The 57671-nt window shown below is 68.7% G+C and carries 45 protein-coding genes and 6 pseudogenes (1 of these 51 running past the window's edge); 22 read left to right on the forward strand and 29 right to left on the reverse strand.

Features of this window, described 5'->3' with window-relative positions; all coding sequences use genetic code 11:
* Positions 1 to 1133: M4 family metallopeptidase (locus CHC11_RS38060; protein ID WP_245920271.1), on the reverse strand; the 1133-nt coding region annotated here is incomplete at its 3' end.
* A gap of 205 nt (positions 1134 to 1338) precedes the next feature.
* On the opposite strand from CHC11_RS38060, the gene CHC11_RS38065 reads away from it, so the two are divergent.
* The gene (locus CHC11_RS38065; protein ID WP_245920272.1) at positions 1339 to 1806 is read left to right on the forward strand and encodes a tyrosine-type recombinase/integrase; all 468 of its coding nucleotides are present in this window, start codon (positions 1339 to 1341) and stop codon (positions 1804 to 1806) included.
* Positions 1807 to 2363: 557 nt separating this feature from the next.
* Here the strand turns inward: CHC11_RS38065 and CHC11_RS38070 are convergent.
* A complete protein-coding gene (locus CHC11_RS38070) occupies positions 2364 to 3473 on the reverse strand; it encodes a winged helix DNA-binding domain-containing protein (protein WP_089316761.1) in 1110 nt (369 codons plus the stop codon).
* Positions 3474 to 3690: 217 nt separating this feature from the next.
* Positions 3691 to 3855: a hypothetical protein gene (locus CHC11_RS41840; protein WP_179279213.1), complete on the reverse strand. Its 165-nt coding sequence runs from the start codon at positions 3853 to 3855 to the stop codon at positions 3691 to 3693.
* 186 nt (positions 3856 to 4041) lie between these two features.
* Here CHC11_RS41840 and CHC11_RS40865 point away from each other — a divergent pair.
* A pseudogene (locus CHC11_RS40865) lies at positions 4042 to 4143 on the forward strand (IS5/IS1182 family transposase); the annotation flags it as partial.
* A gap of 190 nt (positions 4144 to 4333) precedes the next feature.
* Here CHC11_RS40865 and CHC11_RS38080 read toward each other — a convergent pair.
* From CHC11_RS38080 to CHC11_RS38145, 13 genes and pseudogenes are all read right to left on the reverse strand, one after another.
* Positions 4334 to 8620, reverse strand: coding sequence for an nSTAND1 domain-containing NTPase (locus CHC11_RS38080; protein WP_089316763.1), 4287 nt, complete (start codon positions 8618 to 8620; stop codon positions 4334 to 4336).
* Positions 8613 to 9551 carry a hypothetical protein gene (locus tag CHC11_RS38085; protein WP_089316764.1) on the reverse strand — a complete coding sequence of 313 codons (939 nt, stop codon included), beginning with the start codon at positions 9549 to 9551 and terminating at the stop codon, positions 8613 to 8615. Before CHC11_RS38085 ends, CHC11_RS38080 begins: the two co-directional genes overlap by 8 nt.
* Positions 9552 to 9567: 16 nt before the next feature.
* Positions 9568 to 9924 (reverse strand): CU044_2847 family protein, encoded by a 357-nt coding sequence (locus tag CHC11_RS38090; RefSeq protein ID WP_089316765.1) that lies wholly within the window; start codon positions 9922 to 9924, stop codon positions 9568 to 9570.
* A 251-nt stretch (positions 9925 to 10175) separates the two neighbouring features.
* Positions 10176 to 10485, reverse strand: a pseudogene (locus CHC11_RS38095) (transposase); the annotation flags it as partial.
* Positions 10482 to 10688 (reverse strand): annotated as a pseudogene (locus CHC11_RS43110) (transposase); the annotation flags it as partial. The pseudogenes CHC11_RS43110 and CHC11_RS38095, both read right to left, overlap by 4 nt.
* Positions 10689 to 10879: 191 nt before the next feature.
* Positions 10880 to 14638, reverse strand: coding sequence for a WD40 repeat domain-containing protein (locus CHC11_RS38105; protein ID WP_143227460.1), 3759 nt, complete (start codon positions 14636 to 14638; stop codon positions 10880 to 10882).
* Positions 14639 to 15123: 485 nt separating this feature from the next.
* A complete protein-coding gene (locus CHC11_RS38110) occupies positions 15124 to 15780 on the reverse strand; it encodes a CHAP domain-containing protein (protein ID WP_089316769.1) in 657 nt (218 codons plus the stop codon).
* Between the two features lie 269 nt (positions 15781 to 16049).
* The gene (locus CHC11_RS38115; RefSeq protein WP_089316770.1) at positions 16050 to 16613 is read right to left on the reverse strand and encodes a hypothetical protein; all 564 of its coding nucleotides are present in this window, start codon (positions 16611 to 16613) and stop codon (positions 16050 to 16052) included.
* 447 nt (positions 16614 to 17060) lie between these two features.
* A complete protein-coding gene (locus tag CHC11_RS38120; RefSeq protein ID WP_089316771.1) occupies positions 17061 to 17408 on the reverse strand; it encodes a DNA/RNA non-specific endonuclease in 348 nt (115 codons plus the stop codon).
* Between the two features lie 19 nt (positions 17409 to 17427).
* Positions 17428 to 17625: a hypothetical protein gene (locus CHC11_RS38125; RefSeq protein ID WP_089316772.1), complete on the reverse strand. Its 198-nt coding sequence runs from the start codon at positions 17623 to 17625 to the stop codon at positions 17428 to 17430.
* 613 nt (positions 17626 to 18238) lie between these two features.
* Complete coding sequence (locus tag CHC11_RS38135) at positions 18239 to 19225, reverse strand: trypsin-like serine peptidase (protein ID WP_089316773.1); 987 nt, start codon at positions 19223 to 19225, stop codon at positions 18239 to 18241.
* Between the two features lie 104 nt (positions 19226 to 19329).
* Positions 19330 to 19881 carry an integrase core domain-containing protein gene (locus tag CHC11_RS44005; RefSeq protein ID WP_089316774.1) on the reverse strand — a complete coding sequence of 184 codons (552 nt, stop codon included), beginning with the start codon at positions 19879 to 19881 and terminating at the stop codon, positions 19330 to 19332.
* 60 nt (positions 19882 to 19941) lie between these two features.
* Positions 19942 to 20406: an IS3 family transposase gene (locus CHC11_RS38145; RefSeq protein WP_342750035.1), complete on the reverse strand. Its 465-nt coding sequence runs from the start codon at positions 20404 to 20406 to the stop codon at positions 19942 to 19944.
* A gap of 638 nt (positions 20407 to 21044) precedes the next feature.
* On the opposite strand from CHC11_RS38145, the gene CHC11_RS38150 reads away from it, so the two are divergent.
* On the forward strand, positions 21045 to 21926 hold the full coding sequence (locus tag CHC11_RS38150) for an alpha/beta fold hydrolase (RefSeq protein ID WP_281258439.1): 882 nt from the start codon (positions 21045 to 21047) through the stop codon (positions 21924 to 21926).
* Here the strand turns inward: CHC11_RS38150 and fxsT are convergent.
* From fxsT to CHC11_RS38170, 4 genes are all read right to left on the reverse strand, one after another.
* Positions 21912 to 25856: an FxSxx-COOH system tetratricopeptide repeat protein gene (fxsT, locus tag CHC11_RS38155; RefSeq protein ID WP_089316777.1), complete on the reverse strand. Its 3945-nt coding sequence runs from the start codon at positions 25854 to 25856 to the stop codon at positions 21912 to 21914. The genes CHC11_RS38150 and fxsT overlap by 15 nt on opposite strands.
* 14 nt (positions 25857 to 25870) lie before the next feature.
* A complete protein-coding gene (locus tag CHC11_RS38160) occupies positions 25871 to 27067 on the reverse strand; it encodes a TIR-like protein FxsC (RefSeq protein WP_179279216.1) in 1197 nt (398 codons plus the stop codon).
* A gap of 77 nt (positions 27068 to 27144) precedes the next feature.
* Entirely contained in the window at positions 27145 to 27969 is an 825-nt protein-coding gene (locus CHC11_RS38165) for an AAC(3) family N-acetyltransferase (protein ID WP_218826424.1), read from the reverse strand.
* Positions 27953 to 30256 carry an FxsB family cyclophane-forming radical SAM/SPASM peptide maturase gene (locus tag CHC11_RS38170; protein ID WP_089316779.1) on the reverse strand — a complete coding sequence of 768 codons (2304 nt, stop codon included), beginning with the start codon at positions 30254 to 30256 and terminating at the stop codon, positions 27953 to 27955. Before CHC11_RS38170 ends, CHC11_RS38165 begins: the two co-directional genes overlap by 17 nt.
* Before the next feature lie 728 nt (positions 30257 to 30984).
* On the opposite strand from CHC11_RS38170, the gene CHC11_RS38175 reads away from it, so the two are divergent.
* Positions 30985 to 31863, forward strand: a complete 879-nt coding sequence (locus CHC11_RS38175; protein ID WP_179279217.1) for a DUF4231 domain-containing protein — start codon at positions 30985 to 30987, stop codon at positions 31861 to 31863.
* A 45-nt stretch (positions 31864 to 31908) separates the two neighbouring features.
* Positions 31909 to 32385, forward strand: coding sequence for a hypothetical protein (locus CHC11_RS38180; protein ID WP_089316781.1), 477 nt, complete (start codon positions 31909 to 31911; stop codon positions 32383 to 32385).
* A gap of 240 nt (positions 32386 to 32625) precedes the next feature.
* Here the strand turns inward: CHC11_RS38180 and CHC11_RS43115 are convergent.
* Positions 32626 to 32703: pseudogene (locus tag CHC11_RS43115) on the reverse strand (histidine phosphatase family protein); the annotation flags it as partial.
* Between the two features lie 350 nt (positions 32704 to 33053).
* Here CHC11_RS43115 and CHC11_RS38185 point away from each other — a divergent pair.
* The 4 genes from CHC11_RS38185 to CHC11_RS38200 all read left to right on the forward strand — a co-directional run bounded on the left by CHC11_RS38185 (position 33054) and on the right by CHC11_RS38200 (position 37824).
* The gene (locus CHC11_RS38185) at positions 33054 to 33146 is read left to right on the forward strand and encodes a DUF397 domain-containing protein (RefSeq protein WP_179279218.1); all 93 of its coding nucleotides are present in this window, start codon (positions 33054 to 33056) and stop codon (positions 33144 to 33146) included.
* 1885 nt (positions 33147 to 35031) lie between these two features.
* The gene (locus tag CHC11_RS38190) at positions 35032 to 35802 is read left to right on the forward strand and encodes an ABC transporter permease (protein WP_089316783.1); all 771 of its coding nucleotides are present in this window, start codon (positions 35032 to 35034) and stop codon (positions 35800 to 35802) included.
* A gap of 229 nt (positions 35803 to 36031) precedes the next feature.
* Positions 36032 to 36703: a polysaccharide deacetylase family protein gene (locus tag CHC11_RS38195; protein WP_089316784.1), complete on the forward strand. Its 672-nt coding sequence runs from the start codon at positions 36032 to 36034 to the stop codon at positions 36701 to 36703.
* Complete coding sequence (locus CHC11_RS38200) at positions 36700 to 37824, forward strand: YncE family protein (RefSeq protein ID WP_089316785.1); 1125 nt, start codon at positions 36700 to 36702, stop codon at positions 37822 to 37824. Before CHC11_RS38195 ends, CHC11_RS38200 begins: the two co-directional genes overlap by 4 nt.
* Before the next feature lie 59 nt (positions 37825 to 37883).
* On the opposite strand, the gene CHC11_RS38205 is transcribed toward CHC11_RS38200, so the two are convergent.
* Positions 37884 to 38639 carry a M14 family zinc carboxypeptidase gene (locus CHC11_RS38205; protein ID WP_179279219.1) on the reverse strand — a complete coding sequence of 252 codons (756 nt, stop codon included), beginning with the start codon at positions 38637 to 38639 and terminating at the stop codon, positions 37884 to 37886.
* Positions 38640 to 38849: 210 nt separating this feature from the next.
* Here CHC11_RS38205 and CHC11_RS38210 point away from each other — a divergent pair, with 210 nt between their 5' ends.
* The 5 genes from CHC11_RS38210 (at position 38850) to CHC11_RS38230 (ending at position 43318) form a co-directional block, all read left to right on the forward strand.
* Entirely contained in the window at positions 38850 to 39251 is a 402-nt protein-coding gene (locus CHC11_RS38210; protein ID WP_089316787.1) for a BlaI/MecI/CopY family transcriptional regulator, read from the forward strand.
* Between the two features lie 189 nt (positions 39252 to 39440).
* Positions 39441 to 41162, forward strand: a complete 1722-nt coding sequence (locus tag CHC11_RS38215) for a glycosyltransferase family 2 protein (protein ID WP_179279220.1) — start codon at positions 39441 to 39443, stop codon at positions 41160 to 41162.
* A 101-nt stretch (positions 41163 to 41263) separates the two neighbouring features.
* On the forward strand, positions 41264 to 41971 hold the full coding sequence (locus tag CHC11_RS38220) for a DedA family protein (RefSeq protein WP_089316789.1): 708 nt from the start codon (positions 41264 to 41266) through the stop codon (positions 41969 to 41971).
* Between the two features lie 47 nt (positions 41972 to 42018).
* A complete protein-coding gene (locus CHC11_RS38225; protein ID WP_089316790.1) occupies positions 42019 to 42375 on the forward strand; it encodes a BlaI/MecI/CopY family transcriptional regulator in 357 nt (118 codons plus the stop codon).
* Positions 42376 to 42382: 7 nt separating this feature from the next.
* Entirely contained in the window at positions 42383 to 43318 is a 936-nt protein-coding gene (locus CHC11_RS38230) for a M56 family metallopeptidase (RefSeq protein ID WP_089316791.1), read from the forward strand.
* A gap of 27 nt (positions 43319 to 43345) precedes the next feature.
* Here CHC11_RS38230 and CHC11_RS38235 read toward each other — a convergent pair whose 3' ends face one another.
* A complete protein-coding gene (locus CHC11_RS38235; RefSeq protein WP_089316808.1) occupies positions 43346 to 43735 on the reverse strand; it encodes a BlaI/MecI/CopY family transcriptional regulator in 390 nt (129 codons plus the stop codon).
* Between the two features lie 89 nt (positions 43736 to 43824).
* On the opposite strand from CHC11_RS38235, the gene CHC11_RS38240 reads away from it, so the two are divergent.
* Both CHC11_RS38240 and CHC11_RS38245 read left to right on the forward strand, forming a co-directional pair.
* Positions 43825 to 44451, forward strand: a complete 627-nt coding sequence (locus CHC11_RS38240; RefSeq protein WP_089316792.1) for a phosphatase PAP2 family protein — start codon at positions 43825 to 43827, stop codon at positions 44449 to 44451.
* A 62-nt stretch (positions 44452 to 44513) separates the two neighbouring features.
* Positions 44514 to 45185 (forward strand): response regulator transcription factor, encoded by a 672-nt coding sequence (locus CHC11_RS38245; RefSeq protein WP_425427380.1) that lies wholly within the window; start codon positions 44514 to 44516, stop codon positions 45183 to 45185.
* Here the strand turns inward: CHC11_RS38245 and CHC11_RS38250 are convergent.
* The gene (locus tag CHC11_RS38250; protein WP_245920276.1) at positions 45167 to 46543 is read right to left on the reverse strand and encodes a sensor histidine kinase; all 1377 of its coding nucleotides are present in this window, start codon (positions 46541 to 46543) and stop codon (positions 45167 to 45169) included. The two genes, CHC11_RS38245 and CHC11_RS38250, sit on opposite strands and share 19 nt — an antisense overlap.
* Positions 46544 to 46757: 214 nt before the next feature.
* On the opposite strand from CHC11_RS38250, the gene CHC11_RS38255 reads away from it, so the two are divergent.
* The 5 genes from CHC11_RS38255 to CHC11_RS38275 all read left to right on the forward strand — a co-directional run bounded on the left by CHC11_RS38255 (position 46758) and on the right by CHC11_RS38275 (position 52439).
* Entirely contained in the window at positions 46758 to 47384 is a 627-nt protein-coding gene (locus tag CHC11_RS38255) for a hypothetical protein (protein WP_089316794.1), read from the forward strand.
* Complete coding sequence (locus CHC11_RS38260; RefSeq protein WP_089316795.1) at positions 47381 to 48049, forward strand: ABC transporter ATP-binding protein; 669 nt, start codon at positions 47381 to 47383, stop codon at positions 48047 to 48049. Before CHC11_RS38255 ends, CHC11_RS38260 begins: the two co-directional genes overlap by 4 nt.
* Positions 48046 to 48735: an ABC transporter ATP-binding protein gene (locus CHC11_RS38265; RefSeq protein WP_089316796.1), complete on the forward strand. Its 690-nt coding sequence runs from the start codon at positions 48046 to 48048 to the stop codon at positions 48733 to 48735. The genes CHC11_RS38260 and CHC11_RS38265 overlap by 4 nt, the downstream gene beginning before the upstream one ends.
* On the forward strand, positions 48723 to 51440 hold the full coding sequence (locus tag CHC11_RS38270; RefSeq protein ID WP_089316797.1) for an ABC transporter permease: 2718 nt from the start codon (positions 48723 to 48725) through the stop codon (positions 51438 to 51440). The genes CHC11_RS38265 and CHC11_RS38270 overlap by 13 nt, the downstream gene beginning before the upstream one ends.
* Positions 51441 to 51581: 141 nt before the next feature.
* Positions 51582 to 52439, forward strand: coding sequence for a phosphatase PAP2 family protein (locus tag CHC11_RS38275; RefSeq protein WP_089316798.1), 858 nt, complete (start codon positions 51582 to 51584; stop codon positions 52437 to 52439).
* Positions 52440 to 53070: 631 nt separating this feature from the next.
* Here the strand turns inward: CHC11_RS38275 and CHC11_RS38280 are convergent.
* The 5 genes and pseudogenes from CHC11_RS38280 to CHC11_RS38285 form a co-directional block, all read right to left on the reverse strand.
* Entirely contained in the window at positions 53071 to 54576 is a 1506-nt protein-coding gene (locus tag CHC11_RS38280; protein ID WP_089316799.1) for a glycosyltransferase family 39 protein, read from the reverse strand.
* A gap of 127 nt (positions 54577 to 54703) precedes the next feature.
* Positions 54704 to 54988 (reverse strand): hypothetical protein, encoded by a 285-nt coding sequence (locus CHC11_RS44010; RefSeq protein WP_425427381.1) that lies wholly within the window; start codon positions 54986 to 54988, stop codon positions 54704 to 54706.
* 28 nt (positions 54989 to 55016) lie between these two features.
* Positions 55017 to 55112: pseudogene (locus CHC11_RS44015) on the reverse strand (hypothetical protein); the annotation flags it as partial.
* 39 nt (positions 55113 to 55151) lie between these two features.
* Positions 55152 to 55256 (reverse strand): annotated as a pseudogene (locus tag CHC11_RS43735) (hypothetical protein); the annotation flags it as partial.
* A 165-nt stretch (positions 55257 to 55421) separates the two neighbouring features.
* Positions 55422 to 56384, reverse strand: a complete 963-nt coding sequence (locus CHC11_RS38285) for a lysylphosphatidylglycerol synthase transmembrane domain-containing protein (protein WP_179279221.1) — start codon at positions 56382 to 56384, stop codon at positions 55422 to 55424.
* Between the two features lie 633 nt (positions 56385 to 57017).
* On the opposite strand from CHC11_RS38285, the gene CHC11_RS38290 reads away from it, so the two are divergent.
* Positions 57018 to 57671: the 5' portion of a response regulator transcription factor gene (locus CHC11_RS38290; RefSeq protein WP_089316801.1), read on the forward strand. Its footprint extends 36 nt past the window's final position; only the first 654 of its 690 coding nucleotides appear in the window; the start codon lies at positions 57018 to 57020; the stop codon falls past the right edge of the window.

Below are 57671 nucleotides of genomic sequence, written 5' to 3' on the forward strand. Positions count from 1 at the left end.
TCGCCGATCAGGTAGTCCGGCGGGTCGTAGGCGGAGGGCTCGTTCATGTAGTGCTCGGTGAGCGTGCCGAAGATGTCGCCGGCCGACTCGTTCATCCCGCCCTTCTCGTTGCCGCTGCCGCCGCTGGCGCCGCCGGGCGTGGTCTGGAAGATCGCGTGCCCGTTCTCGTGGCCGACGACGTCGACGGACGTGGCCAGCTTGGTGTTCGACTGGTTGTGGCCGAAGTTGGTGTAGCTGCCGTTCCAGTAGGCGTTGACGTCGTTCAGACCCACGCGCGAGGGGAAGCCCCGGCCGTTGCCGTTCGTCCCGTTGCGGCCGAGCCATGCCTTGAGCATGTCCCATTCCTTCTGGACCGCGTACAGCACGTCCACGCAGCCGGTCTCCAGGTTCGTCCCGCTGCCGTTGCCCCAGGCGCTGTCGGTGCCGGTGTAGGCCGAGCCGCCCTGGCCGCCGCACTGGTGGCCGGGCCGCGTGGGGTCGGTCATGGACGTCGCTGCGGTGCTCAGGTCCACCGTGCCGTGGTAGAAGCTTCTGTCATCGGCGGCGTCGCGGACGTCATCGAACGTTCGGACGACCCTGCCGGTCTTGGCGTCGACGAACACGTGCAGCTTCGTCTCGCCGTTCTTCTGGTGACCGGTGACGACCGTTTCGTAGACCAGGCGTCCCTTGCCCTCCGCCAGCACGGTGAGGCCGGGGGTGGAGACCGTGTCGACCTTCGCGACCTCGGCACGCGACACCGTGGCGGCCTGCGCCGCCTGGATCGTCGCCTTGGTGCCGACGTTGAGCGTCGCGGTCTGGTTGACCGAGGTGCTCAGCACACCGCCGTCGGCGTTCGTGGTGACGACGATGTCGCCGCCCAAGACCGGCAGGCCGTCGTAGGTGCGCTGGTACTCCACGTACTGCAGGCCGCGCAGGCCCGAGGTGACGCTCGTACGGAAGATCTTGTCTTTCGGGGCCTTCATGAACTCCGCCGGCTTGGCGGCCACGAAGGTGTCGGCCGAGACCGCCGCGAGCGTACGGGGGTCCGGCTTGGCCGGGGTGGTGCGGGCGGTCGCTCCTGTGGCGGGGACGGACATCGCCACGGCGAGGCCGGCCGCCAGCGCCGCCGCCCCGATCGCGGTCTGGTGTCTCACAGGGGTGCTCCTTCCACGGACCCGACGACACAAGGGCGTCCGAAGCCTCACGTGGGAGCGGCCTGCGACGCCCTTGCCGCCGGGGGGATTGGGGACATGTCGCTCATCCGGGATGAGCTGCCCCGAAGTGCACCTTGTTGGACATGAACATGTCAATACATTCAAAGCACCATGAATTTTCACAAACCAAGAACTGAGGCACTGTATGCGAGGCAACTTCCCTGGTGAACAGCATCCGGCCCGGCCCACCGGAGTTGGGGCGGCACCGGACCCCGTTGAGGCGAGGTTGGGCCGCCAAGTGCCGCTGCGACCACTGCAGACGAGCCTTCGCCGAATACCGCGCCCGCCGCCGCGCCGACGGCAAGGACGACCCCCGCGAACCCCGCCGCCGCGAGACCGACGGCCACATCCCCGCCAACTGGTTCCGCCTCCGGATCTGGAAGCCCGCCCTCAAGAGAAAGCCGACCTGGACGTCAAGGTCCGCATCCACGACCTCCGCCACGCCCACGCATCCTGGCTCCTGGCCGGCGGCGCCGACCTCCAGGTCGTCAAAAAATGCCTCGGCCACGGATCCATCTCCACCACCGAGCGCTACCTGCACACCCTCGACGACGCCGACGACACCGCCCTCGCTGCCTTTGACAAAATCCGCAGCCGCCGCCGCACCGACTGACAAACTAAGCGTCTACTCCAAGCGGGTCGAACATAAATACATTTATGGGAGGCGATCGTCGGCTATGTCTGTGCCATCCTGTGGTGATGCTGGGTTGCGCAACCTTCGGATGAAGAGCGCACGATGTCGCCGCGTGCCGATCCGTTTCGGAACCGCCGAGCCGACAACGAGCCGACACTGGCCGTAGACGATCTTATGGCTTCCTCACCAGCGGCCCAATTGACCGGCGTGGACGGAGTTTCCGGCAGGCGCGCAATTCCCCGAACTGTTCGACGCCGTCCTGGCTGACGCGGGCATCCAGACCATGCTCACCGGCGTGCGGATGCCGAGAATGGACGCGACCATAAGGGTCGACACGGCGCAACAGCAGCCCTACCAACCCACACGCAAAGCCACTGCCCGAGCAGCTTGACGAATTCCATAGGGACACCCATTTACGGTTCTTTGTGGCCACGAGGCTCGATCATGGCCGGTGCGTCGTCCGGCAGTCAGTCGTCCGGGAACGCTCGTGAGAGTGGCCCGTCGAGCCTGTGAGGGGCGGCGGAAACGGCGACCCATCAGAATTCGAAGCGGATGTCGCGAGCGGCGGAGTCGGCGGCGGCGAAGTCCAAGAGCCGTTCACCCTCCTCGGCCAGCGCATCCTTGTCTCGCGACGCGAGCTGCTCATAGGGCCGGACGAGCAGCGTCGCGGTGTCCCGTTCACGTTCCAGCTGCCAGTCACCGGCGGTGAACCCGTCCAGGAGCACGATGCCGGGCAGTGGACGGCGCGTGGCGTAGTTCTGCGCGCGGAAGGCGTCGGTGATGACGCGGCTGCGGTCGGCGTGCGACAGCAGCAGATTGTCGAAGTCGTACAGGAAACGCGGCGGCGCGGGGGTGTCGGGGTCGGGCCGTGGAGCGTCGGGCACGTCGAACAGTTCACGCCCGTCGTCGTCGGTGAAGACGGCCAGGCGGGGACGCAGCCGGTTCACCACCTCCCGCAACCGTGTCAGCCCTGACCACTTCTGCACGTCCTTCACGGACGCGGGGCCGAACGCCGCCAGGTACCGCAGGACCATCTCCTCAAGGGACGCGTCGGCCGCCGAAGACCGGCCCAGCCACGCCTCGGCGGTCGTGTGCGCGATGGGCCCGCTTCGCCCCCACACGCCCCGGGGCGGCACCTGCACCAAGGCCATCCTGTTGCGGGCCGCGTAGGCGAGCGACGCCGGGGGACGGTCGCCCCATCCCGCCGTCCGGCCGTGTTCGGCGAGCAGCGCGCCGAGTTCCTTGCTCGTACGCGGTTTCTCCTTCAGCAACGGCCGGGCGGCGGCGATCAACTCGTCCATGTCCAAGCCCTGGACGGGTTCGCCGTGGGTGTGGTTGGAGAACAGGTCGCGGTCCAGGACGGGCTGGGTCAGCGGGCGCAGCCAAAAACAGTCGCGCGCGCTCACCAGGTGGATCGTCGAACGCATCAACGCGATGCGCACCAGTTGCCGGTCGAGGAGCAACTGCGCGATCTGCTCCGGACGCACGTCCTCCAGCCGTACGCCCAGGCCCATGTACCACGAGTGCGGCGTCTGCGCCTGCAGACCCACCAGATGCTCTACCGCCTCCACTACGGGCAGTGTCGAAGGGGCCAGCAGCAGCTGCCGGTCCAGCGTGGCGCGGTTGAGCGCGCGGCGAGTAAGCATCGGTGTCACACGGGTCAGAGTAGAGGGCGGAAGAAATTCCGCGCTCCGCGACAAGGAGCCCTACCAACCCTCACGCAAACCCGCCACCCAGGCCGCTTGACGAATCCCATAGGGACACCCCCAGCGCCAGCCGCAGCATCGTCATCCGGCTCACCGCCGTCACCAGTCGTTCAGCCGGCCGCGCATCCGGTCGGCCGACCAGCGCCAACGTGATCGCTCACAGGGCCTCACCGGCCGCCACCGAACGGCGGCCATAGCGCACGGTCAGCCCGGGAACCTGCTCGGCGAAGGCCTTCTTCCCGCAGCCGTCATTACGGCACACTAACCGGTGCACCCGCAGGTAAATCAACAGCTCCTGCTCGCCGACCGCGGTGTCGGACAACTGCCGCTCATTGCGGCTGTGCCTGTGCCGTTAGGGCGTCCAGCAGCTCGGGCACACCGCCACGGTCGTGGTGGTCCGTGCCGAGACCCGCACCAAAGCACCGGAACGCGACAGCCGGTCAACGCCCACACCTACGTCGGGTGAGCCACCGGACTGTTTGGGGGAGACGGCTCGCGGTCTGCGGCCGTGGAGATGGTGGAACGGTTGGTGCCCGAGGAGTTCTGGGAGTTGTTCCAGCGGGTGGTGCCGCCCGCTCCGACGCGGCCGCAGGGCGGTGGTCGGCGTCAAAGGGACGCATCGGCACCGGTTCCCTACGATCGCTTACTGATGGTGGAGCAGGCGGTTGAGCAGCCAGCTGAGGCCGTTCGGCCAGGCAGGCCACGATCGCGCGCTCGGCGGGATCGCCCAGAGCCTCCCACCCGGAACCGCTCTGGTGAGCGTCCACGAGCCGTGGGCTCTTGCTTACCGACGGTAGAGGTCAAGAGCAGGGGGAGGAGGTCCTGAGCAGGCGGGGGATGTCGAGGGTCCTGGCGGCCAGGGGGCACAGGAACCGCAGCCAGGCGGCCGGAGCGGTCGGCTCCAAGCGTCCGTCGGGAGAGATCCGCCAGGGCGCGGTGGCCGGGGTCGCGTTGGTCAGGACCGCAGTTCGAGGGGCGGGGTCGAGCGGACGCAGCAGGCCGAACCACGGATCGCGGGTCCAGCGGCGCACGGCCAGGCCCCGGGCCGTCCAGCGGAGGTTTTCGGTGGTGTAGGTGATGTCGAGGCGGCGCGGGTCGCCGGCGAAGGAGAGGGCGACCGGGAGCAGGCCGTCGGGTGAGGGCAGCCTGCCGACCAGGGTGCGGGTGGCGAGGTCCCAGACCTGGACCTCGGTGGGGGTGACCGTGGTCGCGTCGGCCTTGATCGTGGCCAGGGCGGCGAAGCGCTCCGAGGGATCGATGGTCAGCAGCGAATCCTCGACGGCGCGGGCCTTGCCGAACCTGATTTCCGAGCCGGGGACGGGAGTGCCGTCCCACCAGAGGCGTACCAGGCCTGGCCGGAGGGCCAGGTCGCCCAGCAAAGCGACCATGTCACGGTTGCGTGGGCGGATGCGGATGCCCTTGACGGCTACTTCCGAAAGAGTGCGCCGGGTCAGCTTCCGGAGGGGATCGATGCTCCACAGGGCGAGCTCTCGGTTGCCGTGGGACGCGGGGTCGTCAAAGGCCCTGATCATTATTCTGCGGTCGTCGGCGAAGGTAACGCTGGTGCCGGCGCCGCTGATGGTGGCGACCGGGGTTAGGGCGGGCAGCCGGAACAATGTTGTGATCTGCGTCTTCGATGAGGTGCTCGCCAGCGTCCGGCCGTCGGGGGAAAGCGCCAGCCGCTCGGCTACCCAGGGGAACCGTTCCGAAGGACGGCTGTACCTGCTCAGCCCAGTCTCGTCGGTCGACGCCGGGATGGGGACCGCGCCGGTGCGCCGGCGGGTACGGATGTCCCAGATTTCGGCCTGCGAGTCCGGGTGGATCAGCAGCACATGGGAGCCGTCCGGGGTGAACCGCACGAACTGCGAGGCGGCCAGGCTCAGCCCGGCCGGGTGGAGCTCGCCGAACATGAGCCGGTGGAGCGCGCGGTCCAAGTCGTCGGGCGCCGGGATCCGGAGGACCATGGCCGCTTGGTTGTGGACGGTGACGAGCCGGTAGGCTCCGCCCCGTTCGGGGGTCACCGCGATCACTCGGTGATCGGTCGGTAGCTGGAGGGTGCGCATGGAGCCCTCGTCGGCCCCGGTCTCGCCCACGTGGACGAGGTTCTGATCGACGAGGTCGCGGTAGGCCACGTGCGCGCCGTCAGGGCTGAAGACCGACGAGTGGGGGCAGGACTCCGAAACGCTTCCGTGGGGGATCATGGCTCGTCGGGCGAGCACCGCGTTGTCGTGCAGGCTGCGGAGCCTGAGGTTGTAGGCGCGGCCTTCGATGCCGCAGTCGACAAAGGTGTCCAGGTCGCGCGACGTGGGCGTGCGGGTGGTGCGCGGCGGCGGTGGGGAGAAGGGGCGCGAGCCGGACGTGGTCAAGATCATCGCGGGACCGCCGGACGTGCTCAGGACGGCTTCGCCGGAGGGCAGGACACCGAGGAGCGCCGTTCCGGACTGAAAGTAGGAGCCGCCCTCGTCGACCGGCGGCCTCGCCAGGCGTCGCGGCGCCGTCCCGGGCCGGTCGAGGTCGGCGAGCAGCGTGCCTTCGTTGGTCAGCAGCGCCAACCACCGGCCCGAAGGATCGGCGAGCAGGTCGAAGGGCTCGGTTCGCAGCCGCAGGGCGCGTTCGGGCTGGCCGGTGCGCGCGTCGGTGATGACGATTATCCCTGGCACCGTGGCTGATGGCTCGGTGATGAACGCGATCCGGTCGTCGTTGAGCCAGACCGGCTTGGTGGCCACCGAAAAGGGCTGGAGCAGGATCGGGCCGCCGCGGGTCGGACTCTCGGGCGGCAGCCGGAACGTCCGGACCGGGGCCGCTCCCGAGAGGTCCCAGATCCTCGCGGACCTGTCGAAGGTCTGCACCAGCCGATTTCCGCTGCGGTTGACGCGGGACCTGCCATCATTGGGCTCGACATAGGCCGTGAGTTCGAGAACCGACTCGACGGACCGCAGGCCCCGATAGCGTCCGAGCAGGCGTTCCCGGGTGAACTCGTCGTCGTAGAGCCGGTGCGCCCTCAGAGCGGAGAGCAGGCCGTTCGGCATCGACGCAGTGCGCTCGTAGTTGAGAATCTCGCGAGCGGTGAGGGCGGCGTTCCGGTCGTTTCTCGTGGCGACACCACCGATGAGCGTGTTGACGAGGGACACCGTGAGAACCGCGACGAGCGCCACAGCCAAAGCTCGCAGGACGGAGCGCCGTGCGGAGCCACGGGCGCTCATGTTGATCAGAGCGCGTTGGCGGGGGCTCATCTCGGCCGGGTGGGCGCGCCGTCTGCGCCAGGCGGTGAGCAGGGCCCGGCCGCGCAGGAGATCATCGCGAGTGTGCTTCAGCTGCCAGCGGCGGTAGCGCGCGTCGAGCTCGTCCTGCCATTCGCGGAACTGTTCCCGCTGCCGGAACCGCTTGAGCAATTCCGGCCACGCTTGGACGATGACCAGGTGAGCGAGCTCCACCGTGGCGGGCTGGCCCTTGCCGCCCGACAACGTCAGCAGGCGGGTCTCGGCAAGAGTCTTGGCCCGCGGAGCGTGGGCGCCGAGTTCGCTCAGTTCCACCACCCGACGGACGTACTGGCCGCCGGAGACCGGACTGATCAGTTGGCAGAGCAGCTCCAGATCGGCTTCGGCGGAGCCCCGGTCACGCCAGGTCCTTTCGGCGAACGCGCGCACCGCGCCGCTCACGCCGCCGAGTTTGCGGTAGACATCGTGGCGCAGCGTCCCGGCGTGGCGCCCGTCCCAGAGCAGGGTGAGCGTGAACTCGACCAGGGGCAGGGGGTTCGGCTCCCCGGCCAGGTCGGCCAGGATGGCGTCGACGAGGCCTTCCTGGTAGACGGGCATTCCGATCGGTGCGAGCGGGCGTTCGATCAAGGCGCGCAGTTCGGCGGCGTCGGGGGCGCGGATCGGCACGGCCGCGTCCGCGAACCGTTGTCCGATGCGGCGATCGTCGAGCAGGGCGGCCAACGACGTCGGGCCCACGGTCACCACGAGAGCGAGAGGATCGGCCCGTCCCGAGCCCGCCAGGCCGGTAAGGGCCGCGAGAAGAGCGACTGTATCCGGCTCCGACTGTGCCAGAGCTTCGTCGACTTGATCGACCACCAGGACGATCCGCCGGAGCCCGCCCCCTTCGGTCAGGGGTCCGAACACATCACTTGGATGCTCTGCCAGACGTGCGGCGAGCAGATCCGCGTCGTTCGCCCAGGCGGCATGGACGCCCACCCTGGCGGCCTCGAGACTCGGCTCGGCACACAGAGCCGCGGCCAGGGCCGTCCAGGGTGTTGCGCCGGCAGAGAGAAGGCAGACGGCGACGGCGACGTCCGATGCCCGCAACCCGGGCGCGAGCCCGGCCCGGACCAGGGAGGACTTGCCGCATCCCGACGGGCCGGTGACGACGAGCAGTCCCGGCTGGTCCAGCATGCCCAGCAGTTCGGCCGTGAGTTTCTCTCGGCCGAAGAACTGGTTTTTGTGATGCTCCTCGAACGGGTCCAGGCCCAGGAACGGGATCGCCGGCCCAGCTGCCTCGGCCAACTCAGGCCACACCTGGTACAGCGCGGCGCCGGACAGCGCGTAGCCGGTGCGCCGCTCCGACCTGCTCTCGGTTTCGACGAGCATGCCGACGACAGCACCGAGTTCGACGTCCAGGACGGGGCCGCCGCTGAAACCGCGACTGACGGCGATCCCGGTCGACCGGTCGTCGTCGATCTGGAATCTTCCCCCGGCGCCGGTGCCCCGGATCAAACCCTCGGCCCACACGCCCCGAGGCCGTCCGGCGGGACAGCCGTACAGGCGCACGGGATGGCCGGTCGGCTCCTCGGCGGCGACGATCTGCACGGATCTGGCCGCGCGGGGCAGATCGTCCGTGGCGATCCGCAGGCCGGCCACATCGGCGTCGTCGGCTACGAACGCGACGGTGGCAGGAATCCGCCCGCCGTTCGCCAGCAACGGGAAGTCGATCTCGATCTGGGCGCCGAGTGGGGCCCGATCCGTCTCCAGCGCGTACGCCGCCACGTGCGCACAGGTGATGAGGCGGTCGTCATCGACCAGGAAACCGACGCCGACCGGCTCGTCACCTCGCCAGAGCCGGACGAGGGCCCGTTCCGCGAAATCAGTCATCGGCCCCGGCTTCCCGGAGCCGTCGCAAGATCACGAGAAGGACGGTCATGGTCGACAGCCCGGCGCCGATCCCGAGCAGGGGAGGCCAGAACGACCACGTTCCGTCTGGGTAAGGGGCGGTGGTGCCCGGACGGGCGAAGAGCATCAAAAGCAGGCTGGTGGTGTCGGCGACTAGCGCCGTTCCGGGCAGGAGCAGCCAGCCCGCCACCATTGGCCTTGCCAGCGGGTACGTTGGCGCGAAGACCACGAGCAACGGTACGGCGACGACGCAGCCGAACGAAAGGCTCCCGGTCATCCACCCCAAGCCTGTCGAAGGACGAAGCAGAAGCCAGGCGAGGAGCACCAAGGCGACGACGACCGCCGGAGCGAGTCGACGGAGCGGCTCCGTCTCCGGCCGACGCGGTGGGTTCGTCCGCCACAACCAGACCCACGGCAGGACGGTCGCGGTCGCCGCCGTCAGCAGCGAAGCCGAGCCGAGCCACAGCACTTCTGGCGCGTCGAAGACCGAAAGGCCGGTCCAGCGGCCCGGAACGGTGCAGGCGATACCACCCCACAATGCGACCGAGCCGGCGAAGAACGCTATGCCGCTCGGTGACCGGGCCCAGAACAAGCAGACGATTCCGCTGCCCAGGAGCACTGCGAACGGCAGAATTGTCACTATCAGTGCCGCGATGACGGCCGGGCTGTAGGCGACCTGGCGGAAATCAGGGCTGTAAAGGTGGCCGTCCACCTGGCCCCACCGGCTTCCCCGCACCTCGATCGCGACCTGCCATGTGCTGTTCGGATCGTTGTGGAAGGCGACCGCCGTGGCCGACCCCACGAGTTCGTGAACGGGGTCGACATTCACGGCGTACAACGACAGGCAGAACGCTCCGACGGCACAGATTCCGGAGACCCGGGGCAGAACCGGCCCAGCCACGGGCACGCGCACCTCGCCTCCCGCCCGATCACGCGGAAGCGGAAGAGCCGGCGTCGCCGGGGCCGCGCGACTCGCCCGACCGCTCGATGCTGATCTTGATGTGCGCGGCGCTGACGGTTTTGGCGATCACTACCCCGACGTCCGCGGTCACGCTGAGCCCGACCTCGACGATGACCTTCTCCGCGCGATCCGCCGACGCCTCGGCCCGCTGGGCGACGGCCCGAGCGACCCGCAGAACACGGTCAACGCTCTGCTCCAACGTCTCCTGGGCCTGCGCGGTCGTGGCCCGCCAGCGGCGTCCCGCGGGTACCGGAGCGTCGGTCTCCCCGACCTCGAAAGGGAAGCTCTCTCCGTCCGAGAGGCGAACTTCGACATACTCAGCCATCGCTGCGTTCCCTTGCACATAGGTGCCAGCAGGAGGTGTGATCCCGAGGAAACACTAAGCAGGAGTGCGGCGCTTTCACACGGGCTCTCACTGTGGTGACTGCATGTGGCCACCTTGACCGCGTGAGTGGCCGTTCCTCGCCGCTACGTCCGTAACAGTACGGTGGCGGTCGATTGTTCAGTTGACCAGCGTGGTAACGCTGCTGGCGATCTCGGCCTCGGTGAAGCGGAACGAACCGCCAAGACGTCATCTCATCTGGCGAGTCGACGGTGGCAGATGAGTGTGGCGGCGATGCCGACGAAGGCCAAAAAGTGTTCAGGTTTGCGTTCGTAGCGGCGGTGCAGTCGGCGGCAGCAGCCGCTCAGCCATGACACCGTTCGTTCCACCACCCAGCGGTAGCGCCCGAGCCTGTCGGAGGACTCGATGCCGCGGCGGGCGATGCGCGGCGTGATGCCCCGCCCGCGCAGCCAAGTGCCTCAGGTCGGTGTAGTCGTAGCCTGGTCGCCGTTCAGCTTTGCCGGGCGGCGCCGGCGCGATGCCCCGCACCAGCGGCTCCAGCGCGATGTCGTGGTCCCCGGCCGGGCGCCGTCGTCGACCTCGGCCCGACGCACCCAGGACCGCACCGTCTCGGTCGAGGTGACTCCCAACCTGGCTGCGACGGCCTTCATCGCCGACCACTCACTGGGGTAGTCCGGGCGGACCTCGGCCACCATGCGGACCGCGCGCCTGCGCAGCTCAGGGGGATAGGGAGACGGACGTGCCATGACTCGATCCTCTCAGGGAAACGAGCCTCCATCCGACCGGGGCGCTTCAGTCCCACGTGCCCGGTCTGGCTCGTTCAGGGGACATGGTGTCTCGGCTTGTGGGGGTGGCGCGCCAACAGGATTCGGACCGCGACCGTCGGATGAGAAGGAGCGCGGCGGGGTCGCGGCGCGCCGGCCGTGAAGGGGTCTGTTCAGCGGCAGGGGTGTTTGACGGGAAGCTGCGGGAGGTACTGCTTCCATTGCGTTGCGGTAGGGGTGCTGGTGGTGGCGCAGATACGTCTTATGGCGTGGTGGAGGTCGGTGGAGGTCAGTTGGACGAGGTGGTCCTCGCCGGCGGTGGCCAGGGTGTGGCCGTCGGGGCTGTAGGCGGCGCTTTTGAGGCCGTCGGTGTGGCCAGCGGTCAGCGGGTTGCCGATCGGTGCGGCGTGTGCGGGGTCGGAGGTGTTCCACAGGCGCAGGGTGCCGTCGTTGCCGACGCTGGCGAGGGTGTGGCCGTCGGGTGCGAAGTCGACACTTTGCACGAGCAGGGTGTGGCCGCTGAGCGGCAGTCCCAGGGCCGTGGGATTCACGGGATCGTGAACATCCCACAGTTGGACGGTGTGACCCGCGGCCGTGGCGAGCGTTCTTGTGTGGGGAGCGAACGCTCCCCAGAGGATGCCGCTTTTGGCGCCGGTCTCGATCGATGGCAGAGGCTGAGGGTGTGCCGCATCGTGGACGTCCCACAGCCGCACCTGGTCGTCGGAGCTGGTGCTGGCGAGGACGGCGCCGTCGGGGCTGAAGGCCGCCCAGTGCAGTTTGCTGATGGCCCCGGTGAGCGGCTGTCGGAGTGCGGTGGGGTGGGCGGGGTCCGAGATGTCCCACAGCTGCAGTGAGCGATGGGGTCCACCGGTCACCAGGATGTGCTCGGTGGGGTGGAATGCCAGCGCGTCGGTGGACTCGGCGTCGTGGGTCGGGATCGATGCCAGTGAGCGCGGGTGCGCGGGGTCGGACACCTCCCACAGCCGTACTGTGAGGTCGTGGCTGGCGCTGGCCAGCGTCCGGCCGTCCGGGCTGAAGGCGACCCGGGTGATGGCGTCGGCGTGCGCGGTCAGCGGGGGGCCGAGGGCTGTGGGGTCTGCAGGGTCGCGCGTGTCCCACAGTCGTAGGGTGTGGTCGTTGCCGGCGGTGACCAGGGTGTGGCCGTTGGGGGCGTAGGCGACGGTCTTGACGGTATCGGTGTGGCCGGTCAGGACGGTCTCGGGCAGAGACCACACCCGCAGGGTGTGGTCGTCGCCGACGCTGGCGAGAGTGTGGCCGTCGGGGCTGAACGCGACCCAGTAGACGAAGCTGGTATGGCCGACCAGGGGCGGTCCGAGTGGTGTCGGCCGGTCGGGCCGGGAGAGGTCCCATAGCAGGATGGTGTTGTCGGCGCCGGCGGTGGCGAGGGTGTGGCCGTGGTTGCTGAAGGCCGTGGCGAGGACGGTGTCGGTGTGTCCGGTCAACGGTCGGCCGAGCGGCGCGGTGTGGGCGGGGTCGGACACGTCCCACAGCCGCACGGTGCGGTCGTTGCCGACGCTGGCCATTGTGTGGCTGTCAGGACTGAAGGAGACCGCGTAGACCGCGTCGGTGTGGCCGGCCAGCGCCGGCCGCCACGGATGGGGGTGGTTGCGGTCGGTGACGTTCCACAACCGGATGGTGTGGTCGTGGCCTGCGCTGGCGACCGTGCGGCCGTCGGGGCTGAAGGACGCCGAGGCCACCGAGTCGGTGTGCCCGGTGAGCGGTTGCCCGAGGGCGCGTGGGTGGGCGGGGTCGGATGTGTCCCACAACCGGACCGTGTGGTCGAAGCTGGCGGTGGCCAGGGTGCGCTCGTCGGGGCTGAAGGAGACCGAGAACACATAGCCGGTGTGTCCGGTGAGCGGCTGACCTAGAGGGGTGGGGTCGGCGCGGTCGGACACGTTCCACAGGCGTGCCGTTTTGTCTCGGCTGGCGCTGGCCAGGGTGCGGCCGTCGGGGCTGAACTGCAGCCAGTAGACCCAACTGGTGTGTCCGGTCAGCGGCCGGCCCAGCGGTGTGGGGTGCGCGGACTCCGACATGTCCCACAGGCGGATGGTCTTGTCGCGGCCGCCGGTGGCCAGCGTGTGCCCGTCCGGGCTGAACGCGACCGCGTAGACCGCGCCGCTGTGTCCAGTCAGCGTGGTGGAAAGGGCCGTGTTCTGGGTGTTGAGCAGGTTGGTGGCGGCTTGCTGGGTGGGGTGGATCCGGTAGGCGGCCAGGTTGGTCTGGGCGGCGAGTGCGGGGTCGAGGCCGGCGACCTGGCCAGCCTGGGTCACCGCCTGCTCGGCGACGGCCCGGTCGCGCGCCGCCTGGGCCGTGCCGCGCTGCTGGAAGGCGATGATGGACATGGCGGAGGAGATCAGGGCTAGCACCGCGAGCGCAGCGATCGCGATGCGGCTCCGGGTGGCGGCGCGTCGCTCCTGGCGGGCCGAGGCGTCCAGGAAATCCCGCAGACGGTCGCCGAGCAGTATGTCGCTGCGGTGCCGTTCGGCCCACTCGGTGGCCGCGGCCAGCCGGGCGCCCCGGTACAGGACGCCGGGGTCGCGGTCCTCCCGGTCCCAGGTGAGGGCGGCCTCGGCCATCTGCTGATGGGCGATCAGGTCGGCGCGGTTCTGGTCGAGCCACTCGCGCAGCCGTGGCCATGCCTGCAGTAGTGCCTCGTGGGTGATCTCGACGGTGTCGGTGTCGAGGGTGACCAGGCGGGCGCGGGCCAGTGCCTCCAGCACCGTGTCGGTGCCGGGGCCGGTGGTGTCCAGTTCGTCGCGGCGCACGCGCCGCTTGGCGTCCCCGGTGTTGTCGCCCAGCGCGACCAGGCGCAGCAGGATGCCGCAGGCGAGTTGCTGCTGCTGGCCGGTCAGGGTGGTGTAGACGGTTTCGGCGGTGCGGGCCAGGGCGTGCCGGATGCCGCCGGCGGCCTCGTAACCGCTCAGGGCGAGGGAGTTCCCGCGCCGCCGGCGCCAGGTTTCCAGCAGGGCGTGCGAGACCAGGGGCAGCGAGTTCGGCTCACTCGCGGCATCGGCCATCACCCGTGCCAGCAGGGCGCCTTCGACGGTGCACTCGGCGCGGGCGGCCGGTCGGATGATCGCCTGGCGCAGCTCGTCGGCGGTCATCGGCCCGACGAGCAGCTGGGCGTCCCGCAGCGCCTCGACCAGGTCGGGATACTGGGAGCAGCGGGCGTAGAAGTCGGCCCGCACCCCCAGGACGACGCGGGTGCGGCTGTCGGGGGTCCGGGCGGCGCACAGCAGCGCGGAGATGAACCGGGCGCGCTCGTCGGCGTCGGCGCACAGCGTGAAGACCTCCTCGAACTGGTCCACCACCAGCAGCAAGTCGACGTCGGCCGGCCGGCCGGCCAGGGCCTGCAGCACTGTCAGGTGCAAGGCGCGCTCGTTGCCTTTGAGCCCCTCGCGCAGTTCGACGGCCGAGCGGTTACTGAACGCCGCCACGTGAGCGGCGCACGCGTCCAGCGGGTGCGGACCGGGCGTCAGCAGCACGGTGGGCCACTGCTCGCCCGCCGAGGCGTTCTGGCTGCCGATCTCGGGCAGGAGGCCGGCGCGCAGCAGCGAGGACTTCCCCGCCCCGGACGCGCCGAACACCGCGAGGAACCGTTGCGTGCGGACCCGCGACACCATGTCCTCGATCAGCCGCTCGCGCCCGAAGAACCACTCCGCGTCCTGTGGCCCGTAGGCCGCCAGACCGACGTAGGGGGCGCGTTGCTCCTGGTCACCGCCGCCGATCTCCGGGCCTTCGGAACTGGGGCTCGGTGACTCGGCGACCGCCGACCGCCACCGCTCCTCCCACACCGCCGGGTCGCCTCCGCACGCTCGAACGTAGGCCAGGGCGACCTCCAGGGTGGGCAGCTTCCGGCCGGCGGCGGCCTCCGCGAGGGTTGTTGATGAATAATGCGCATCCTGCGCCATATCACGATAAGTGGGACTGCCTGCATCGACTCGAAGCGACCGCAGGCCAATAGCGAAGTGCGTCACCGCGGTGCCATCGTCGATCAATGGCCGTTCGGGTCGTGGCATACCAACCTCGCAGAGGAGCCAAGAGGGTATTGCATGGAAGTCATTATCAATCGTCATCAAGAGCGGCACGGAGTTTTTACCAGAGTCTCGACTCCTGATGGACTGCCATGCGAAAAAATCCAGAAAGGTGATTAATCCCCCTCTGTCGAGAGAGTAAGAAAACGGCATGAATTGAACTGGTTTCGAATGACTTCCGTGATGCCGTCTTCGGTCCGCGCCGCTGCGCTTGGCTCATGAGCGAATGGGCGGCGCGGTGGGCCCGGGGCGGTGGCGACGCGCAACCGCACGTCGCCACCGCGGTGTTCGTTTGCCGCCGCGGCCACCAGCCGTAGCGTTGGTGCCGGCTCATCTGGGAGCCGAGCGTGAGCGTCTCACCCTCACCAGGCGGGGGAGCCGTACCCCCAGATGAAGCGGCTGTAGCGCGAGTACGTCAGCTTCTTCACCTGGTCGCCGCGGTTTCCTTCGACGGTGGTGACGTGGGTGGCGTCATAGCCCACCACGATCCCGACGTGGTCCGCGCCGTCGTGGCCGTTGAAGTCGAAGAAGATCACGTCCCCCGGGTGGGGGCCGCCTCCCTTCGCGCCTCTGTGGTGAAAGCGTTTGTGGTTTTCGAACCACTTTATGTGGTCATCGACCCCTGGGTATACTTTGCCGCCGACCGCCTTGAGTTGGCCGGTATTGGAGAACACCCAGCCGACGAATATGTCGCACCATTGGGAGCAGTCGTGGTGGGCCCATTTGCCGTACTTGGTGCAGTTGTTTCCCTTTTCGTGGTAGCCGACTTGGCTGTTGGCGAGCCGGACGACCGCTGCGGCCGGGCTGCTCTTGTCGGCACCGGACGCGATGTCGGTTCCGGGGACCTTCTGCGGTGCGGTCTGGGCGGTGGGGTTCGCTTGGGTGATGGTCCAGCCGGTTGCCGTGGTCGAGGCCGACGCCGCCGGGCCCGTTGCCAGGGCGGTGGTGAGCGTCGCGGAAAAGAGTGCGGTGGCCAGTGCCGGCCCGGTCTGCTTGCTGCGGGCCTGCCGGGAATTCATGGAATTGTCTCCCTTGTGGATTGTCGGGTCAGAGTGTGAACGTTTGATGTGTCGATGATCGGTCGGCCCCCGTCCGCCGGGCTTGGGGCCCGGCGGACGGAGTGCCTGTCGCTGCTGCTTCTCGCCGCGGCAGGCTCTGCCCTGGAGCGGCGTCTTCTGTACCTGCCGCCGGGCGCGAACACGCCGGCGGTCGACGGGCCACGGCGATGCCGGGAGCGGTTCACCTTCCCCGCCTTGGCGTGCGGCCGGTGCCGTTTAGAGCGGCAGGGTCACCCGAAGCAGTCCTGCACCTTGAGGATCAAGGTCATGGAGTTGACCTTGCCGCGGGAGATGTCGAACTCGTAGAGGGCCTGCGGGTTGCCCGGCGCGGCGACGCCGTAGTAGCCCTGGCTGTTGCGCTTGAGGCCTGGGTAGGCGTGCTTGGCCTGCGCGAGGGTCGAACCGATGTGGATGCCCCGCGTGGTTCGCGTGTTCTTCGGCGGCTGGATGAGCGCCACCCCGTACTTGTGGGAGACGTACACGCCGACGGTGTCGCGACCGGTCGGGTGTCCCTTGAGGTCGTAACCGTCGCAGGCCGGCCCGTGTGTCTTGAGCACGATCATGCCGGTCTTCCGGGCCCGCTGCTCGGACATGCCGATCTTCAGGCGGCCGTACCCGTGGGGCGAGAGCTTGAGCGCCTTGCTCACCGGGGCCGCGGCCCCCATGGCCGTCTTGACCTGCGTGGAGTGTGCGGACTGTGCGGACGCCGCGTTGGCCGTGCCGACCGAGGCGGCGAGCAGAGCGGTGGAGGCCAGGGTGGTCGCCCCGACCACCGCCGTCTTCGTGATGGACATTTCGTTCCTTCGGTTCTTGATGGGTCACCAGCCGGTCTTCCGCCTGGGATCGTCGCCCTCGGACCCGATATCGCGCTGGGCTGGGATGGCTCGATATGCCGGTTCTACAGCCCGAAGATTGTCCGGCGCCGGTGGCACGGGACCGGACAACAGAGCCCGGACAATGGGAGCCGCCATCTCGCCGGGACGCCTTAGGATGGTTGGCCCATAAATGGCGGGTTATATGGTGACCTGTGGCCTGCTGAAAACTGAATGCATCAGCGGCACGCACAGACCTGCCGCGATCTTCGTGAGGGTCGGTTGTGATCACGTCGTGCACGTGTGGGGACAGCAGGCGCACAGCGCGCCCGTGAGGCGCCGGCCACGCTCGAGATACCCCCAAGGGGCGCACGGTCAGGCGCATCCGGCGGAGGCCAGGCGCTGGTCGAGTTCGCTGCGCAGTCGGGTTTACTCGCTGTTGTCCAGAGCCCGGTTGGGGATGGTGAGCTGGATGCTCTGCGCGGGATGCGCCTCGGTGTCGACCTGGACGTCGGTGGTGGAGGTGTCGGGCGTCAGGGTGGTCAGGTCGCTGTAGCTGACGCGGATGCGGTAGTTGCAGGATGTGGCCGCCCGCGCTTTCAGGCAGTCCTTGGCGCCGGCTTCCATGCGCTCGTAGATCCCGCGCTTCACTGAGGCCCACTGCGGGACCAAGTCGTAGCGTTCGTCGAAGCCGTGCAAGGTCGCGGCTATCAGGTGGCCGCCGTCGTAGCCTGCGGGGCCCCAAATGCCCCACCTTGCGCTGGCACGGGCCGCGATCGGCGACCGAGGCGGTCACCTACCTCGTCGACGTCGGCGCGGACGGGCGGCCCTGGGCGTCGGTGGAGTAACTGGCGCCGTCGGCGTGGAACACCGCGTTGGCGGCGATGTGCTCCGTGCAGGGCACATGGGCGACGTCGCGCAGCTCGGCCAAGGAGACCGTGCGTGGCCGCGCGGCGGCGTCCGCAGGTGCGGCGAGCGCGGCCAGGGTGGTCATGGCCGCGACGATCGCGGCGGTGGTGAGGGGAGCAGTTGTTGCAAGCGGGGGATCACAGGGGGTGTCCTTTCGGTCTGCCCGCTGACAGGCGCGCGGGGGCGAGTCACAGAAAGCAGAACACGAAAAGGGACGATCAGTGGCAATCTGTAGTCAACAGGTCGGTGTGGCCGGTTTGATGGCCCTCACGTGGGGCCGCTTCGCCCGCTGGGGAACCGCACCGGCCGAGCGGCGCAGCAGCAGCCGGATCAGGCGCCCGTTTTCCAGGAAACCGGTGATCGTGGCTGCGACACGGCCTGCCCGGTGCTGCTCCTGCAGGGCCTCGACGGCCCGGTGGTCCCCCCCCCGGGACCAGTCCGAGCGCTTCGCCGTCGCGCTGGTCGCCAAGAAGATGCCGTACGCTTACCTCGCCTTCGAGGGCTCCGCCGCGCCGACACCGCTATCGCGTCCCTGCAGGCGGAGCTGGCCTTCTATGGGCAGACGCTCGGTTTCGAGCCGCGCGGCGTCGATCCCATCAACCTGACGGTCGGCTGAGCCGCATGTCCCGTCACGGCGGCCCTTCCATCCCGGCCCGTACCGTCCACCGGCGGGGTCGGGCCCGCCGGTGGACGGGCCGTCAGCTCGCGCGCTTGTCGGCGGCGCTGCGGAGGTTGGCGACATCCTTGTCGAAGTACGCCGAGTACGACCGGGAGGCCGTGTGACCGCCGGTGTGGAAGCCGCCGATAACGCCGTTGATGGAACCGGTGTGGGTCTTGCCGTTGTAGCCGAGCAGCCATGGGCTGCCGCTCGTCCCACGGGTAAAGCCGGTGCAATCCATCCGGATCTGGTACTTCGAGTACCTCGCCGTCTTGGTGTGGCAGGAGATGGGCCTCTCGCGCGCGTCAGGGTAGCCGAACACGTCCACCGTCCTGCCGACACCCCGGTTGATGCTGAGCTTGTTGTAGCCGACCGCTTTCTGGATCGTCGTGCCGTTCCGCGTGTTCAAGGCGATGAACCCGAAGTCCAGGTCGGGGTCACTCTTGGACGCCCAGCGCTTTTCGACCATCAGCATGCCGGCCGTCCACATTCCGTACGGGCGGTGCCCGCGGTCGTACTTGGGGACGAACACCACGTTGCGCCTGTACGTCTTCCCCAAGCCGCCGTGGATGCAATGGGCGGCGGTTATCAGCAGCCTCTGGGAAGAACTGTGCACGACGCTCGCCGTGCAGTAGTGGTCGCCGTGCCCGTCGTTCGAGAACAGCGCCCCGACGGTGGGCACCCCGCCGAACGGCTTGGACACGGGAATGGACTGCGCGGTGAGCTGTTGGCCGGTTGCGGCGCCGTCCTCGAGGTCCAGCGGCGTGGCGGCGGCCATCCGCCGCTCCGTCCAGTAACGGGACGCGCTCCCCGACTCAGCCGCGCTGATCCGGACACTGGTGGAGGTGTCCGCCATCGTGCGCCCCTGCGCGTCGCTCGCCGGAACCGCGGCCCGCATGACCGTCTTGACCTGCGTGGAGTGTGCGGACTGTGCGGACGCCGCGTTGGCCGTGCCGACCGAGGCGGCGAGCAGAGCGGTGGAGGCCAGGGTGGTCGCCCCGACCACCGCCGTCTTCGTGATGGACATTTCGTTCCTTCGGTTCTTGATGGGTCACCAGCCGGTCTTCCGCCTGGGATCGTCGCCCTCGGACCCGATATCGCGCTGGGCTGGGATGGCTCGATATGCCGGTTCTACAGCCCGAAGATTGTCCGGCGCCGGTGGCACGGGACCGGACAACAGAGCCCGGACAATGGGAGCCGCCATCTCGCCCGGGACGCCTTAGGATGGTTGGCCCATAAATGGCGGGTTATATGGTGACCTGTGGCCTGCTGAAAACTGAATGCATCAGCGGCACGCACAGACCTGCCGCGATCTTCGTGAGGGTCGGTTGTGATCACGTCGTACACGTGTGGGGACAGCAGGCGCACGGCGCGCCCGTGAGGCGCCGGCCACGTTTGACGGGCGTGATGCCCTCTCTGAGGTTCCCCCGCAGCACGGACAGCTGGGGTGAGATGGGGCAGGTGGTCGTGGACGAGGCGCGGTGTCGTTCCTCGTACTCCACCGGACTGAGCATTTCGAGGCTGTGCTCTGAACGGGTTATACGAGCACTCGATCCATTCAAACACCGCGGCTGCGAGGTCGGCTTTTGTCCGCCAATTCCTGGTGTCGAGGAGTTCGAGTTGCATCGTGCCCCAGAACGACTCCATCATGGCATTGTCGTAGCAGTCGCCGACCGTGCCCACCGAGCCGAGGAGTCCGGTGGCCCCGAGGTGCTTTCCGAACGTCCAGGACGTGAACTGGGTTCACTGGTCTGAATGCAGGATCGTGGCCTCCTGGGCGGCTTTCTGCGGGCGGCTGCGGCGGCCATCGCATCGACCGTGGGTTTGATGGTCTGGCGGATGTCGATGGAATGGCCGATGATGCGCCGGGAGAAGCAGTCCAGCACGTCCGCACAGTACAGCTTCCCCTCGCCGGTCGGGTGCTCGGGGTGTCGGTGACGCACAGCACGTCGGGCGCCTGACGTCGAAGGCCCGCTTGACCAGGTCCTCCTCGGTCGGCTCATTGCCCAGGTTGCGGCGCCCCCTGCGCCAGTAGATCCCCTGGATCCCGGCTTGGCGCATCAGCCGCTCGACTCGTTTGCGGCTCACCTGCTCGCCCCGTCCGAGCGTCAGCTCGGCGTGCTCCCGCGGCGAGCCGTAGCTCTGGCGTGACTCTTCATGGATTTCTTTGATCATTCTCACCAGCTCGGTGTTGCGGTGCTCTCGGATGTGGACCTCGGGGCATTGCTAAAGGGTCCACGACCTGACCGCCGCCCGTATTCGGGGCATCCTGCGAAAACTGGCAAAGAAAGGGAGGCTCGCCCTGGCCGACAAGGCATACCAGGAGCCGAAGCCTCGTGCGTCATCACGCCCTACAAACAAGGGCAGGGACAAGCTCGAGTCGCAGAACCAGGTCAACCAGGCGCACGCCAAACTCCGGCAGACCAGGCGATCGCGCAAACGCCCAGATCGTTTATGGCAAACTGCGAAGATGCGCTGCAGCTTCAGCAAGGTCGGCCAAATCATCAAGGCAATCGCCGTCCCTCTAAACTACGAGGTCCGTTAAAAATAAAAGATTGGTCACCGAGCGTCGCACTTGACACAATGCATGACCAATAAATCAACGACACTCTCCAAACTCCACATATCACCTCCGCATCTTGATCAACTTTGAGGAGGCGTTTTCGGCTGACACTTATAACCAATCAGACCAAGCCGCATAAGACAGAAGCGAAGACGAAAATATGTCGGGCTCGCCAAATGGTTCCAGATGTGGCGCGGAGTATTGACTCCTGTGCGGTGACTCAGTTAGAAGCAGATGAAGGCTTCATAGTGGTCCCGCATCGGATCGGAGGCTGGACTTGATGATGGTTGTGACCGCCGCTGACGGACGGGGGCTTGCCGTGCAGCAGTGCGGGGAACCCGGAGGCCGTCCCGTCTTCCTCCTTCATGGAACGCCCGGGAGCAGATTGGGGCCGATTCCACGGCCCATGGTGCTCTATCAGCTCGGTATCAGGCTCATTTCCTTCGATCGAGCCGGCTACGGCCTTTCGGACCGGAGCCTCGGGCGCACAGTCGCCGATATCGCCGCCGACGTCCGTGTGATAGCCGACTTCCTGGGCTTGGAGGAGTTCGCTGTCCTCGGCCGGTCGGGCGGCGGTCCGCACGCCCTCGCCTGCGCGGCGTTGCTTCCCGAGCGCGCCCGGCGCGTCGCGGCGCTGGTGGCGCTGGCGCCCGCGCAGGCGGAGGGACTCGATTGGTTCGAGGGGATGGCTATGTCCAACACCCAGCAGTACCTCGCGGCGCGCGGCCAGGGTCGGCTGATCTCCGCTCGGCTGCGGTCGGCCGCCGACGGCATCCGCGCGAACCCGGCGCGGTATCTGGCCGAGATCCACGCGGAACTGCCCCGGTCGGACCGGCGCGTGGTGGCCGACGCCGGGATGCGCAGGATGCTCTACGAGACCTTCGCGGAGGCGTTCCGCAGATCGGCAGATGGCTGGATCGATGACCTGCTGGCCTTTAGCCGCCCGTGGGGGTTCGACCCCGGTGACATTGGAGTGCCGACGATGCTCTGGCACGGCGCGGACGACACATTTTCGCCCGCCGGGCACTCCCGGTGGCTGGCCGGGCGGATCCGAACCTCCACCGTCGTGATCCAGTCCGACTCGGCGCACTTCGGCGCGTTCGACGTCATCCCGGACGTGCTGGCCTGGCTCGCCGAAGCGGTACAGCCGTCACAGCGGTTGTAGCTCCAGATCGCGGTTGAGGCGGACGCCGTTCCGGACGTTCGCGATGATCGGGTGCGGGTGGTTCTCCGCCAGCACGAGCAGGGCTTCCGCGGCCTGCTCGCGCAGCTCGTACGCTTCCGTCGTACGGTTCATGTCCTGCAGGGTTACGGAAAGGTTGGCTCGGCAAACGTTGGTGTCCGGGTGCCGCTCGCCCAGGAGCTCGGTCAGCCTGGCCAGCGCGTCCCGTTCGAGCGCCTCGGCCTCCTCGTAGCGGCGGACGTCGCCCAGGCAGTTCGCGTAGTTGATCGCGGCGGACAGGATGAACGGGTGCCCCCGACCGGGCGGCTGCTCCCCCTGGCCGAGCGCCAGCTCCAGGGCCGGCACGACCCTGGAGGCGAGTGCCACAGCCTCGTCAAGGTCACCGGCACTGCGGAGATAGCAGCCCAGATTGTTTTCGACAAGCAGGGTGTGCGGGTGCTCCTTGCCCATCTTCTGGGCATGGACGACCAGTGCGGCTTGGGCGCGGTCGCGGGCCGCCAGGTGGTCACCGATCGCGGACATGCAGGCAGCGACTTCCAGGTCGGCAGGCACGGAGTCGGGCGAATCAGGGAAGTAGCGCTGATACCTGGCATAGGTCTCCTCCGCGAGGGCCAGAGCCTCCTCCAGTTGGCCGACCTTGCGCAGCGATATCGCCAGACTTGTCCCCGCACGCAGCGTGTCCAGGAACTGGTCGCCGAGGACCTCCATGTATCTCTGGTAGACACCACGCAGCATTTCGACGGACTCGTCGTAGCGACCTGCCTCACGTAGATCCCACGCGAGGCAGGACTCGGTGTAGAGCGTGTAAGGGTGGTCCTCCCCTAAAACGTTGCGGCGGCGTTCCAGTGTCTGCCGGTCCTGTCGGTATGCGCTGGCCGATTTGCCGTTCAAACGGTAGTCGACCCCCAAGTTGTGCGCGGTCATCAGGGTGCGCGGATGGTCCTCTCCCCAGGTTTCGGTGGCACGCTTGAAGGTCTTCTCGTCCATCTCCAGGGCTTCCCGGAACCGGCCGAGCGCACGCAGGTCCGCGGCGACGCTTCCGGCGGTCATCAGCGTGTGCGGATGCTCGGGTCCCAGCGTCGGTGAGTTCATCTGCCGGTTCATCACATCGATGTCGCGCTGGTACGCAGCTTTGCTGGCGCCGCGCGAGCGCTCCACGTTGGCGATCTGCGCCTGCAGGAACAGCCACTGAAAGTGGTCCTCGCCGAGCTTGCCCGTCCATTCCTTGCTCAGCTCGTCACCAAGGTCGAGGGCGCTGTCAAAGTTCCCGCGCTTCCACTGGTACCGCACCAGGTCGATGAGCATCTGCCTGACGTCCTCGTCATCGCACAGGGCGGCGCCGGACGGCTTGACGTGCGGCAGGATCTCCTCCAGGTTCGGCCAGCTCCTGGGGTCGTCGGTATCTCCGTGCTTGGGACGTGCTCCGAGGAGGATCTTGTGCACGGCGTGGCAGGTCTCCTCTGATCTGGCCGTCGACAACCCGTGCCGGATGACGGATTGGACGAGGGTGTGGACCTGGATCGAGTTGTTGTCCTGGTCGACCCTGGCCAGCGCGAACCGGCTGATCTCCCGCACGTGCTTTCCGAGGACGAGCCGGTCGCGCAGTGTCTCGTCCAGCGGCAGGAGGATGCTCGCCATCTCGTCGCTGTAGACGAGGTCGAGCGATATCGGTTCCGCAGAGAAGAACGCCAGCAATTCCAGCAGCCGTGCCGCGGCAGGAGACGCTTCACGCAACTGCCGGAAGGTGACGTTCCAGGTGACCGCGACCGACTGGGGCACGTCTTTGGCGCTCAACTCCAGCGTGGACGCCGTCTCGCGTTCCAGTGCCTCCAGGTACTCGCCGGCGGGCATGAAAGTAGACGCCAGCCAGGCTGCGGCCTGCTCGATGGCGAGCGGCAGGTTGCCGAGCGCCTTGGCGATGTTGTGCGCGTTGTCGTCGGAGATCTTCGGGACGCGGCGACGCAGGTGCTCGACTGCCTCCGCTTCGGCGAACACGTCCACCATCAGCGCCTGGGCGAGTTGGGTCCAGTCCGGGTCGCGGGAAGTGATGATGACGTGCCCGTCGCCGCCCGGCAGGTACTCCTTCAGTTCCTTGGGATTGTCGGCATTGTCGAAGATGATCAGCCAGCGAGGGGTGGGAGTGCCGCGGCGCAGCGCATCCAAGGCGGCGTTCGCGGCGTCAGCGATGCTGTCCCCGACCCGCAGCCCCATGTCCTCGGCCAGGTTGGCGAGCCCGGCCCGGATCGAGTCGGGCTGCTGAGCATTGATCCACCAGACCAGGTCGTAGTCCGCCTTGAAGCGGTGTGCGTACTCGATGGCGACCTGGGTCTTACCCACCCCGCCAAGACCGTGAAGGGCCTGCGGCTGGACGATACGCTGCGTGGTGCCCAGCAGGTTGTCGCGAAGCTGCTCCAGCAGCCTGCCGCGACCAGTGAACACGGCATTACGCCGGTCAACGTTCCATGTGGGGGGCGCTGTCCGGGCGGCCCCGGGGAAGCGGGGCACCACCCGCGAGTGCTCGGTCGGTTGGTCGGCCGAACGCTTGGAGTGGCCGAGCGAGCGCAGCAGCGCCTCGCGGGCCTCCCGCTCCCCTTGCCCGGTGAGGTCGACCGGCATCGGGCCGCCGAAGGCCGCGCCGAGTTGGGCGTCCAGGACGCGTACGGCCGTCAGCCTGCGGTGGGGGCCCGCGGTTCGGCTGGTCAGGACGTCCCACTCCTGCTGCGCGGCCTGTGAGGAGACGAAACTGGGGGACAGGAGGACGAGCGTGTGACCAGAGCCGGCGGCCCGTCCCTCGGACGGGTCGTTCTGCCTTGCGTCCACGCTGCGTGTGATCACCCGGTATCCCACGCGTCCCAAGACCAGGCTCATCCAGTCGACCCACGCGCGGTCCTCGGACACATAGTTGATGTAAACATCGGTGACCTCCGAGGGCCCACGCCGGGTGAAGCGGTCCAGCGTGGACTTCCTGAGCTCCTCGGGTATCGGCCTATAGGCTCCTACCCGGCCCTCAGTGATCTCGCCGCAGAGCCGCTCGAAGGCCGCCAGCATCGAGTTCGGCGAGCCTGGCGCATCACCGAAGGTCGCCAGTGTCTCCTCGAAGGCGTAGTACGGGCGGTACGGGATCTCCACTGAGAGCCAGTATCGGGCCGACTCCTCCTGGTTCATACCGCGCGGGAACTGGTCGAACCGTTCGCGCGCGTAAGCCCGGCCCGCCTCGACCTTGGCGTTCTCGCCGTAGTCGATCCGCATCGGCACCGGCAGAATACGAATGCGGCGCTCCCGGTAGCGTTCGTCGATGTGCGCGGCGATGGCGGCCGCGCCGTCGATGCTCTGGTCGCTCAGAGTGAAGCAGTCGACCAGGACGTCCGGGAAGTGAACGGTGCAGATGTCAGCGATGTCGCTGAGTCCCGTGCGGCTGTCGATCAGCACGTAGTCGTAGTGCCGCCGCATGTCGGCGCGCAGGGCGTCGAAGAACTGGCCGCCGCCGAGTCGGTCGTAGAAGTTGTCCCAATCCATGCTGGTGATCAAGGACGAGTAGTCGCGATTCTGCCGGCCGGCCGAGACGAAGTCCAGCATCCCGCCGTCCGGGAAGTCCCAGTCCAGCGACACCGCATGCTTCAAAATCTTGGCGTACTTCAGGTGCCAGTCCCGCGCGGCGTCCTCATGCTTGTGCGTCGCCGCCCACGAGTAGTCGGTGAGTAGTTCGATGACGCCGGGCGTCTCAGCCACGGTCCTCTGGTCCATGAAAGGGTGAAAGAACTTGTGCAGCCCCGGCGACTCCAGATCCCAGTCGATGACGAGCACCCTGCTCCCGGCCATCGCCATAATCCATGCGACGTTGGCCAACGCGGTCGTACGCCCGGTGCCGCCTTTGTAGGAGTAGAAAGTGACGATGGTGCCGTCGCTGCTCATGATGCCTCCTTGCCCTAGAACTCCGGCCCCTGAAGCGAGGGACGGGACATGGTGGGCGGAGTCTGCGGAGGATGGACTTCCGTGGTCTTGAAGTAGCGGGAGACCGCTTCATGGACGGCCTTGGGCAATGCGTCGCGGAAGGCGTTGAGCGAAGCGAGGCGCGTAGCGGAGCCGATCAGAGCCATGCTCCGGGGAAGCACCTCCGTCAGGCCCTCGGCCAGGTCCGCGGAAGCGGTCATTGTCTCGTGGTCCTCGGAGTTGAACGGCGCGAGGAGGTTGACGGGATCACGGTCCATCTGCCGCAGGCGTTTGCCAATGACCGGGTCCTTGGCAGCCCACGGGTCGACCACCAGGACGCCCGGTTCCTCTAAAGGGTCCTGCGCCGCGTCATCGATGCCGTCGACGACAGAGCCATGGCCCATCTCCTCGAGGACCTCTCGCGCGTAGGCGCCGATCGGCACCAAGTGGTCGTGATCGCGGTAGGGCATCCACTCCAGTGCAGTCCGACCGTAGTAGTAGGCGTCACGGCCGCGTGGGAGCTGATCCAGTTGCTGTGCGGCGAGGGTAAGCCGCACGATCGGTCTGTTCCTGGCCGGGGACGTATCGGTGAACGGACTCTGCAGTGCTTCCAGAGGAGAGACGGAGCTCGTCATGAGGTCGCATTCAGCCGCACGCTCCTTGATGAGCCGCGCTAAGCGCAACACCGTCTCCTCGTAGTCCTCCCGGTACCGGCTCAACTTCATGATCCCGTAGAGGCCCTCGGCGGCGTAGGCCTCGGGGAAACCTGGAGAAATGTTCTGCATCGAGTGCACCGAAGATGGCAGCTCGTCGAGCTCCATGGGAACCCAGAAGGCCGGGATGATCGCAGACGGAGGGTTCTGCCCGAGCGCCTGGGCCTGGCAGCGCCGCTGGAAGGCGGCCCACTCCCTCCCGCAGTAGTCGCTCTCGAAGTAGGCGGGTGAGAACAGCGCGACAAAGATCCGGCAGTTCGATAAAGCGATCTTCAGGCGGCCTGACCACTCAACTCCCACTGGGATTTGCCTGTCCATAAATCCCGGATTGGACACGCCCATTGTCTGGCCGACATCCTGACAAAGATCGTCAAAGAACTGGGTCACCCACCGGTCGGAGACCTCGGGCTGAAAGCGTGACCTGGCATAACTCAGAAAGAACTGCGGGCGTTCGTTCTCCGATGAGCTCCTTCCGGACATACTCCTCCCTTCCGGGGTAACTGTATGGCCGGACGCACCGACGTGAATAGGTACTATGACGCAAATCGGGCCGTGCGTCAGCAGCCGCGCGCGTCCGCGAGCCAGGCGCAGGCGAACTCGACCGCGGCCTTCAGCGGAACACGGCGGGAGCCAGCGCGACCGACACGACCCTTGACCACAGGGCATGTCCGGTCGAGGGCGCGGCCGAGCGCGGCGAAGTCCCCGTCGTCCAGGGCGACGTCCTCATACTCCCACCAGACCGGGCGGCCACCGCGTTCGACCACACAGCGGTATGTGCGGGTCGGTGGGGCGGGCAGGTAACGGTACTCCGCGAGGTGGAGTGCCGTGCACCTCTCGTACCCGACACCAATCAGCAGGATGTCGGCCTCGGCTTCGTACAGCTTGGCCAGTGGCGACCTCTCGCCAAGATGGCAGTCCGCCGCATGCCCTGCGGTGATGTACGCGGCGTTCGCACCAAGTGCCGCAAACGACGTCTGGGGATGGCCGCTCCTCCAGGCGCCGGGAGACGTCCGGATGTGCTCGGAGAGCACGCCCATCCCGGTCGACGGCGTAGACGAACGGTCGAACGCCGGCATCGACCGGTGGAAGCGCTCGCGCTCGGCCGAGGACATTCCCTTCGTCCGTTCCAGGTACGCGCGGGAGGTGTCGGAATTCTCGGCCGTTCCCGTGGGCACGACGATCGTTCCTTCGGGGCCGAGCACATCGCCGAGCGCGCCCGCCACCGCGGCCGCGCCACCTACGACCGGGCCCAAGCTGCGCAGCGACGCGTGCACAAGGACGGTGCTTCCGGGCCGTACCCCTAAAGCCCTCAGGTCGCCCGCCAGCGCCGCGCGCCCGGCCGCGGCTGGACGGTCCTCCGAGGTGTCAGTCCGCCGCGCCACGCTGCGGACCCTGCAACGGTGTCGGGGCGGACGGCACCTCGGGAGGCGGTTGCCAGGATTTCAGCGTTGCACGCATCCCGGCCACGAACTGCTCGCCGAGACCCGTCAGGGCCCCGCTCGCCTCCAGGACCCCCACCGCGTAGAGCGTCTTCGGGTACCACTCGTCGAAGTACGCGCACGCCTCCGCAGCAGTGCCGCTGTCCGGCGACTGGGCTCTGCGACGCCAAAAGTCCGCGACGGCGATGTGTGCGTACGTGCCCTGGAGCAGTCCTTCGATCGGCCGGGGATCGTCGCGCCAGGGGGCCTGGTACTTGCCGTGGTCGTTTACGTCATAGAGGTCGACGAAATCGAGTACTGCGCCGAGCTTCACGTGCTGGAACTCGTGCAGCAGCAGCAGGCAGAGGAGAGCTGGAGTCTCGGGCAGCGCGATGCCGACCGATCCGAACGCGTCGCGGGCCGCCGAGCTCACGCTGCGTCCCCCTCCCGGATCCTTGAGCGGAACGATCGTTGACAGCGCGCCGGCGATTGCCTCGGCGTACTCCGCGTAGTCCGCCTCCAGCAACTCCCACGCCTCGCGCAAGAAGATCCGCCACCGGTCGAACTCTTCGTCGCTGAGCCTGTCGGCGGCGGGCCAGTCATGGCGGTCGCGGAAGGGGTCCAGGTCCTCCAGCGCGACGGAGAGCCGCCCGGCCTCCACACGCCGGACCTTTTCTGGTTCACCTGCGTCCGGGACGTTGATCCGTCCGTCGCCTACCAGCACCGTGGTCACTTCCTTGTCCGGGACCGCGAACCGCCCGACCGTCGGGAAATATGCCGCGCCGCCCCGAACGGGGATCTCGAGCTTGGCGCTCAGTCCGGCACGCGCAGCGGCCACGCAGGCTACAGCGGCGAGCAGGCCGTCGTCGACGGGATCGGCGCCGTCCTCAAGATCTCTAAGCCGCTCGACCGCCCACGCCCGCACGTAAGGGTGGGCGAGCACGGCGTCGAGCGCCACGGGGTCCTCGGCCTCGACCTGTTTCACCAGGTCCCACCCCGGGCCCGGGGTGGTCGCGCGGCCGATCGCCACGAGAAGGCTGAGATTGCCGACCGCTTGGGCGCTCTTCAGGCGGCTGATTGCCAACCGGTCCCCGTGGCCCGCGGCCAGGGAGATCAGAACGGCGGGCGGCAGCGTGTCGGGACGTTCCGCAACGCGCTCGCGAACATGTTCGACCACGGTGAACAGATCATCACAGTAGACGCTGGGGTTGTCGAAGCCGGATCCGTCTCCGCGGTACCGGTGAGCGAACAGCCCGCCGCCACAAGTGGCGACGACGGGGCATTCCTTGCACTGCGCGCACAGCACCGCGAGCCCACCTCGACGTGCCGTGACGCCGTAATGCTCCCCCGCTTGGTCGACTGAGTTCTGGAAGACGTCCGTCCCGGTGCCCGGCGCGCCATCGAAGGCGGTCTTGAGCGAGTCGGCCTGCTCGTACCGTCCGTCGGTCTCCACGACGAGGAGATCGGTCGGCTCAAGGCCGAGGGACTCGGTGAAGCTGCTCCCGCCTTGGCTCGTGCTGATGATCGAGTCGAACATCCGTACCGCAACGGGGCATCCGTCGGCGAACCAGCGGTCTGCAATCGTGATCAGCCAGTCGGCATAGGCGGTGGCGGACGGCCGCGGAGGCGGCCGGTCCCAGGTGTGGTGCGGCCAGAGGAAGTCGATCGCCGGGGGCTCATGCGCCAGGAGTTCCTCGTAGACAGCGATCGGATCGTTCGCCACGTCGATGGTGCAAAGAAGCCCGGAGTACAGGTCCGGATACTCCGAGCGGAGCAGGCCGACGGCCTTGACGACCTTGTCGTAGCTGCTCCGCCCGTCACGGTAGAGGCGATGCCTGTCGTTGGCAGCCCGATCGCCGTCCAGCGAAATCCCAACTTTGACGTGGTGCTCGCGGAAGAGGTCGCAGAAACCCCGGTCGAGTCGCACGCCGTTGGTATGGAGGTGCAGGTCGATGTCGCAGAGACCATGCAACGGGCTGCGCAGCGCGACGATGAGGTCGCGCAGATGGCCCGGTCCGGTGAGGAGCGGCTCCCCGCCGTGCAGGACCAGGCAGATCTCGTCCAGACCGTGCGCCCTGACATGGTCGGCGATGCGCTCGGCTGTCCGCGCCATGGTGGCGGTGGTCATTCTCACCGGCCGCCCAAGCCAACTCTGGTCGGCGTGCTCGTAGACATAGCAGTGATCACATGCCAGGTCACACCTGCTATGGACCTTGAGCACGAACTGTCGAAACAGAGTTGATACGGCCATTGATAATCAGAGTTGTGTCAGATGAACGAGTTGAATGACGCAACTCGGACCGGCTCTGGCCCGTCCGCTTCCTCCTGATCTTTTCGAGTAAGCCGCGCGACGATGCGAGCCGCCCCGCTGCTCGCCGCCAGTACATCGAGCCGAGAGCAGCACGGTCCAGTGAGGCCTGGCGCGTCGCTTTGTACAAGAATATCCATCTTGGTCCCATTCGTCTTGTCATGCACTGACAGTCGCGCTCGGCTATTGCTCTGCTACGGATAGTCGCCAAACCTAGAGGTGCCTAAGCCGATGACCTCGGTTTCGTGGTCACCGGCTTATGCTCTTTTTAGCCTTACATTGCCCCAGGGCCCTGCAGCGTTACATTGCAGCCTGGTCACATCCGCAGGAGGAGCAAAACAACCTGTCCGATTGTACGTTGGCTACACATCCCTGTCTCCGAGTCATGAGTCAGGGCGAAGGGGAAGCTCGTCAGGTTCACGCAACAAGTGAGCACGGAAGATCCTTATCCGCTACGTTGATCGGTTCCCCTCGACGCAGCCCCCGGCCACCCTCGAGGATTCTTCCAGTTGGCACGTCGTCCTCGCCGTTCCGCCACCGCTACCTGAGCAGCCCACATACCTTCCGGCAGCGGTCGCATGGCCGGATCCGGCCTTCTCTGACGCCCACGAACCGAGCATTTGTCCACAGAAGGGTTGACAGAAAGCATTGCTCTACATCAACTCGAAAGAGTGGAGGCCCTGGCGGATTCGCACTACCCCGCGCTCTTTCGAGCAGCTGACACCAGCGCGATCAGCTGCCAGCAGCGCCTGCTGGCGGCTACGGCGCTGCGTCTGGTCGCCCTGCTGCTCGCCGCCGTGCTCGGAAGCTTCGACATCGACGTGGGGCGACTCGACGTAGCCGCGGTGGCCGCAGCCGGGACGCTGTGCACTGCGCTCGTCGTTGAGGTCTACCTGCTGACCGAACGGCCCGACCGCCAGTGGTACGAGTCCCGAGCGGCCGCGGAGTCCACCAAGACGCTTGCCTGGCGGTTCGCGGTCGGCGGTCAGCCCTTCGGCAAGGACGCCGGTGACGAGCGGGGGGCAGAGACGCTGCTGTTGCGCAGATTCGCGAAGATTCTGGGCAATCTACACAGCCTCCCGTCACAAGGGGAGACCTATGACCTCCAGGTCACCGAGGAGATGCGGGCACTGCGGGCGCGAAGCCTCGACGCCCGCAAACAGGCCTATCGAACAGGACGGATCGAGGATCAGAGCCGTTGGTACTCCACGCGTGCGTGGAAGCACGGGCGCAGCGTCTCTCGCTGGTCAGTGCTACTGGCATCCCTGGAGACGGTCGGTCTGATCGCAGCTGTTCTGAACGCCGTCAGTATCTTGTCGATTGACGTGCCCGGCATCGCTGGAGCCATCGCAGCGGGCGGACTGGCATGGGTACAGACGCGGCAGCACCAGCAACTGGCCACGGCTTACGGGATCGCGGCGCAGGAACTCGCCGACATCGCCTCAAGGATCCGGTGGCCGGAAACCGAGCCGGACTGGGCTCACTTCGTGGACGAGGTCGAGGAAGCGATTTCCAGAGAGCACACGCTGTGGTGGGCCTCTCACGTGTGAACTGACGACCGTCCAGGGCCGCCCTGGACCGACGGAGGTAGTCGCATGCGCGTTGCCATTACCGGCCACAGGGACCTCGATAGCCGGACCGCTCGCATGGTGGACACCGGAATTCGGAGACTGCTCGCCCAGCGGGCGACGGACGTCACCGGTGTCACCTGCCTGGCCGAGGGGGCCGACCAGATCTTCGCCAGGGCTATCCTGGCGATAGGCGGGAGACTTGAGGTCATCATCCCCGCGACCGGATACGAGGCAGGACTCGAGGCCCGTGCGCGGGATGATTTTGAGGAACTGGCAGAACACGCGGTCGCGGTGCGGCGGCTGCCGTACCGGAATCCTGGTCCGCGCTCCTATCTCCACGCCGGCCTGACGATGCTTGACGGAGTTGAGCGGCTCATCGCGGTATGGGACGGTGCTCCGGCCCGCGGTCGTGGCGGAACGGCCGAGATTGTCGGACACGCCCGGCAGCGCCGCATAGACGTGGACGTTTTGTGGCCCCAGGGAGCGACCCGCGTCGCCTGAGTCGTGCCCGCAGTGAGGCTTCGGTCAGCGGACACCACCAGTCACCGGCAGCGCGTTGTCCTCGGTTCCGAGACAGTTGCATCCCTATCGTGGAGACACCTCCCGGGAGCTGTATTGGGCGGGGGAGAAATCGGGTTCCCTATGCAGTCGTCAGGACAGTCGCCGGCAACCGTCACCTCCACCGTGCCGCCTATGCCTACGACCGCGCGGCCCGCGCACCCTACGGCCGTATGGTCAGCGCAGATCGGTGCGTCCGGTGTGTCGGCGCGCCCGGCTCCATTCGGTCTCTCCATGCCGCACCAAGATCAGCTCTTTCACGCCCCCAACTCTAGGGGCCGCCCCTACTTCAAGATCGAGGGCGGGCCGAGACGTTTCAGCCAGCCCGGCGGCGGACCACCCCCAACGGGCGTGGGGAGCATGAAGGCTGCCTTGTCGAGGCCGGAGTGGAGGGACGGGCGGACTCGGGATATGCGCCGTGCTCCAGGTAGTTAGGACGCCGCTGGACTCACACAACGTCAGGCGCGCCTTCCGGCGCATCCTCGCCTGAGCTTCCCCCGGTTCCACGAAACCTTGATCTTGCCCCGGTTTCACGGACTCGCTGGTCAGGAGATCAGGTTCAGCGGGTGGGTGCTTTCGAACTGCGTCGAACTGGCCGACCTTGGCAAGGCGTGGGCATCCGCGACAGCAAAGACCCGGTCGGCGCCAAGTTCACCCTGCGCCGCGACGAGTTCGCGAGTCTCCTGGCGATTCTGAAGCGCTAACGCCCGGACATGGCACCGAGGAAGCCCCCGGCCCGTGAGGGGCCGGGGCTTCTGTTGTCTGCCTTCTGTAGGCACCCACCATGAGCAGGTGCCGCGGGGGCCGGGGCACCGTGAGGCTCCGTTGCTGATTGATGCGTCGAACGGGTGGCTCGGCGCGGGGCAGGGCCGGAAGGTGCCCAGAAAGTGGGTGGGTTCCGTGGAGGAGTCCGGCCGCCTGAGACACGTGGTCCCGATCGGTGGGGGCGGCGCGTGATGGTGATCGGGAGGGCTCGGTGATTGCGGGCCGTCTCAGGGGCAGACAGCCGGAGGCTGTGACGTGTAAACATCCGGTGGGCCGGGGCGGGCGGATGTCGGTCTTCCTGGTCCCGTGTGAACCGGTCGAGTGCCGCTGGGGGCGGCCGAGTTCGCTAACGAGCGCCTAACTAACGATCAAGAGGCCGGTTCTCCGTGGGGGAGAAACGGCCTCTGAGCTGGTACTTCTTGTCGGGACGGCGGGATTTGAACCCACGACCCCTTGACCTCCAGGCGCAGAAGACCAGTCGATCAAGGTCGATGGAAGTCTATCGGGGAGCCTCTCACCTGCGAAAATGTCCGGGGAAGTCGTGGCGGGTCCAGAGGAGCCCGACCCCGGTGGCTCCCCAATTGGCTCCCCAAGGCCGCCTCGGTCCAGGGGCCACCGCGAACAAGATCGGTGTCCGAGGCCGCCGACCCCGATGGAAGTGCGGGTGTTCGTCAGTGCGTGTCGATGGAGTCTGTGATGCAGCACGCCAACTGCCATTTCCCCATGACGGCGCTGGGCGAGGTACCGACGGTTCGACACCCTACGGATGAGATGTCCGGAACTGTCTTATCAGAGCGGCCAGTGTCGGCCTGTGCTGATGTGTCTGCGTCGAGCCCGATCTTCGTGCCGCACGAGGCCACCGCATGTCGATCTGTGCTGGACCCGCCGAGCCGACAATGAGCCGACATGGGCCATTGACGATCTTGTTGCTTCCTGGGCATCGCCGACGCCCGCCCGATGAAGCCGGCTCAGGACGAGTACGCGACGTCCGATCAAGGTCCTGATGAGGGCGTGTGGCATGGCCTGGGGCCTTGGGGCCCTTGGGGCGCGGCTCGGTTCGCGGGCGGCTCGGTCTTGGGTGTTGGGTCGGGGCTGCTGCGCTGCGCCGTTGCCGGCTCGTGCCGGGAGTCCCGGGCCACGTTCTGCAGCGGGCGCAGAGGTCTTCCCTTCAGATGTGGACACTTGGAGACTGGATCTTGAGGTTCTCCAAGGGAAGAGACGTCATCGATGGCGGCTGAAGCGCTATCCGGAGGAGTTCAAGGCCGACGCGGTGGCGTTTTGTCAGTAAGGCGGCAGGCGCCAGCACGTCATACCCGAACGGAATTCCAGCTTCTGTGACAGGTTCCCACCGGATCCGGGTGTGTGCAGCACGAACAAGATCCCACACAGAACTTGCTTCTTTCCAGTCCCTAGCGACCGGTATGACGCCTGCGGCGCTCGATTTGCGGCAGCGGCGCTTTACTCGCCCGCAAGGTGCCGGCCACGCTCCATGGAGTTCGCTCACCCTTGTAAACCCGCCCACATCGAACCCAGCCACCGCAGCACTCCGCCCCACATGCACATTTCCCGCCCTCAGGACCCCACGGTTCTGAGTGCAACTTCATAAGGTTGTAAGCGGCGGCTGCGCCCGAACCGTCCTGCGTCCAAGTCAAAAAGGGGGGATTAAGGAAGAGTTGATTTAAATCATCTACTGGAGCGGTCAGTCTCTGATCCATCATCCGTCGCGACTTGCTGCCATTTCGCAAGGTTTCGGCAGAGTGGGTTCTCGGGGTTAATGCCGTGTCAACATGATAGGGCGGAGGTCCGATGCCGTACGCTGCGCGAATGACCCAACACGTGTGGGCGGTGTCATCTGGGGCAAGCCTGTTGCCGGTCAATCTCGTTCTTGCCGTGGCCGTGGCGGTGCTCTTGGCGGTGGCGGTGGCGGTCTGCCATTTCGGTCAGCTTGGGCATGCTCGCGCTGTTCTACTGGCCGGGCTGCGCGCCGCTGTGCAGCTCTCCGCCGTCTCGCTGGGCATCGGCGTCGTCGTCAGACACGTGCCGCTGCTCGCCCTGTTCGTGGTCCTGATGTTCGCGGTCGCGGTGCGCACCAGCGGCCGTCGCCTCACAAAGGGCCCGACCTGGTGGTGGACGGCACTGCCCATCGCCGCGGGCGTCGTCCCCATCATGACTCTTCTGTTGGTCGCGGGACTGCTGCCGCCAAGGGGCATCAGCGTGATCCCCGTTGCCGGCATCCTCATAGGAGGCGCGCTCACCGCCACCTATCTCTCCGGGCGCCGTGCCCTGGACGAATTGGCGCAACGGTTCGGCGAAGTTGAAGCCGCAATGGCACTCGGCCTGCTCGATCGCGAAGCGCGGCTGCTCGTCGCCCGCGACAAGGCCGCCACCGCCCTTGTCCCCGCCATCGACCAGACCCGTACCGTGGGATTGGTGACACTGCCCGGCGCATTCGTTGGCATGATGCTCGGCGGCGCATCCCCGATAGCCGCCGGGGCAGTGCAACTGTTCGTCCTGATCGCGCTGCTGGCCATTGAGGCGATCGCCACACTCCTCACCCTCGAACTGGTGGCGCGCGGCATCTTCCTCGACCATTGACCCGCTTACTCGGCCTCTTCATTGGCTTTCCGGGTTCCTGGCCGTGTGGTGTGGTGGGTGAAGTCTTCCCGCTTCTTGGTGGCTTCCGCTGCGACGGTTGACCTTGACGCGATGCGGCCCCAGTAGGCTACAGATTGTGACGATTCGGAGACGCACCGTCCTTGTTGGTGTTGCTGGCCTGGCCGGAACAGGGGCCTGCGCAACGTGTGCTGGGCCGTCTGACCGTGGCATGCCGCAAGGCCGAAGTGCTGGCTCCCAGACCGCCGCGCCCACCACGACGGTGCGATCTGAACGCCCTCGGCCGGGGGAGATCGTCCATGGCCCGCGAGCCGCCCGCGCCGTGGCGCTGACGTTCCACGGTGCGGGTGACCCGAAGCTGGCGCGGCAGGTGGTGAACGAGCTGGATGCGGCGGGGGCGCGCATCACGGTGATGGCCGTGGGGCGGTGGCTGGACGAGGAGCCACGGATGGCGCGGTTGTTCCTGGACGATGGCCACGAGCTCGGCAACCACACGCAGAACCATCGCGACGTGGACGCGATGTCCGCGGCGGCGTCGTATGCGGAAATCGCAGAGTGCGCCCAGCGGCTGCGGAGGCTGACCGGAACAGCGGGGGCGTGGTTTCGCCCGTCGCAGGCCCGGCACGCGTCGGCGCGGGTGCGGGCGCAGGCGGCGGCACTCGGCTACCGCGGCTGCCTGTCCTATGACGTGGATTCGCTGGACTTCGCAGATCCGGGCAAGTCGGCCATCATCCGTAAAGTTCTCGGTGAGGCACGCGGGGGGTCGGTGGTGAGCATGCATCTCGGCCACGCTGGGACGGTCGAGGCGTTGCCGGCGATTCTGGACGGTCTGCGTCGGCGTGGGCTTCGGGCGGTGACCGTTTCTGAGCTGGTGCGAACATGAAGCGCCGGTGGGCGCCGGCTGTGGTCGCCGGACTGCTGGTCGCGGGGTGCTCCTCGTCCGGGCATCCGCATGGCGCCGGTCCGGTGGAGTCCAGGAGCCGCGCTTTTGCCAGGTCGTTGGCGTCGCCGACAGACCTCTACGGGCACGACCGGCCGGGCATGCTCAGCCCGCAGGTGCGGGACCTGCCGGCGCGTGTGTATGTGCCGAATTCGCAGAGCGACGACGTGATCGTGCTAGACCAGAAGACGTTCAAACGGGTGGGACGGTTTCGGGTCGGCCGTAAGCCGCAGCATGTCGTCCCGTCCTGGGACATGCGGACGCTGTGGGTCAATGACAACGACTCCAACGACCTTGTCCCGATCGACCCGCGCACCGGCCGCCCGGGCAAGCCGGTCGCGGTCGACGACCCCTACAACATGTACTTCACGCCGGACGGTCGGTTCGCGATCATCATGGCGGAGCGGCTGCAGCGCATCGATTTCCGGGACGCCCACTCGATGCGGCTGCGCAAGCACGTGAATGTGCCGTGCCGCGGTCCCAACCATGCCGACTTCTCGGCTTCGGGAGACTTCTTCCTCACCGCGTGTGAGTTCTCCGGCGAAGTGCTGCGCGTCGACACCCGTGGTCAGAGGGTCACCGGCGTGCTCAAGCTGGCGGACGGCGCGATGCCGCAGGACGTGAAGACCTCTCCCGACGGCCGGACGTTCTACATCGCTGACATGGCCTCCAACGGCGTCTGGACGATCGACGCGTCGACGTTCCGCGTGACCGGCTTCATCCGTACCGGCAAGGGCGCACATGGGCTGTATGTGAGCCGTGACTCGACCACCCTGTACGTCACCAACCGGGCCGAGGGCTCCATCTCGCTGATCTCGTTCAAGACGGGGCGGGTCGTCCGGCGATGGCGGCTGCCCGGCGGTGGTTCGCCCGACATGGGCGGGGTGTCGGCCGACGGGCAGGTGCTGTGGCTGTCGGGCCGCTACCACAGCGAGGTGTACGCGATCTCCACGGTCACAGGCCGGTTGATTCGCCGCATCCGTGTCGGCGACGGCCCGCACGGGCTGTGCGTGTATCCGCAGCCCGGCCGCTACTCCCTTGGCCACACCGGCGTTTTCCGCTGAACGCGGTGGTCCGCACTCCCGAAGCGTGACCGCCCTCGCGTTCCCGGGTTCCTGCGCGGTCAGGGTCCGGCGATCCGGCGGACGGCGTCGACGTACCGGCGGACCGCCTGCGCCGGGAGCCGCCCGGCGGGGAGTTCGGCCACGAACGCGCTGTCGCGGACGACGGTGTTCTCCCAGCCGGTGATGCTCCCTGGACGGCGAGTGAGCGTGCGCAGCGGGAGTCCGACGTCGCGGGCGAAGCGCCGCTCGACGTCCTTGGGTCCTTCGGAGGCGTCGACGACGGCCAGGTGCTGGTGGAACCAGATGCCGATGGTCGGGCGGATACGCCGGACGAGGTCGGCGGCGTACCGTGACTCCGGCTCGGAGAGTGGCCCGGGGCCGGAGTAGTGGACTGAGCCGCGCGAGTCGATCGGTCGCCACCGGGCTGGGAAGTTGCGGTTGAGGTCGACGCCGCGCGCGTTGCCCCGCGTCCGGGCCGCCATCCCGTCCGGGTTGAACGACGGAACCACCCACAAATCCGTGCTCGTCGGCTCGGCGCCGGCGGCCAGGGCATCGACCACCGGCACACCGGCCTGCTCGTCTCCGTGCACGCAGCCGACGACCAGCACTCGTCGAGCCGCGCGAGGGTTCCCCAGTTCGAAGGCGACGATGGGGCGACCCTGGACGGACCTGCCCAGCGGCACCGTCCTGCGGACCCCATGTCGCGCCGACGACCAACCGGCCTCTCCGGACCCGCCGCACGCCGCCGAGAAGATCAGAAGGCCGAGGAGGACAAGCCCGAAGCCGCGCAAGATCGTCGGCCGCCGACCCACCATGATGCGTCCCCCCAGACATGTGCCTCGACCGATCTGGGGGAAGTTGCTCTCAGATACCCGCATCGCAGAAAGTGACACATTGACAACATGTAGTGATATTGGGTGGCGTGGCCGTGTCAACGGTGCCGAGCGTCCGTGGGCATGAGGGGCGACGGGAGGCCGCCGTCTTCTACTATCGGCATAGTTGTCTCACGAGTGCGGAGCGGGCCGATGACGAGCACGGACGGGCGGGGACGGCGGCCCGCCGGGATGCTGGAGGACGCGGTGCTGTCCGTGCTGTGGGATGGGGCGCGGCCGATGAGTCCCGCCGACGTCCAGGCCGTTCTCGACGGCTCGTCCGCCTATACGACCGTGATGACCACTCTGGCGCGGCTGGCCCGTAAGGGGCTCGCGACACGTCAGCGTGAAGGGCGCGGGTTCGTGTACTCCGCGAACGTTGACGAGGCCGGCCACACGGCCGCCGCGATGCACGAGTTGCTGGCCCGCCGCAGCGATCGCGCCGCGGTGCTCGCCCGGTTCGTGTCCGAACTCGCCCCTGGGGACGAGGCGTTGCTGCACAGCCTGCTCGGTGAGGCCGGTACCGATGGCGGCGAAACCCCTGACGGCCACTGAGGTCGCCACGCCCGCGCAGGGCGGCTACTGGACGAGCCGCTCCCTCGGTCCTGTCGCAAATGCGGACGGCGGGACGGCGGTAGGTCCGCTCGCGCTTACGTTCCGTTAACCCGCCGGCTTTTACTATTGCGATAGTAGATCCTTGGATTCGGATGAGGGCGGTGGAACCGTTTGCTATCGGAACCCGATGTGACCGTCGTCGTGATCGCCTGCAACGACGCGCGGCGGCTCCCTCGTGCCGTCCGCTCGGCGCTGGAGCAGTCGCTCGTCCGGGTGGAGGTCATCATCGTCGACGACGCGAGCACCGACTCCACGCCGAGGGTCGCCGCCGATCTGGCAGCGGCCCATCCGGATCGAGTGCGCACCTTCCCGCTCCAGGTGAGCTCCGGCGGGTGCGGCGCCCCGCGCAATTTCGGCATCCAGATCGCGCGTGGCCGGTACGTGATGTTCCTCGACAGCGACGACACCCTTCCGCCGCATGCCTGCGGCACCATGGTGGCGGCCGCCGAGGAGACCGGCGCCGACCTGGTCGCGGGGCGGTGCGTTCGTGTCCTTCCCGACCGGGAGGAGGACTGGTGCCCGTGGCTGTACCGGGAACCGGGGGTGTTCGGCGGCGTCCTGGATCAGCCGGATCTGCTGGACGACACTCTGGCGACCAACAAGTGCTACCGGCGCACGTTCCTCGACCGCGCGAAGCTGCGCTTCGCCGAGCGGCTCCACTACGAGCACCTGCTGTTCAGTGCGCAGGCGTACCTCGCCGCCGATGGCATCGCGGTCGTCCCCGATCGGGTCTACAACCGGCTGGTGGATCCGCGTAGCCGGGCGCCGTCGATCAGTGACCGGCGCTCGGAGCCGCGGGACTTCGCCGACCGACTGGAGATCCACCGGCGGATCGACATCGCGTTGCGCGACCATGGCGCGGCTGAGTTGGCGCGTCTCAAAGACACGGAGTTCATCGATCACGACCTGCTGCTCTACCTGCGCGGGCTGCGCAGCCGCGATCCGGGCGACCGCCGACCGTTCACCGACCTGGCCCGGTCCTACCTGGCCGAAATGGACGACGCTGTCTTCCATGCCGCCGGCCGGATCCCGGCGATCGCCGCCCTGATGATCCGGGAGGGTGACATCGAGGCGGCGATGGCCGCCGTCGACCTGGTGCCGAGGAGCGGTGTTCCGGTGCTGTCGATGGAGCCGGCCGAACAGGACGGGCGCGTCTACTGGTCGGCCGCCCATATCGGCACCGAACTCGGCCGCAGCCTGCTGGACGTCACGGACATGGACCTGTGGATGCTTCCGCCCGATTCCCTTCATCTGGGCGGCCGCGTGACCGCGATGCGGCCGGAAGGCAGACTCCTGCGAGTCTCGGGAACCGTGGTGAATCCCCTCGGGCGGATCGGACCCGATGAGGAACTGAGCGGAACCCTGGACATCCGCGACCGCCGCCGCGCAGGCCGTGCCCGCCAGATCCAGGCAAGCTTCCGGCACTTGGACGGCCGGATCGCATGGGAGGCGATGTTCGTGCCGTCCCGGACGATCAGGCCCTTCGGGCTCGTCGACCAGACGTGGGCCATGGGGCTGCGTCTGAAGGTCCGCGGTACCACCGTCATGGTGCGCCTCACCTCCGACGGGACCGCCCACTGCGACCTCGCCGTCCCCGTCCGGCCCCGGCTGACACGGGCCGTCGGCGATCACCTGGAGCCCTACATCGCGGGGAACGGTGAGCTGGCCCTGCGCATCGTTGCCCGGCGATGGCCCGCCCGCATGGTCTTGCCTCCGCTGCGCCGAGCCGCTGGAACCGCCCTCGCGCGAGCCCTGCGGCGTCGTCTGGCCCAGGGTTGGCAGCACCAGACCCGGGCCCACGCGCGGACGCTGGCGAGCGGCCCCAGCCCGGCCGTCCAGCGGCGCGGGTAGCCGACGCAAGTCAGCTTGGTTTCATCAAATACTACAAACATGTAGATTTTTCGACCCACGGGGGACGGGTACGCTCCCGGTCCTCGGAAACGGGGGATCCGATGATCGAAGGTTTCGGTGCCCTTCCCGCGGCTGTGAACCCGCTGGACGCGGGGTCGTTGCTGGCGGCTTTCGGGACGGTCGGAATCGCGGTGGTCCTGTTCGCCGAGACCGGGCTGCTCATCGGGTTCTTCCTGCCGGGAGACTCGCTGCTGTTCACCGCCGGGCTGCTGTGCACGGCGGGCGCCCACGGGAACACGCGGCTGTCGCTGCCATGGGTGATGTGCGCCGCCGCGGCCGGGGCGCTCATCGGAGCCCAGTGCGGGTTCGTCCTCGGACGCCGCGGCGGGCGCGTGCTACTCGCCCGCAGCCGCAACCGGCATCTCCTGAACGGTGTGGCACGCGCGGAGGAGTACCTGGGGCGCTACGGGCATGCCAGGGCGATCGTGCTGGCGCGGTTCGTCCCCGTTGTGCGGACCGTCCTCAATCCGCTCGCCGGCGCTCTGGACGTGCCCGTCCGGGTGTTCACCTTGTGGCAGGTCGCCGGTGGACTGCTGTGGAGCCTCGGGTTGGTACTTGCGGGCTACCTGCTCGGGTCCTCGATCCCGAGCATCGACACCTATCTGCTGCCCGCCGTCGCCGTCATCGTGGTGCTCTCGCTCCTGCCGATCGGCATCGAGTTCCTCAGGGCACGGCGACGGGCGGCCCACTCCGACCGGGCTCCCCGGGCAGGCCACGGCCGTCGACGGCACGACGGCCCGGTGCCGTGACACACTGGTCACCGGAGGGCGTTTGCAGGCACAGCGAGGGGGCGCCCATGGCCGGCGGGCGGCGCGAGCCGGGCGCGCTGGAATCGGAGATCATGACCGTCCTGCAGCACGCGGGTGAGGCGCTGGCCCCCGCCCAGGTGCGGCAGTGCCTGAGCGGAGAACTCGCGTACACCACCGTTGTGACGATCCTGTCCCGCATGCACGATAAGGGTCTGCTCGTCCGCACGAAGGCCGGACGGGCTTTCCGCTACGCGCCGATGAGCGACGAGCCGGGGCTCGCCGCGCACCGCATGCACCAGGTCCTGGACGGGCGGTCCGACCGGGACACGGTGCTCCTGCGTTTCGTCGAATCCCTGTCCGACGAGGACGAGCGGCGGGTCCGCGCGCTACTCGAAAGCCGGTGAGACATCGATGGATGTGGATGGCCTCCTGCCCCTGATACTCCCGGTCGTCATGGCGGGCGCCGCGCGTCCGCTGTCCGGCCTGCTGCCGCCGCGCACGGCCACATGGCTGCTGACCGCGACGAGCGTCGTGCTCGCCCTGGCCAGCACCGCCACACTGGCGGTCCTCGCGCTGGGCGGGGCGCTGCGCCTGCCGCCGATCGCGAGACTCGGGCACCTGTCCGAGCATGTCCTGCGTCACACCACGGGCACCAGTCCCGCGGTGGCCGCGGTCGCCGGCCTGGCGCTGGTGGCGAGCCTGTTCGCAGCGGTTCACACGGTCGCGGCGCAGGCCCGGGCGCTGCTGGACGGCGCGCGAATCGCCCGCGGGCTTCCCGGGCAGGGAGTGCTGGCCGTCGTCGAGGACGCCGCGCCCGACGCGTTCGCCCTCCCCGGCCGCCCGGGACGCATCGTCGTCTCCACCGGGATGCTGGCGGCCCTCGATTCCGCCGAGCGTGCCGTTCTGCTCGCCCACGAGCACGCGCACCTGGCCGGGCGCCACCATCTGTTCCGCGCGGCCGCGCGCACCGCCGCCGCCGTCAACCCGCTTCTGCGTCCGCTGCGCAGCGCCGTGACCTACACGACCGAGCGCTGGGCGGACGAGTCCGCCGCGGCCGGCGCCGGCCGTGAGCGGGCGGCACGCGCGATCGGCAGGGCGGCCCTTGCCCGAAACCGGCGCCCCGGGCCGGGCCACGCGTCGGCGCTCGGCATCGGCTCCGTCCTCAACCGCCGCGGGGCGCGCCCCGGACCGCTGCCCCGAAGGGTCGCCGCGCTGCTCGCGCCCCCGCCGCGCAGGCGCGGAGTGCTCGTCGCGGCCACCGTGGTCCTCATCGTCCTGTCGGTGCTGTCGGCGAACGACGGGGCGATCGATCTCCACCAGCTCATCGAGCACGCGCAGGCAGGCTAGGGGCGAACGTGTGCCTGGCGCCCGCACCTACGAGGCGGGCTCGTCCTCGTGCCCGGCCTTTTGCAGGAGGGCGCGCAGCAGTCTCTCGTCGTCCACGTCAAGGTCGGAGACGAAACGGGCCAGCACGCTCGGCCGGTCGGTGCCGCTCCCGTCCAGTTCCTTGAGCATGCGGAGGGCGGTCAGCGCGGCCGGATCGGCCACCGCGGGGCTGTAGGCGTAGGTACGGCCGGACCGTGTACGGCGCAGGACGCCCTTGGAATGCAGCCGGGACAAGATCGTGGTGATGGTCGTCCGGGCCAGATCCCCTCCCACGGCCGCGCGGACGTCGCGGACGGTCACGGGCTCCGCCGCGGCCCACAGAGTCTCGAGCACCGCGGCTTCGAGCTCGCCCGCGGGGCGGCGCGCTTGCGAGGTCACGAACCGAGTCTGCCACACGAGCGTCTACAGTCATGTAGACGACTACAGCACTGTAGACGAACGTCCCCCGAACATGATCGGACGACCTGATGAGCGCTGCCGCGTCCCTGCTCGGTCCCGCCTCGTTCGACACGGGCCTGTACACCGAGGTGACCCGGCTGGCCCGGCGCAGCCCGGACCTTCTGGACGACACGATCGCCCTCTACTCCGCCGGCGGGCTGGTCCTGTTCGCGATCGCCATGGTGGCGGCCTGGTGGCTGGCGCGCCGCGCCGACGGCGCCACGATGGCGCGGGCACTGACGGCCCCCTTGGTGGTGGTCGTGCTCTACGGGGTGAACACCATGGTCAAGGGGACCGTCCACGAGGCCCGCCCCTGCCAGGCCATACCGGGCAGCTTCACGCTGGAGAGTTGCCCCCCGACGGGCGACTGGTCGTTTCCCAGCAATCACGCCGCCATCGCCTTCGCCGCGGCCACCGCGCTCTGGGCGGTCAACCGGCGGCTCGGCGCCGCGGTGATGGTGGCGGCCGTCCTCATGGCCGCCTCACGGGTGTGGGTGGGAGTCCATTACCCGCACGATGTCGCCGTCGGGGCCGTCATCGGCACCGTCCTCGCGGCGCCGCTCACACTGGCCGCCGGAAGGACCGCACCGCTGGTGGAGCGCGCCCGCACGGGCCGGCTCCGTCCCCTGCTGTCCGCCCGACCCGCTGCCGGATGAACGCCGCCGGGCCTGCGCCCCGCGGTGGCGTGTCTAGCATGGGAAGCGTGGCTGCACGGCTAGTGATCGTCGAGGATGACCCGGTCATCGGCACGGAACTGGCCGAGGCGCTGACCGGCCACGGCTATGGCGTTGTCCTCGCAGCCAACGCGCAGGAGGCCATCGACTCGGCAGGGACGTGCCCTCCTGACCTGATCCTCCTCGATCTCGGGCTGCCGGACATGGACGGCCCGGTTCTGTGCCGGAGGCTGCGCGCCGCCTTGCCCGACTCGGTCATCGTGGTGCTGACAGCCCGTGTGGAGGAGCTCGACGTGATCGTCGCCCTGGACGCCGGTGCGGACGACTATCTGACCAAGCCGTTCCGCCTCACCGAGCTGCTGGCCCGGCTGCGGGCGCATCTGCGCCGCCAGCGGGTGCTGCCCGACGACCGTGCTGTCGAGGTTGGCCGGTTGCGGCTGGACCTGGCCGCCCGGCGGACGTTCCTTGGCGATGTCGAGCTGGAATTGCGCCCGAAGGAGTTCGACCTGCTCGTGGTCCTGGTGTCCCGGGCCGGCCAGGTCGTCAGCCGGGAGCAGTTGATGGACGAGGTCTGGGACGTCAACTGGTTCGGCTCCACCAAGACGCTGGACGTGCACGTCTCGGCCCTGCGCCGCAAGCTCGCCCTGATCGGCGAGGATCCCGGGCGTATCACCACCCTGCGCGGGCGCGGCTACCGCTACGAGATCGACGTGTGAGCCGGCGGATCCGCGGGGTCGTCCGCGGCGGGCAGCAGAAGTGTGAACACCGGCGGGCGGGCGCGGCGCAGCACGAGCCGGCCGCCCTCGGCCTCAGCCAGGGAACGCGCCAGCGCGAGCCCGATTCCGTGCCCTCCGGACGAGGTCCCCGCACCTGCCGGACGGGCATATCGGCGGGCGAAGACGTCGGGTGCATCGTCGGGGATGCCCGCTCCCTCGTCGGTGACGTCGATGGCCAGCCCGCCGCCGGCATCGCCGGCCTGGACGGTGACCTCGCCGTGGCCGTGTTCCAGGGCGTTGCCGAGTAGGACGTCCAAGATCTGTGATACCGCCGCGGACGCCGCTCGCACCTCGGGCAGAGGTTGCTGGCTCTCGATCGTGAGCGGACGGCCCCGGGCGGCCAGCGGGCCGTGCCAGCGGAGCCGGATGTCCTCCAGCAACGCCGGGACATCGAGCGGCCTGCGTTCCAGTTCACTGTCGCGGGCCAGGTCGAGCAACTCGTCGATGATGCGCTGGAGGCGGTGGCCCCGCTCGATCGCGGTGCCGATCGCGGCGGGCAGATCCGCGTCCCGCCGTTCCAGAGCGGACTCCAGGCCGAGGAGCAGACCGGTGAGCGGTGTTCGCAACTGGTGCGAGACGTCGGCGCTGAAGGCGCGTTCCCGCTCCAGGACCGAGCCGAGACGGCGAGCGGTCGCCTCAAGGGCCAGGCCCGCCGCGTCGGCCTCCCGCACGCCCGAGCGCGGGCCCTGGACGCTGAAGTCGCCGCCGCCGAGCCGGCGGGCCGCGTCCGTCAGCCGTTCCAGCGGGGTGGCCAGCCGCCTGGCGAGGTAGCGGGCGAGCAGTGCGGCCATGCCGATGATCAGCAGGGCGAGCCCGGCCATCGCGAGCAATGCCCGCTCGACCCGGTCGGTGGTCAGATCGTAGGGCGCGCTGACCCGGACGATCGCGGCGACGCCCTCGTCGGAGGGGACCGGGGCCGAGACCGCGATCTGACCGTGTTCTACGAGGTCGTGGACCCGCCCGTCGCGTCCCTGGGCGGCCAACCCGGATCCGGACGGTCCGTTTCCGGTCAACAAGGTGCCGTCGAGCCGGTAGACGCCCATGGTCAGATGAGGCGAGAGTCCCGCCGGCGGCCGCACGCTCCGGGGCCTCTGGGCCAGGTCGTCGGGGACCACGGCGGCGATCCGCGTGGCGTCCCGTTCGAGCCTGGTGACCGTTTCGTCCCGGTAGAGCCGCTGCACCGCGAAGGCCAGCGGCATGGCGAACAGAACGATGGCCAGGGCCGTGACCCCGACGATCGCGACCAGTACCTGCCGGCGCAGTGGCCTGCTTCCGGCGGCGGCATCCGAATCGTCCACGAACGCCAGCCTCCCACCGGGAGGGTAAGGGGAGTCCTAAGCCCTGGACCGAGGCGATGTACGGGGCGGGTGCGCACCGGCCAGGCAAGCGGATTTAGGAGGCTGCGCTTGTCCTCCGTTAACCGTGGCTGCCTGTCCGCTCACCCGCAGGCTCCTAGCGTGAGGGCGCACGTCCTGGTCAAGGCCGGAATCGGCCGTGGGTGAGGAGCAACCGATGCGAATGAAGAGCGTGGTGGCGGCCGGTGCCGTGGTGGCGATCGCGGCCGCCGGCTGCGGGGGAGGCAAGCCGTCCTCGACGGGCCCGCCGCCCCCGTCGTCCAGCCGCACGCCGGCGACCGGTGGGGGCAGGGCCCCCGCCCCGGTCGAGACCGAGTCGAACCCGCCCGGGGACATACCGGACAACACTGCGTTCGTGCCCTTCCGGCCGGCCGGCGGGCGGTACGAGGTCACAGTGCCCGAGGGGTGGGCGCGGACCGGTCTGCCCACGGGGGCGGGCTTCACCGACAAGCTCAACTCGGTCCGGGTCGAGGTCGTGCCCGCGTCCACCGCTCCCACGGTGCGAAGCGCGCGTGACAGCGAGGCCCCCAAGATCAAGGCGACCAAGATGACCGTGGTGAGGGCCGACAGTGTCCAGCGGAAGGGAGGCACCGCCGTCCGGCTGGTCTACCGCTTCGACAGCGCCCCCGACCCCGTGACCGGCAAGGTGGTCCGCGACGAGGCCGAACGCTACGAGTTCTTCAAGGCCGGCCATGAGGCCGTGCTCACCCTGTCCGGGCCGGTGGGGGCCGACAACGTCGACCCGTGGCGGACGGTCTCCGACTCGTTCCGGTGGCTGCCGTGACCGCGCCCGCGCCGACCCTGGAGGCGGACGGACTCTACCGGTTCTACCGGGCAGGGGACGAGGAGACGCAGGCCCTGCGAGGAGTCGAACTGACCGTCTCCGCGGGCGAGTTCGTCGCGGTGACCGGGCCGTCCGGATCGGGCAAGTCCTCCCTGCTGGCGTGCCTGGCCGGCCTGGACGAACCCGACGGCGGCACCGTGCGCGTCGGCGGTGTCCGGATCAGCCACCGCCCGCAGGCCGAACGCACGGCCCTGCGGGCACGCCTGATCGGCATGCTCTTCCAGTCGGGGAACCTGCTGGAGCACCTCACCGTCCGGGCCAACATCGACCTGGCGCAACGTCTGGCCGGACGTCACGACGCCGCGTGGCGGACCGTGCTCCTGGACGGGCTCGGGCTGAGCGGCCGGGGCCGGGCCCGGCCGGCCCAGTTGTCCGGCGGGGAGTCCGCCCGGGCGGGTTTGGCCGTCGCGCTGGCCAATCGGCCCGCGCTGCTGCTGGCCGACGAGCCCACCGGCGAACTGGACCGGCATACCGAACGGCGTGTCCTCGACCTGCTGCGAGATCAGGCCGGACGAGGCACCGCCGTGCTGGTGGCCTCGCACAGCCCGGCCGTCGCCGCAGCTGCGGACCGGACGATCGCGCTCGCCGACGGGCGGCGGATATGACCGGCCCGGGACACGAGGATCGGCTGGTCCGGCTCACCGATGTGGCCCGGACGTACGGCCGTGGCTCCGACGCGGTCGTCGCGGTGCACGGGGTGACCTGCGCGCTGGGCCGGACGGACCGGGTCGCGATCACCGGGGCGTCGGGCTCCGGCAAGTCCACTCTGCTGCACCTGATCAGCGGCCTGGACGAGCCGACCACCGGGCGGATCGACTGGCCCGGGCTCGGCGGCCGGCCGTTCGGCAGGCCGGGGGTCGCGGGGATGGTCTTTCAGGGGCCCAGCCTGATCGCCCCGCTGGACGTGCTGGGCAACGTCGCGCTGCCCCTGATATTGGCGGGGACGGCGGAAAGGGATGCGCTCGACCGGGCCCGGCTGGCACTGGACGCCCTCGGCCTGGTGGACCTTTCGGCCCGGCTGCCGGAGGAACTGTCCGGCGGGCAGGCCCAGCGGGCCGCCGTCGCCCGCGTGCTGGCCGCCGAGCCGGCCCTGATCGTGGCCGACGAGCCGACCGCGCAGCTCGGTTCCGCACATGCCGCCCAGGTCATCGACCTGCTGGTGAAGGCGGCCGACGACCTGGAGGCCGGGCTGATCGTGGCGACCCACGACCCGCACATGGCCGAACGACTGCCGTGTCGCTGGCGGATGGCCGACGGCGCGCTCATGGAAGGAGAGCCATGCTCGTCCTGATGTGGCTGCGCGGGCTGCTCGCCCGCCGCGCCGCCCGGCTGATCATGACCAGCGCGGGCATAGCCGTCGCGGTGGCGCTGCTGGCCTCGCTCGGAACGTTCCTGGCGTCCGCCAAGTCGACGATGACCCAGCGTTCGGCCTCCCGTGTCGCGGTGGACTGGCAGGTCGAGTTGCAGCACGGCGCCGCCGTTCCCGACCTGCGGGCAGCGGACCCGCACATCACCGAAGCCCTCCCCGTCGGGTTCGCCGCGACCACCGGACTCGAATCACGCGCCCAGGGACAGGTCCTCAACACCGGCTCCGGCCAGGTACTGGGCCTGCCGCCCGGATACCCGGCCGCCTTCCCCGGGGAACTGCGTGCGCTGACCGGGCGGCCCGACGGGGTGCTGCTGGCCCAGCAGACCGCCGCCAACCTGCACGCGGTTCCCGGCTCGACCGTCACGATCCACCGGGCCGGGCTCCCGGACGCGACGGTCAAGGTCGACGGAGTCGCCGACCTTCCCGAAGCCGACTCCCTCTTCCAGAAGGTCGGCGCGCCCGTGGGGGCGCAGCCGCAGGCCCCTCCGGACAACGTGGTGATACTGCCCGCCGCGACCTGGCACCGGCTGTTCGACACCGCCGCCGGTGACCAGGTCCACACCCAGGTGCACGTGCGGCTGCGGCACGACCTGCCCGCCGACCCCGCCTCCGCCTACGTCCAGGACACCGGCGCCGCCCGCAACCTTGAGGCGCGGCTGGCCGGCGCCGGACTGGTCGGCGACAACCTGGGCGCCGCGCTCGGCGCCGCTCGCGAAGACGCCGCTTACGCGCAGATGCTCTTCCTGTTCCTCGGCGTGCCCGGCGCGGCACTCGCGGCGATGCTCACCGCCCTCGTCGCGGCCTCTGGAGCGCCGCGGCGGCGAGCCGAACAGGGGCTGCTGCGGACACGGGGAGCGTCCCCCCGCACCCTGCTCAGCCTCGCCCTCGTCGAAGCGACCACAACGGGCGTCGCCGGCGCCGCCGCTGGACTGGCGCTGGCCGCGCTCACCGGACGGCTCGTCTTCGGGACCACCAGGTTCGGCACCACGACCGGCACGACGGCGCTGTGGGGTGCGATCGCCGCCGTCACCGGACTGCTCATCGCCGCGCTGACCGTCCTGCTGCCCGCCGCCCGCGACGCCCGTACAGTCGGCGTCGTGACCGCCCGCCGGGCGATCGGCCCGGCCCGTCGCGACCCCACCTGGCTCCGGTACGGGCTCGACCTGTGGCTGCTGGCCGCCTCCGGCCTCGTTTTCTGGATCACCGCCCGCAACAACTACTCCGTCGTCCTCGTGCCGGAGGGACTGCCCACCATCTCCGTCAGCTACTGGGCCTTCGCCGGTCCCGCGCTGCTGTGGCTCGGTGGAGGACTGCTGGCCTGGCGCGTCGTCCACACGCTGCTCGCCCCGCGCCGGCGATCCGTACCCGGTCTCAGCGACGACACAGGCAGGGCCGAGCGAGACACGGAGCCGCTGCGGCGACGTCTCGTCACAGGCCTGCTGCGCCCCATCGCCGGGCCGCTGTCGGGCACTGTCACCGCCACCCTCGGTGGCCAGCGCAAACTGCTCGCCCGCACGGTGGCCCTGGCCGCCCTCGCCGTGGTGTTCGCGGCGTCCACCGCCGTGTTCGACGCGACCTACCGGCAGCAGGCCGTCGCGGACGCCCAGCTCACCAACGGCGCCGACGTCACCGTCACCGAGTCACCCGGCGCCCACGTGCCGCCGGCCCAGGAGAAGACGATCGCCGCCGCTCCGGGCGTCTCCACGGTCGAACCGCTCCAGCACCGCTTCGCCTATGTCGGTTCCGACCTCCAGGACCTCTACGGTGTGCGGACCTCGACCATCGGCCGGACCACCCACCTCCAGGACGCCTACTTCGGCGGCGGAACCGCCCACGACATGATCGGCCGGCTGGCGCACCGCCCCGACGCCGTGCTGGTCAGCCAGGAGACCGCGCACGACTTCCAGCTGCACCCGGGTGACCTGCTGCGGCTGCGGCTCCAGGACGGCCGGACCAAGCAGTACCGCACCGTCCCCTTCCACTACGCCGGCGTCGTCAAGGAGTTCCCCACCGCGCCGCGCGACAGCTTCCTGGTCGCCAACGCGAGCTATGTCGCACAGAAGACCGGCACCGACACCGTCGGTTCCTTCCTGGTCGGCACACGGAACGGTGCCTCGCCTCCGGCCGTGGCCGGCGCGCTCCGCGCCCGCCTAGGCCCGCAGGCACAGATCACCGACCTGCACACCACCCGCACAGTCGTCGGCTCCAGCCTCACCGCCGTCGACCTCGGCGGCCTCACCCGCATCGAGCTGGGCTACGCCCTCGCCCTGATCACCTTTGCCACCGGCCTGCTCCTGGCGCTCGGCCTCAGCGAACGCCGCCGCACCTTCGCGCTCGTCCGCACACTGGGCGCACGGCCCCGCCAGATCGGTGCCTTCGTCTGGGCCGAGGTCGCCCTGATCCTGACCGGCGCCGCAGCATTCGGCACCCTCATCGGCTGGGCCCTGGCACACATGCTCGTCAAGGTTCTGACCGGCGTCTTCGACCCGCCACCCGACCACCTCGCCGTACCCTGGGCTTATCTCGTCGCCGTCGCCGCCACAGCCGTCGCGGCCATGGGCGCCGCCGCCCTCATCGCGCTGCACGCTGCCCGCCGCCCGCCCCTGAGCGTTCTGCGTGATCTCTGAGGTGCCTCGGTTTCGCCGACAGGAGGGGCCCGGCGTTCACACCCCCAAGTACCGTCCCTTCCGCTTCGGTGCAGACGGCACGGTACCGCGTGGGTGTTCGTTCCAAGGGAAGGAGCATCGGCATGGTGGGGAACGCGGGCCGTGAGCGACGCCGAGACGGGCCTGGGCTGGTCGGTTGGGATCACCCCCGCCGGGTACTTCCGCGCCACGGCGCCCGCTGGCGCTCATGACGTCGGGGAGAGGGTACCGGTGATGGGATGGCACACGCGCACGACGGCCGTCCACCGCACTCCCACCGTGCTCGCCTTGCTCGCGTTTGGATGGGCTATGGCGTTGACGGCCCTCATCGTGGATGTCATGGCCGGTGAGGCGGGCCGGTGGGACGCGCCGGTGCACGCGTGGTTCCTCGGGCATCGTCTCGGGCCGGTGACCGTGTTGATGGAGACAGTGACCTGGCTGGGTTCGACGGCGGTGCTGATACCGCTGGTGGTCGCCGTCGGTGGGTACCTGGTCTGGAGCCGGCGTGAATGGGGCACCACCCTGTTCGTCTGGGTGGCATTCGCCGGAAGCGTGGTCCTCGGCGAGGCCGGCAAAGCGCTCTTGGCAAGGCCGCGTCCGCCGGTGTCGGACATGATCGTTCGCACGGGTGGGTTCGCGTTCCCGTCCGGGCACAGCGTCCAGGCGATGACCTGCTGGACGTTGCTGGCCGTCCTCACCGCGACCGGCGGAACGCTGCGGCGACGAACCTGCGTGGTCTTCGCGTGGATCAGCGCGGCGATCACCGTCCTGGTCGGATTGTCGCGGCTCTACCTGGGAGTTCATTGGCTCAGCGACGTCATCGGCGGATTCCTGCTCGGCGCCGTCTGGCTGTTGTTCCTGCTCGCCGTACGTGGACGGCGTGGACGGCTCGGGCCGTCGGCGCCGCGCACCATCGTCCTGGCCGAGGGCGACGACCTCTGGCAGGACGATGAGGTTTGGGAAGACATCGACGACGCCTGAATGAGTGGTGCTGCCTTAGGGGCGTCGCGCTCCGGCTCGGCAGATCGTCCGCACAAGGCAGAACAGGGACTCATGATGACTGGGAGCGCGCCGACGGACGACAACTCGGTTGGACGCAGGGGCTTGGCCAGCATGAATGCCGGGATTCCGCGCACCGGCACCGTTCGCGGATACGGCGGAAGCGCCGGACTTTGGGTCGTGCTGTGCGCGTGGCCGTTGTATGCGGGCCATCCCGAACTGCAGATCGTCCCGGTGTCCTTTGTCGTCGCATTACCGCTGGATGCGTTGCCGCCGGGATACGGGCGGGCGTTCGCGGTGTTGCTGATGTCCTGCACCGGCTCGCTGCTGCTCCCGGTTTGGTGTTCCGCTACCCCGGACCGCGCACTCCGTCTCGAGGTTGTCCGCCGCAGTTGGCGCTCAGGGGCTCTTGAGGGGTCGCCGCTCTGCTCCACCGCCGCTGGGAGGCGAGCTCCAGCTCACGACCGGACCTCGTATCCTGCTAAATCCCGAGGTGTACGGCTACTACACGGCTGACATGCTCCTGTGCACGGTCATCTTCGACCTGGTGGGCACACGGCGACGAAACCCGTGAACACTTGCGCTGCGGCGGTGACGCTTCAGGCCGCGGAAGTCAGCTTCCGGCCGTGTGGCGGACGTACAGGGTGAGCCGGATGCTCCCGAACCGCCTTGAGTCGGTCGCCCGGAAACCTTTGTCGTTCTTGAGGATCGCGAGATCGCGCGGAGACGCGGCGCTGCGGTACCGGTGGGGGGATATCTGGATGAGCCAGACCCGGGACTCGGTCGCCAGAGCGGACCGGAAGGAGCCGGGCTGCAGGTTCGTCTCGTGGTCTTGCAGGGCCGTCGCGTTCAACCGGGCGAAGGCGCCGGCGTAGGCGGTCGCGAAGGCCTGCCGATCCGCAGGCAGGTACAGGACCGCGTCCCCCGGGTGCGAGTGCTGTCGCAGGGTGGCGGCCAGGGTGCGGAGGTCGTCCGGACGGCTCCGCGGCCCACGCTCAGAGAGCTGGGCGGGGAGCGTCGCCAACGCCAGGACCGCCAGGACGGTGACCGCGGCCGCTACAGCGAACCAGGGCCGGCCAACAGACAGCCGCCCGACCGCGTTGTCCAGCGCCACCCCGCCCAGTAGCGCCAGGGCGCAGACGGAGTAGAGGATGTATCGGGGGTGGTAGACGGGGTGGACCTGCGACACGCTCCACGCCAGGGCGAACGGTACGCACATCCACGGGACGGTCAGCGCGGCGGCGTTGCGGTGGTCGCGGACGAGCAGTCGCGCCGTCCCCACCACGACGGCCGCCACCAGCACGAGCAGCAGGGCGCGTCCGTCGCCGGTGACCCACAGGCCCAGGTTGTAGAGCGCCCTGGGTCCGGGGCGCTGCAACCAGGACACCTGGGCGGCCTCTTGACCGCGCGCGACCACTGCGAGCGGTGACACCAGGGCCACCGCCGCCAGGGCGGCCAACCCCCAGCTCGCGAGGTGGCGGCGCCGCCACTGGGGATGCCTCCACAGGCCGGCGGTCACGGCGTGGGCGGGCATGAGGAACAGCACGTAAAGATGAAGCCAGCCCACCAGGCCCATTGCCGCCGCGTACGCGGCGTACCATCTGATCTGGGGACGCGAATCCTGCAACGCCCGGACCAGGAAGTACGTGGCCAGGACGGCGCCCGCGCTGACCATCGCGTACTGGCGAGCCTCCTGACCGTACCGGCTGGTGATCGGCAGCAGGCCGTACAGCAGGCCGCCGTAGAGGCCCGCCTTGGCCGAGTACAGCCGCCCGCCGATGGCGGCGATCCCCATGGCCGCCACGCCGGAGGCCACCGCCGAGGGCGTGCGGGTGATCACCTCGCTCGTTCCCAGCCTGGTCACCAGGTGCATCAGCAGGTAGTACAGGCCGTGGACCGTGTCGATGCGGGAGATGAAGTTCGTCAGCGCGCCGAGCCCGCCGCGCCCGACGGTCACGCTGACCGACTCGTCCCGCCAGTACGAGGGCACGCTGATCCGCCACATGCACATGCCGAGCGTGACCACCCCTGGAATCACCAGGTACGGCCACGCCGTGGCACGGTGCTCCGCAGTGCCGGACAGCGCGGTGGTCGTGCTCTGAGTGCCGGTCGGCGCCATGTCTCACCCCCCGTCGACCGAGTCGAGGACGTCAGGAAGGTCTTCACCATTTGTCACGACCTCTAACCGAATGGTCGGCGCCAGAGGGTCGCCGTTCAGGGCACGCGCACTCGCGAATGTGCCGGGGTTAGCGGTCGGCTGGGACGTGCGCCTGACTTTTGTGGTGATGACAACTGATGTTGCGCTGAGCAGTTCGGTACCGGATGCGTCCCCGACGGCGCGGTGGCCGTGTTCGATGCGCGCCGAACAGCGCCACCGACAGCGGGTAGCCCCGGTTCGGCCGTTCGGCGACCAGGTCGCCCGCGGCGGTGCCGACCGCGAAGGTGAACAGGACGGCCGCCCAGTAGAAGTCTTCGCGGCGGGTGGTGAGGATGGTGTGGGGATGGACGGCGTCCGCTCGGCCGCGTACCAGGGGGCGAACGTCGCGCGAGGCGGACGGTGAAGACCGCGGTGGTGACCGCCAGCGGCACGCCGAGGCCGTCGGTCAACGCATCGGTGATGAGGGTGCCGACGATGCTGATCAGTACGACCGACACCCAGTAGACACCGGCCGCGTACGCCCGGAGCCGGAACTGTCATACCAGCGCCGCCACCAGCATGACGCTCATCACCAGCGCGGTTCTGGTAAGGCTGAGGCCGACGGTGTCGTCGAGGCAGCCGGCGGCCGTCTCGCCCATGGTCGTGCAGAGGACCTAGATGATCCAGAAGTACGGTGTGACCTCTGGGACTTTGTTCATTTTCAGGCGCAGCGGCGCCACATGGCTCGTCGGGGGGCAGGGTGCAGAGGCTTGCAGCCGATACCAGAAGAAGACCTGAACACATCCGGCCGCTTGTTGATGGTCCCGTCAGATGATGCGGCGCCGCAGCAGTACGCCCAGAACGCAGGCGGTCGGCAGCAGGGGCAGCCAGGCCGTGATCAGCCGGTAGCCGAGCACGGACGCCAAAGCGGCGGTGGACGGAACACCCGCCGTGACCAGCGCCGCGACCAGCGCCACGTCGAGGCTGCCGATGGCGCCCGGCGCCGGCAGCAGCGCGCAAACCGCGGACACCACCAGGTAGACAAGCAGGACCGTTCCCAGAGGGACCGGGTTGCCGAGGCTATGGAGCACGGCGTAAAGGATCACCGCGTGCAGCAGCGGCGCCGACACAGATCCGCCCCACAGCGCTACTGCACGCCCGGGATGACGCAGCACCGCACGCAGTTCCCGCAGGTCATTGACGAGATGTGAAGCCGCCTTGGAGGGGTGGGCACGCGCGCGGCGTCGCGTGAGCCGCACAGTGGCCCACGTAAGCGCCCCCACGACGGCGAGCGCGCCAGCCGCGGCGATCGCTGGCGTCGCGGTCCCCGAGGAGCTGAAGGCCGGCCAGTGCACCCGTGGAGCCAGCGACGCCACCGCCGACGGTGCGGCCAGCACGACGCCCGCCAGCAAGAGCAGGTGGGTCAGCAGACCCGCGAGGGAATTGAGCCCGGCCGCACCTGCGGCCGCGCCGCGCGTCATGCCCAGGCGACGCATGAACCGCATGTTGACTGCCATCCCACCCACTCCCGCCGGCAGGACGTGGTTGGCGAAGCTCGCCCCCAGTTGCACCACGAACAACCGGCCCAAGGGCGGCAGCAGCGGCATGGAACCCAGTTGCGCGATCGCGCCGGCGACCCACATCAGGAGGGTCGCCGAGGCAGCGATGATCAGCCATTCGCCGTCTGCGGTGGCGAGACTGTCGCCGCCGGCGTCGACGGCGGCCCGGTGCGCGAATCCGATGACCAGAACCGCCACGGCGGTGGCCAGACCGAACAGCAGACGCGTCATCCAGGAACCGGCCCAGACCGGACGCCGCAAGCCTGTGCCTAGTCGAGCCGGGCCGCCTCCCATACCGGCACCTCCCCCTTTCCTCCTATAACGAGCGTGACTCCGCTGTTGTGCCGTTGGCGGTGGGCGAGCACAGGGCCCGGGGTCCATGACGGCCGGAGGCGACAGAACTTTTCGAGCGATCACCCGCGGCAACGTGAAGGTGTTCGCGCCGTCCTCCGCGGCAGGCGTCAACGCGCTGGGTCGGAGCTGGCCGGCGGCTGTCTGCGATCGCCGCCGCCGCGTCCTCCAGGCGCTCGGCCCCGACGCACAGCCCTCCGCCCACCAAGTGCTGAAATCGAGCGCAGGCAAGTAAAGCGGCACGCGCCGCTTCCGAACGGACCAGGCACCCGAACGCGGCCGGGCCATCCAAGTGGAGGCGCCTGGGTCTGCCTTCAAGAGGGTGGTGATGCCGTAGGTGACGTTGACGACTTAGGCGAGGTGAGGCCCCCGGCCGGAGGGACCACGGCAGCAGGGTGGTGAGGGGCCTTCGAGGAGTTCGACGGCCCCTCCGTACTTCGCCGTCGGTCTGTGCCGCGGCGCGGCGAGATCGGTTCACATCGTTCTCACATGCGGGGGTTCTAGGTTGGAGGTGTGCGAGTACTGGTCGTCGAGGATGAGATCCGCACAGCCGCGCTGCTGCGCCGCGGGCTGCGCGAGGAGGGCTACGCCGTCGATGTCGCCGCCAACGGCCCCGACGCGGTGTGGCAGGCGGTCGAGAGCCCCTATGACGCGATCGTGCTGGACGTCATGCTTCCCGGCCTGGACGGGTTCGAGGTGTGCCGGCGGCTGCGGGTCCGGGACTGCTGGGCGCCGGTGCTGATGCTGACCGCCCGGGACGCGGTCAGCGACAGGGTCCACGGGCTGGACGCGGGCGCCGACGACTACCTGACCAAGCCTTTCAGCTTCGCCGAACTGCTGGCGCGGCTGCGGGCACTGGTCCGCCGAGGCGTCAAGGAGAGGCCCACCCTGCTGACGGTCGGGGACCTGCGGTTGGATCCCTCCAGCCGCAGGGTATGGCGGGGGGAGGCTGAGAGGCAGTTGTCGCCAAAGGAGTTTGCGCTGCTGGAGTTGTTCATGCGGCATCCCGGCGACGTGATGACTCGCACCACGATCTTGGAGCACGTCTGGGACTACGCCTACGACGGATCCTCCAACGTCGTCGACCAGTACGTGGCCTACCTGCGGCGCAAGATCGACGATCCGGGGACCGAGTCGCTCCTGGAAACGGTGCGCGGAGCGGGCTAC

Origin of the sequence: Actinomadura mexicana, from assembly GCF_900188105.1 — a bacterium.
GTDB classification, from domain to species: domain Bacteria; phylum Actinomycetota; class Actinomycetes; order Streptosporangiales; family Streptosporangiaceae; genus Spirillospora; species Spirillospora mexicana.

Bases quoted from the DNA above. Each gene is read 5' to 3' on its own strand.
- fxsT (WP_089316777.1), bottom strand. From the start codon at position 25,856: ATGAGCAGCGACGGCACCATCGTCACTTTCTACTCCTACAAAGGCGGC.
- CHC11_RS38220 (WP_089316789.1), top strand. From the start codon at position 41,264: ATGATCGAAGGTTTCGGTGCCCTTCCCGCGGCTGTGAACCCGCTGGAC.
- CHC11_RS38210 (WP_089316787.1), top strand. From the start codon at position 38,850: ATGACGAGCACGGACGGGCGGGGACGGCGGCCCGCCGGGATGCTGGAG.
- CHC11_RS38105 (WP_143227460.1), bottom strand. From the start codon at position 14,638: ATGGCGCAGGATGCGCATTATTCATCAACAACCCTCGCGGAGGCCGCC.
- CHC11_RS38090 (WP_089316765.1), bottom strand. From the start codon at position 9,924: ATGGCTGAGTATGTCGAAGTTCGCCTCTCGGACGGAGAGAGCTTCCCT.
- CHC11_RS38240 (WP_089316792.1), top strand. From the start codon at position 43,825: ATGAGCGCTGCCGCGTCCCTGCTCGGTCCCGCCTCGTTCGACACGGGC.
- CHC11_RS38285 (WP_179279221.1), bottom strand. From the start codon at position 56,384: ATGACGCGTCTGCTGTTCGGTCTGGCCACCGCCGTGGCGGTTCTGGTC.
- CHC11_RS38205 (WP_179279219.1), bottom strand. From the start codon at position 38,639: ATGGTGGGTCGGCGGCCGACGATCTTGCGCGGCTTCGGGCTTGTCCTC.
- CHC11_RS38070 (WP_089316761.1), bottom strand. From the start codon at position 3,473: ATGCTTACTCGCCGCGCGCTCAACCGCGCCACGCTGGACCGGCAGCTG.
- CHC11_RS38080 (WP_089316763.1), bottom strand. From the start codon at position 8,620: ATGACTGATTTCGCGGAACGGGCCCTCGTCCGGCTCTGGCGAGGTGAC.
- CHC11_RS38180 (WP_089316781.1), top strand. From the start codon at position 31,909: ATGCGCGTTGCCATTACCGGCCACAGGGACCTCGATAGCCGGACCGCT.
- CHC11_RS38230 (WP_089316791.1), top strand. From the start codon at position 42,383: ATGGATGTGGATGGCCTCCTGCCCCTGATACTCCCGGTCGTCATGGCG.
- CHC11_RS38160 (WP_179279216.1), bottom strand. From the start codon at position 27,067: ATGTCCGGAAGGAGCTCATCGGAGAACGAACGCCCGCAGTTCTTTCTG.
- CHC11_RS38265 (WP_089316796.1), top strand. From the start codon at position 48,046: ATGACCGGCCCGGGACACGAGGATCGGCTGGTCCGGCTCACCGATGTG.
- CHC11_RS38135 (WP_089316773.1), bottom strand. From the start codon at position 19,225: ATGTCCATCACGAAGACGGCGGTGGTCGGGGCGACCACCCTGGCCTCC.
- CHC11_RS38225 (WP_089316790.1), top strand. From the start codon at position 42,019: ATGGCCGGCGGGCGGCGCGAGCCGGGCGCGCTGGAATCGGAGATCATG.
- CHC11_RS38110 (WP_089316769.1), bottom strand. From the start codon at position 15,780: ATGAATTCCCGGCAGGCCCGCAGCAAGCAGACCGGGCCGGCACTGGCC.
- CHC11_RS38270 (WP_089316797.1), top strand. From the start codon at position 48,723: ATGCTCGTCCTGATGTGGCTGCGCGGGCTGCTCGCCCGCCGCGCCGCC.
- CHC11_RS38200 (WP_089316785.1), top strand. From the start codon at position 36,700: ATGAAGCGCCGGTGGGCGCCGGCTGTGGTCGCCGGACTGCTGGTCGCG.
- CHC11_RS38125 (WP_089316772.1), bottom strand. From the start codon at position 17,625: ATGACCACCCTGGCCGCGCTCGCCGCACCTGCGGACGCCGCCGCGCGG.
- CHC11_RS38170 (WP_089316779.1), bottom strand. From the start codon at position 30,256: ATGGCCGTATCAACTCTGTTTCGACAGTTCGTGCTCAAGGTCCATAGC.
- CHC11_RS38065 (WP_245920272.1), top strand. From the start codon at position 1,339: ATGCGAGGCAACTTCCCTGGTGAACAGCATCCGGCCCGGCCCACCGGA.
- CHC11_RS38195 (WP_089316784.1), top strand. From the start codon at position 36,032: ATGCCGCAAGGCCGAAGTGCTGGCTCCCAGACCGCCGCGCCCACCACG.
- CHC11_RS38255 (WP_089316794.1), top strand. From the start codon at position 46,758: ATGCGAATGAAGAGCGTGGTGGCGGCCGGTGCCGTGGTGGCGATCGCG.
- CHC11_RS38190 (WP_089316783.1), top strand. From the start codon at position 35,032: ATGACCCAACACGTGTGGGCGGTGTCATCTGGGGCAAGCCTGTTGCCG.
- CHC11_RS38280 (WP_089316799.1), bottom strand. From the start codon at position 54,576: ATGGCGCCGACCGGCACTCAGAGCACGACCACCGCGCTGTCCGGCACT.
- CHC11_RS38115 (WP_089316770.1), bottom strand. From the start codon at position 16,613: ATGTCCATCACGAAGACGGCGGTGGTCGGGGCGACCACCCTGGCCTCC.
- CHC11_RS38150 (WP_281258439.1), top strand. From the start codon at position 21,045: ATGGTTGTGACCGCCGCTGACGGACGGGGGCTTGCCGTGCAGCAGTGC.